The sequence below is a fragment of the Aliivibrio fischeri genome (assembly GCF_009727955.1).
GTDB lineage: Bacteria > Pseudomonadota > Gammaproteobacteria > Enterobacterales > Vibrionaceae > Aliivibrio > Aliivibrio fischeri_A.
In genome coordinates, this window is the sequence record NZ_WOBR01000004.1 from 57,672 (window position 1) to 115,342 (window position 57,671).

The 57,671-nt window shown below is 38.7% G+C and carries 53 protein-coding genes (2 of these 53 cut by a window edge); 32 read left to right on the top strand and 21 right to left on the bottom strand.

Features of this window, described 5'->3' with window-relative positions; translation table 11 throughout:
• The 16 genes from GNP81_RS03755 to GNP81_RS03830 form a co-directional block, all read left to right on the top strand.
• Positions 1-1,832 carry the 3' portion of a chemotaxis protein CheA gene (locus GNP81_RS03755; RefSeq protein WP_155673579.1) on the top strand. 370 nt of this gene lie to the left of the window's left edge, so 1,832 of the gene's 2,202 nt are visible here — the last part of the coding sequence; its start codon lies off the left edge, out of view; its stop codon occupies positions 1,830-1,832.
• 15 nt (positions 1,833-1,847) lie between these two features.
• Positions 1,848-2,978 carry a protein-glutamate methylesterase/protein-glutamine glutaminase gene (locus tag GNP81_RS03760; protein ID WP_005420308.1) on the top strand — a complete coding sequence of 377 codons (1,131 nt, stop codon included), beginning with the start codon at positions 1,848-1,850 and terminating at the stop codon, positions 2,976-2,978.
• An 8-nt stretch (positions 2,979-2,986) separates the two neighbouring features.
• Entirely contained in the window at positions 2,987-3,754 is a 768-nt protein-coding gene (locus GNP81_RS03765; protein WP_005420307.1) for a ParA family protein, read from the top strand.
• Complete coding sequence (locus GNP81_RS03770; RefSeq protein WP_155673580.1) at positions 3,754-4,815, top strand: chemotaxis protein CheW; 1,062 nt, start codon at positions 3,754-3,756, stop codon at positions 4,813-4,815. The genes GNP81_RS03765 and GNP81_RS03770 overlap by 1 nt, the downstream gene beginning before the upstream one ends.
• Before the next feature lie 28 nt (positions 4,816-4,843).
• Complete coding sequence (locus GNP81_RS03775; RefSeq protein WP_005420305.1) at positions 4,844-5,338, top strand: chemotaxis protein CheW; 495 nt, start codon at positions 4,844-4,846, stop codon at positions 5,336-5,338.
• Entirely contained in the window at positions 5,338-5,799 is a 462-nt protein-coding gene (locus GNP81_RS03780; protein ID WP_155673581.1) for a DUF2802 domain-containing protein, read from the top strand. Before GNP81_RS03775 ends, GNP81_RS03780 begins: the two co-directional genes overlap by 1 nt.
• A gap of 280 nt (positions 5,800-6,079) precedes the next feature.
• Positions 6,080-6,694, top strand: coding sequence for a cytochrome c biogenesis heme-transporting ATPase CcmA (gene ccmA, locus GNP81_RS03785; RefSeq protein ID WP_155673582.1), 615 nt, complete (start codon positions 6,080-6,082; stop codon positions 6,692-6,694).
• The gene (gene ccmB, locus GNP81_RS03790; protein ID WP_011262348.1) at positions 6,695-7,363 is read left to right on the top strand and encodes a heme exporter protein CcmB; all 669 of its coding nucleotides are present in this window, start codon (positions 6,695-6,697) and stop codon (positions 7,361-7,363) included.
• A gap of 43 nt (positions 7,364-7,406) precedes the next feature.
• Entirely contained in the window at positions 7,407-8,159 is a 753-nt protein-coding gene (locus GNP81_RS03795; protein ID WP_005420296.1) for a heme ABC transporter permease, read from the top strand.
• A gap of 23 nt (positions 8,160-8,182) precedes the next feature.
• Positions 8,183-8,389 carry a heme exporter protein CcmD gene (gene ccmD, locus GNP81_RS03800; RefSeq protein WP_005420294.1) on the top strand — a complete coding sequence of 69 codons (207 nt, stop codon included), beginning with the start codon at positions 8,183-8,185 and terminating at the stop codon, positions 8,387-8,389.
• The gene (gene ccmE, locus GNP81_RS03805; protein WP_011262347.1) at positions 8,386-8,871 is read left to right on the top strand and encodes a cytochrome c maturation protein CcmE; all 486 of its coding nucleotides are present in this window, start codon (positions 8,386-8,388) and stop codon (positions 8,869-8,871) included. The genes ccmD and ccmE overlap by 4 nt, the downstream gene beginning before the upstream one ends.
• The gene (locus GNP81_RS03810; RefSeq protein ID WP_155670641.1) at positions 8,868-10,826 is read left to right on the top strand and encodes a heme lyase CcmF/NrfE family subunit; all 1,959 of its coding nucleotides are present in this window, start codon (positions 8,868-8,870) and stop codon (positions 10,824-10,826) included. Before ccmE ends, GNP81_RS03810 begins: the two co-directional genes overlap by 4 nt.
• Before the next feature lie 3 nt (positions 10,827-10,829).
• Entirely contained in the window at positions 10,830-11,381 is a 552-nt protein-coding gene (locus tag GNP81_RS03815; protein WP_005420283.1) for a DsbE family thiol:disulfide interchange protein, read from the top strand.
• Positions 11,381-11,896 (top strand): cytochrome c-type biogenesis protein, encoded by a 516-nt coding sequence (locus GNP81_RS03820; protein ID WP_155673583.1) that lies wholly within the window; start codon positions 11,381-11,383, stop codon positions 11,894-11,896. Before GNP81_RS03815 ends, GNP81_RS03820 begins: the two co-directional genes overlap by 1 nt.
• Positions 11,893-13,110 carry a c-type cytochrome biogenesis protein CcmI gene (gene ccmI, locus GNP81_RS03825; RefSeq protein WP_155673584.1) on the top strand — a complete coding sequence of 406 codons (1,218 nt, stop codon included), beginning with the start codon at positions 11,893-11,895 and terminating at the stop codon, positions 13,108-13,110. Before GNP81_RS03820 ends, ccmI begins: the two co-directional genes overlap by 4 nt.
• 163 nt (positions 13,111-13,273) lie before the next feature.
• Positions 13,274-14,056, top strand: coding sequence for an MlaA family lipoprotein (locus GNP81_RS03830; RefSeq protein WP_336495434.1), 783 nt, complete (start codon positions 13,274-13,276; stop codon positions 14,054-14,056).
• A 68-nt stretch (positions 14,057-14,124) separates the two neighbouring features.
• Here the strand turns inward: GNP81_RS03830 and GNP81_RS03835 are convergent, their stop codons facing one another.
• The 3 genes from GNP81_RS03835 to GNP81_RS03845 form a co-directional block, all read right to left on the bottom strand.
• A complete protein-coding gene (locus GNP81_RS03835; RefSeq protein WP_155673585.1) occupies positions 14,125-14,730 on the bottom strand; it encodes a DUF2238 domain-containing protein in 606 nt (201 codons plus the stop codon).
• A gap of 161 nt (positions 14,731-14,891) precedes the next feature.
• The gene (locus tag GNP81_RS03840) at positions 14,892-16,196 is read right to left on the bottom strand and encodes an outer membrane protein transport protein (RefSeq protein WP_155673586.1); all 1,305 of its coding nucleotides are present in this window, start codon (positions 16,194-16,196) and stop codon (positions 14,892-14,894) included.
• 453 nt (positions 16,197-16,649) lie between these two features.
• Positions 16,650-17,888: an outer membrane protein transport protein gene (locus GNP81_RS03845; RefSeq protein ID WP_155670630.1), complete on the bottom strand. Its 1,239-nt coding sequence runs from the start codon at positions 17,886-17,888 to the stop codon at positions 16,650-16,652.
• 885 nt (positions 17,889-18,773) lie between these two features.
• Here GNP81_RS03845 and fadI point away from each other — a divergent pair.
• Positions 18,774-20,102, top strand: a complete 1,329-nt coding sequence (gene fadI, locus GNP81_RS03850) for an acetyl-CoA C-acyltransferase FadI (protein WP_155673587.1) — start codon at positions 18,774-18,776, stop codon at positions 20,100-20,102.
• A complete protein-coding gene (fadJ, locus tag GNP81_RS03855) occupies positions 20,102-22,201 on the top strand; it encodes a fatty acid oxidation complex subunit alpha FadJ (RefSeq protein WP_155673588.1) in 2,100 nt (699 codons plus the stop codon). Before fadI ends, fadJ begins: the two co-directional genes overlap by 1 nt.
• A gap of 67 nt (positions 22,202-22,268) precedes the next feature.
• Here the strand turns inward: fadJ and GNP81_RS03860 are convergent, their stop codons facing one another.
• Entirely contained in the window at positions 22,269-25,046 is a 2,778-nt protein-coding gene (locus tag GNP81_RS03860) for an insulinase family protein (protein ID WP_336495435.1), read from the bottom strand.
• A 244-nt stretch (positions 25,047-25,290) separates the two neighbouring features.
• Here GNP81_RS03860 and sixA point away from each other — a divergent pair, with 244 nt between their 5' ends.
• Complete coding sequence (sixA, locus tag GNP81_RS03865; protein ID WP_155670624.1) at positions 25,291-25,761, top strand: phosphohistidine phosphatase SixA; 471 nt, start codon at positions 25,291-25,293, stop codon at positions 25,759-25,761.
• A 63-nt stretch (positions 25,762-25,824) separates the two neighbouring features.
• On the opposite strand, the gene smrB is transcribed toward sixA, so the two are convergent.
• Entirely contained in the window at positions 25,825-26,358 is a 534-nt protein-coding gene (gene smrB / locus GNP81_RS03870) for an endonuclease SmrB (protein WP_005420263.1), read from the bottom strand.
• Between the two features lie 52 nt (positions 26,359-26,410).
• On the opposite strand from smrB, the gene prmB reads away from it, so the two are divergent.
• Together prmB and aroC are read left to right on the top strand one after the other, a co-directional pair.
• On the top strand, positions 26,411-27,343 hold the full coding sequence (gene prmB / locus GNP81_RS03875; RefSeq protein ID WP_005420259.1) for a 50S ribosomal protein L3 N(5)-glutamine methyltransferase: 933 nt from the start codon (positions 26,411-26,413) through the stop codon (positions 27,341-27,343).
• Positions 27,344-27,902: 559 nt separating this feature from the next.
• Entirely contained in the window at positions 27,903-28,988 is a 1,086-nt protein-coding gene (gene aroC / locus GNP81_RS03885; RefSeq protein WP_155670622.1) for a chorismate synthase, read from the top strand.
• 177 nt (positions 28,989-29,165) lie between these two features.
• On the opposite strand, the gene GNP81_RS03890 is transcribed toward aroC, so the two are convergent.
• Both GNP81_RS03890 and GNP81_RS03895 read right to left on the bottom strand, forming a co-directional pair.
• On the bottom strand, positions 29,166-29,807 hold the full coding sequence (locus GNP81_RS03890; protein WP_155670620.1) for a trimeric intracellular cation channel family protein: 642 nt from the start codon (positions 29,805-29,807) through the stop codon (positions 29,166-29,168).
• A 105-nt stretch (positions 29,808-29,912) separates the two neighbouring features.
• The gene (locus GNP81_RS03895) at positions 29,913-30,446 is read right to left on the bottom strand and encodes an MgtC/SapB family protein (RefSeq protein ID WP_005420250.1); all 534 of its coding nucleotides are present in this window, start codon (positions 30,444-30,446) and stop codon (positions 29,913-29,915) included.
• Positions 30,447-30,635: 189 nt separating this feature from the next.
• On the opposite strand from GNP81_RS03895, the gene GNP81_RS03900 reads away from it, so the two are divergent.
• Both GNP81_RS03900 and GNP81_RS03905 read left to right on the top strand, forming a co-directional pair.
• Positions 30,636-31,166, top strand: coding sequence for an elongation factor P hydroxylase (locus GNP81_RS03900; RefSeq protein WP_155670618.1), 531 nt, complete (start codon positions 30,636-30,638; stop codon positions 31,164-31,166).
• A 7-nt stretch (positions 31,167-31,173) separates the two neighbouring features.
• Positions 31,174-31,434 carry a YfcL family protein gene (locus tag GNP81_RS03905; protein WP_155670616.1) on the top strand — a complete coding sequence of 87 codons (261 nt, stop codon included), beginning with the start codon at positions 31,174-31,176 and terminating at the stop codon, positions 31,432-31,434.
• 74 nt (positions 31,435-31,508) lie between these two features.
• Here GNP81_RS03905 and GNP81_RS03910 read toward each other — a convergent pair whose 3' ends face one another.
• On the bottom strand, positions 31,509-31,934 hold the full coding sequence (locus GNP81_RS03910; RefSeq protein WP_155673589.1) for an HIT domain-containing protein: 426 nt from the start codon (positions 31,932-31,934) through the stop codon (positions 31,509-31,511).
• 78 nt (positions 31,935-32,012) lie between these two features.
• On the opposite strand from GNP81_RS03910, the gene lpxM reads away from it, so the two are divergent.
• Entirely contained in the window at positions 32,013-32,954 is a 942-nt protein-coding gene (gene lpxM / locus GNP81_RS03915; RefSeq protein WP_155673590.1) for a lauroyl-Kdo(2)-lipid IV(A) myristoyltransferase, read from the top strand.
• Between the two features lie 270 nt (positions 32,955-33,224).
• The gene (gene clcA, locus GNP81_RS03920; RefSeq protein WP_155670612.1) at positions 33,225-34,631 is read left to right on the top strand and encodes a H(+)/Cl(-) exchange transporter ClcA; all 1,407 of its coding nucleotides are present in this window, start codon (positions 33,225-33,227) and stop codon (positions 34,629-34,631) included.
• Here clcA and GNP81_RS03925 read toward each other — a convergent pair.
• A complete protein-coding gene (locus GNP81_RS03925) occupies positions 34,614-35,216 on the bottom strand; it encodes an outer membrane beta-barrel protein (protein ID WP_196587343.1) in 603 nt (200 codons plus the stop codon). The genes clcA and GNP81_RS03925 overlap by 18 nt on opposite strands.
• A 259-nt stretch (positions 35,217-35,475) precedes the next feature.
• Positions 35,476-36,285, bottom strand: a complete 810-nt coding sequence (rlmA, locus tag GNP81_RS03930; protein WP_155670608.1) for a 23S rRNA (guanine(745)-N(1))-methyltransferase — start codon at positions 36,283-36,285, stop codon at positions 35,476-35,478.
• Positions 36,286-36,783: 498 nt separating this feature from the next.
• Here rlmA and GNP81_RS03935 point away from each other — a divergent pair, with 498 nt between their 5' ends.
• Positions 36,784-37,845 carry a porin gene (locus GNP81_RS03935; protein WP_155652561.1) on the top strand — a complete coding sequence of 354 codons (1,062 nt, stop codon included), beginning with the start codon at positions 36,784-36,786 and terminating at the stop codon, positions 37,843-37,845.
• 192 nt (positions 37,846-38,037) lie between these two features.
• Here GNP81_RS03935 and GNP81_RS03940 read toward each other — a convergent pair whose 3' ends face one another.
• Entirely contained in the window at positions 38,038-38,538 is a 501-nt protein-coding gene (locus tag GNP81_RS03940; protein ID WP_155673591.1) for a YfbU family protein, read from the bottom strand.
• A 103-nt stretch (positions 38,539-38,641) separates the two neighbouring features.
• Positions 38,642-40,390, bottom strand: a complete 1,749-nt coding sequence (locus GNP81_RS03945; RefSeq protein WP_155673592.1) for a formate--tetrahydrofolate ligase — start codon at positions 40,388-40,390, stop codon at positions 38,642-38,644.
• A gap of 219 nt (positions 40,391-40,609) precedes the next feature.
• On the opposite strand from GNP81_RS03945, the gene GNP81_RS03950 reads away from it, so the two are divergent.
• From GNP81_RS03950 to GNP81_RS03965, 4 genes are read left to right on the top strand one after another with little or no spacing between them, the layout of a single operon-like run.
• On the top strand, positions 40,610-42,208 hold the full coding sequence (locus GNP81_RS03950) for an ATP-binding protein (RefSeq protein ID WP_155670603.1): 1,599 nt from the start codon (positions 40,610-40,612) through the stop codon (positions 42,206-42,208).
• A gap of 29 nt (positions 42,209-42,237) precedes the next feature.
• The gene (locus GNP81_RS03955; RefSeq protein WP_336495436.1) at positions 42,238-42,912 is read left to right on the top strand and encodes a response regulator; all 675 of its coding nucleotides are present in this window, start codon (positions 42,238-42,240) and stop codon (positions 42,910-42,912) included.
• A gap of 23 nt (positions 42,913-42,935) precedes the next feature.
• The gene (gene ybaK, locus GNP81_RS03960; RefSeq protein WP_005420236.1) at positions 42,936-43,406 is read left to right on the top strand and encodes a Cys-tRNA(Pro) deacylase; all 471 of its coding nucleotides are present in this window, start codon (positions 42,936-42,938) and stop codon (positions 43,404-43,406) included.
• Between the two features lie 26 nt (positions 43,407-43,432).
• The gene (locus GNP81_RS03965; protein ID WP_063648660.1) at positions 43,433-44,320 is read left to right on the top strand and encodes a patatin-like phospholipase family protein; all 888 of its coding nucleotides are present in this window, start codon (positions 43,433-43,435) and stop codon (positions 44,318-44,320) included.
• Between the two features lie 116 nt (positions 44,321-44,436).
• On the opposite strand, the gene GNP81_RS03970 is transcribed toward GNP81_RS03965, so the two are convergent.
• From GNP81_RS03970 to GNP81_RS03990, 5 genes are all read right to left on the bottom strand, one after another.
• A complete protein-coding gene (locus GNP81_RS03970; RefSeq protein WP_012533815.1) occupies positions 44,437-45,633 on the bottom strand; it encodes a DEAD/DEAH box helicase in 1,197 nt (398 codons plus the stop codon).
• A 128-nt stretch (positions 45,634-45,761) separates the two neighbouring features.
• Positions 45,762-47,288, bottom strand: coding sequence for a tripartite tricarboxylate transporter permease (locus tag GNP81_RS03975; RefSeq protein ID WP_155670601.1), 1,527 nt, complete (start codon positions 47,286-47,288; stop codon positions 45,762-45,764).
• A gap of 18 nt (positions 47,289-47,306) precedes the next feature.
• The gene (locus tag GNP81_RS03980; protein ID WP_155670599.1) at positions 47,307-47,783 is read right to left on the bottom strand and encodes a tripartite tricarboxylate transporter TctB family protein; all 477 of its coding nucleotides are present in this window, start codon (positions 47,781-47,783) and stop codon (positions 47,307-47,309) included.
• A 134-nt stretch (positions 47,784-47,917) separates the two neighbouring features.
• Entirely contained in the window at positions 47,918-48,895 is a 978-nt protein-coding gene (locus GNP81_RS03985) for a tripartite tricarboxylate transporter substrate binding protein (RefSeq protein ID WP_155670597.1), read from the bottom strand.
• 257 nt (positions 48,896-49,152) lie between these two features.
• Positions 49,153-51,246, bottom strand: a complete 2,094-nt coding sequence (locus GNP81_RS03990) for a methyl-accepting chemotaxis protein (protein WP_155673593.1) — start codon at positions 51,244-51,246, stop codon at positions 49,153-49,155.
• 239 nt (positions 51,247-51,485) lie between these two features.
• Here GNP81_RS03990 and GNP81_RS03995 point away from each other — a divergent pair, with 239 nt between their 5' ends.
• A complete protein-coding gene (locus GNP81_RS03995; RefSeq protein WP_005420220.1) occupies positions 51,486-51,914 on the top strand; it encodes a hypothetical protein in 429 nt (142 codons plus the stop codon).
• Between the two features lie 120 nt (positions 51,915-52,034).
• On the opposite strand, the gene purB is transcribed toward GNP81_RS03995, so the two are convergent.
• The 4 genes from purB to norR all read right to left on the bottom strand — a co-directional run bounded on the left by purB (position 52,035) and on the right by norR (position 56,883).
• Positions 52,035-53,405, bottom strand: a complete 1,371-nt coding sequence (gene purB, locus GNP81_RS04000; protein ID WP_155673594.1) for an adenylosuccinate lyase — start codon at positions 53,403-53,405, stop codon at positions 52,035-52,037.
• A gap of 69 nt (positions 53,406-53,474) precedes the next feature.
• A complete protein-coding gene (gene hflD / locus GNP81_RS04005; protein ID WP_005420216.1) occupies positions 53,475-54,092 on the bottom strand; it encodes a high frequency lysogenization protein HflD in 618 nt (205 codons plus the stop codon).
• 11 nt (positions 54,093-54,103) lie between these two features.
• Positions 54,104-55,228, bottom strand: a complete 1,125-nt coding sequence (mnmA, locus tag GNP81_RS04010; protein ID WP_005420215.1) for a tRNA 2-thiouridine(34) synthase MnmA — start codon at positions 55,226-55,228, stop codon at positions 54,104-54,106.
• Between the two features lie 116 nt (positions 55,229-55,344).
• Positions 55,345-56,883: a nitric oxide reductase transcriptional regulator NorR gene (gene norR / locus GNP81_RS04015; protein ID WP_155670593.1), complete on the bottom strand. Its 1,539-nt coding sequence runs from the start codon at positions 56,881-56,883 to the stop codon at positions 55,345-55,347.
• Between the two features lie 186 nt (positions 56,884-57,069).
• Between norR and norV the strand changes: the two genes are divergently transcribed.
• Positions 57,070-57,671 carry the beginning of an anaerobic nitric oxide reductase flavorubredoxin gene (norV, locus tag GNP81_RS04020; RefSeq protein WP_155673595.1) on the top strand. Its footprint extends 928 nt past the window's final position, so the window shows 602 of its 1,530 coding nt (coding positions 1-602); it begins with the start codon at positions 57,070-57,072; the stop codon falls past the right edge of the window.

Here is a 57,671-nt window from a genome sequence, read left to right on the forward strand (position 1 = left end):
ATCGTTTAAGCAAACCAGCATCAGAAGATGAAATTGCATCAACAGTAAACGAAGCTGTTGTTGAAGACATCGTTATTGAAGAACCAGTAATTGAAGTAACCCCTTCTGTAGAAGAGGTTTCTGTTTCGGCTAATAATCATGATTCTGTTGATGATATTACAGAAGATGAATTTGAACGATTATTAGATGAATTACATGGTAAAGGCGCATCTCCAAGTAGTGCTGCTTCAGTAACACCTGCACCTGCTGCGCCTATCGCATCGTCAGCGAGTACTGATGATGGTGATATTACTGACGATGAGTTTGAGCGTCTGCTTGATGAACTTCATGGTTCAGGTAAAAGCCCAAGTAATGCAACGACAGCTCCAGTAGCTAAGCCAGTAGAAGATATCCTGTCAAATTCTGGTGATTCAGATTTAATGACAGATGATGAGTTTGAGAAATTGCTTGATCAGCTGCATGGTTCAGGCAAAGGCCCAACTGAAGAAGAGCTTGATCAAGCTGTTCAACCTGTTGCTGCTATGAATCAGACGACAAGTGTACCAACACCTGTAGTTGAAGCACCAACAAGAACAACAGCACCGACAAGAACACAAGCACCGAAAGAAGATGTGAAAGTGGTTGCAAAGGCACCAGCAAAAGCGCCTGCAAAATCACAATCAGAAAGTACGGTACGTGTTGATACATCAACATTAGATAACATCATGAATATGGTGGGAGAGCTTGTACTTGTTCGAAACCGTTTAGTGAGTTTAGGTTTGAACAGCAATGACGAAGAAATGTCAAAAGCAGTATCAAATCTAGATGTCGTTACTGCCGATCTTCAAGGTGCAGTAATGAAAACTCGTATGCAACCAATTAAGAAAGTATTTGGTCGCTTCCCACGAGTTGTACGTGACTTGGCTCGTACACTGAAAAAAGACATCGTGCTAGAAATGCGCGGTGAAGAAACTGATTTAGATAAAAACTTGGTGGAAGCGCTTGCCGATCCATTGATTCACTTAGTTCGTAACTCTGTGGATCATGGTATTGAAATGCCTGATGACCGTTTAAAAGCGGGTAAAGATCGTACCGGTAAAGTGATCTTATCTGCATCTCAAGAAGGGGATCACATCTTACTGAGCATCATTGATGATGGCGGCGGTATGGATGCAGATAAACTTCGTGGTATTGCGGTAAACCGAGGTTTAATGGACAGCGATGCTGCATCACGCTTAACAAATAAAGAATGTTATAACCTTATTTTTGCACCAGGTTTCTCAACTAAGACTGAAATTTCAGATATTTCTGGTCGTGGTGTAGGTATGGACGTGGTTAAAACAGCGATCAACCAACTAAATGGTTCAATTGATATTGATTCAAACATGGGTGAAGGTACTAAGATCGTAATCAAAGTGCCACTGACTCTTGCAATTTTACCAACGTTAATGGTTGGTGTTGCGAATCAACCATTTGCACTTCCATTAGCAAGTGTAAATGAGATTTTCCATCTTGATCTGTCTAAGACAAACATCGTTGATGGTCAATTAACAACAATTGTTCGTGAAAAGTCGATTCCACTGTTCTTCTTACAAGATTGGTTGGTTCCTGGTAGTCGTCAAACAGAACGTACAGGGTTAGGTCATGTTGTAATTATTCAACTTGGTGCTCAACGTGTTGGTTTTGTTGTTGATACCTTAATAGGTCAAGAAGAGGTGGTTATTAAACCGCTAGATGAACTATTACAAGGTACTCCAGGTATGGCAGGTGCAACGATTACTTCTGATGGTCATATTGCATTGATCCTTGACGTTCCTAACTTGTTAAAGCGTTACGCCGTTCGCATGCGTTAATGCACAAGGATTGACATGGCTATAAAAGTATTAGTGGTAGATGATTCTAGTTTTTTCCGTCGCCGAGTAAGTGAAATTATCAATTCAGATCCACGTCTTGAAGTTATCGACGTGGCTGTAAATGGTAAAGAAGCGGTAGAAAAAGCGAAATCATTAAAGCCAGATGTAATAACAATGGATATTGAGATGCCTGTCATGGACGGCATCTCAGCAGTCCGAGAGATCATGAAGGCGTGTCCAACACCAACCTTAATGTTCTCTTCGCTAACTCACGATGGCGCAAAAGCAACACTTGATGCTTTAGATGCGGGTGCTCTTGATTTCTTACCTAAGAAATTTGAAGACATCGCTCGTAATCGCGATGAAGCGGTTTCTTTACTACAGAAACGAATTGCTGAAATTGCGCGTAAAAAATCATTTATGCGCAGACCAGTACTGAGTTCGCAATCTACAAGCACTGTTGAATCTCGTACAGCAACAACACGAACTGCGACTTCTGCATTAACAGCATCTCCTGTAAAAGCAGCGCCAGCAGCTCCAATTGCACAACGCTTTAAAGCGACGGGTAAAAAGTATCAATTAACGGCTATTGGGACTTCAACGGGTGGTCCAGTTGCACTGCAAAAGATATTAACGGCGATTCCGGCGAATTACCCACATCCAATTATTTTGGTTCAACATATGCCTGCCACTTTTACAGCGGCGTTTGCTGCTCGTTTAAATAACTTGTGCAAAATTCAAGTTAAAGAAGCAGAAGATGGCGATGTGCTAAAACCAGGTTGTGCATATTTGGCTCCAGGTGGTTTGCAAATGATGGTTGATGGCCGTCCGGGCGCTTCACGCTTGAAGATTTTAGATGGTGGTGAACGCATGAATTATAAACCATGTGTTGATGTTACCTTCGGATCTGCAGCGAAAGTATACGGTGATAAAGTTCTGTCGATGATCTTAACTGGTATGGGCGCAGATGGTCGAGAAGGCTGTCGAATGCTTAAAGCTGGTGGTGCAACTATTTGGTCTCAAGATGAGCAGAGCTGTGTGGTATATGGTATGCCTCAAGCTGTCGATAAAGCCGGTTTATCTTCAGAAAGTTTACCGCTTGATCGCATTGCAGAAAGAATGCTTGTTGAAGTTGGATTGAAGTAGGAAATAACATGATTGTCTGGAGCATAGCTAATCAGAAAGGTGGCGTGGGTAAAACCACAACCACAATCACATTAGCAGGGTTGTTAAATCAACGTGGTAAACGTGTATTAATGGTAGATACGGATCCTCATGGTTCTTTAACTACTTACTTAGGCTATGATTCAGACGATTTACCATGCAGCTTATTTGAGTTGTTTCAACTACCTACAATCAATAAAACCACGGTAGCACCTTTTGTATTAAAAAGTGATATCCCAGGGCTTGATATTATTCCAGCTCATATGTCACTTGCGACACTTGATCGTGTTATGGGAAACCGTAATGGGATGGGGTTAGTATTGAAGCGTGCACTGAAAGCACTAGAAGCTGATTATGATTATGTATTGATTGATTGCCCACCGATTCTTGGTGTGATGATGGTTAATGCATTAGCGGCAAGTACTCGAGTGCTGATTCCTGTTCAAACTGAATTTTTAGCGATGAAAGGTTTAGAACGAATGATGAGAACATTAACGATAATGCAAAGAAATAAACCTTCTTTGTTTGATGTGACCATTATTCCGACTATGTACGATAAGCGCACTAATGCTTCTTTACAAACCTTGATGGATTTAAAAAATAGCTATCAAGATCAGGTTTGGGCATCTGCAGTACCTATTGATACAAAATTTAGAGATGCCAGCTTAAAAAGAATGCCACCGTCATTTGTATCTCCAAATAGTCGTGGCGTTTTTGCGTATAAAACATTACTGAATTACTTGGAGAGATTAGCTTAATGGCTGATTTTAAAACATTTACCAGTGAAGAAGCGCTTGATGATTATTTCTCATCACTGTTAGATGAAGATGTCATTGAGCAAGACGTTAATCTTGAAGAAGTTCGTGAAGAGTTAGTTGAGTCTGAACCCGTCGCTGATATTGAACTTGAGGATGTAGCAGTGTCTGATTGGCAGTCTGATTCAGTAACATTAGATACTCCCGAGCCTCAGTATCAATTGCAAGCATCGCCGCAAGTGGATGAATATGATGATTATCCATTTGAGATGCCTCAATTAGAAGATGTTCAGCGTTTATTAAGCCAGTTAGAAAATTCTCAATTAAACGTCCAAGATGAAATAGATGCCTTAGTTTCTGGTGAAATAGAAAAAACAGAATCGGATGTTAATGAGCCTCAACCTATTACAGAAGAAGAGCCTGAAGAGCTTGATCTTTCTGCATGGGATTTATCGGATAAAATTGAGGTTGCTCCTGTTGTTGAAGAACCGGTTTTTGAAGAGACTGAATCTGAAGAGATTGAAGTTACTGCCGATATAGATAACAGCGAAGAGTTAGAAACCCAAGCAGGCAAAGCACCGCCACCAAGTGGACTTGATTGGAAAAATGCAGAGCATCAAGAAGAATTCCAAGTACTTTTCTTTGAAGTCATGGGGGTGATGTTCGCAGTGCCATTAGCTGAGTTAGGTGGTATTCACCAAATTACAGAATTCAGTCACTTAATTGGTCGTCCTGATTGGTATCTTGGCTTGCAAACAAGCCGAGAATTAAAAATCGATGCGCTTGATACCGCAAAGTGGGTGATGCCGCAAAGTATCAAAGATGAAAGCTACAAAGAAGATTACCAATACCTTGTTATGCTTGGTGAAAGCAAATGGGGATTAGCGTGTAATGCGCTAGCCGGGACGGAAACATTAACAAGTGATCGCATTCGATGGCGTGAGACCGCAGGAAAACGACCTTGGTTATCTGGAATGGTAAAAGAAAAGATGTGTGCCTTGATTCATGTTGAGGCGATGATTGCTATGCTTAATGCCGGTCTCGACATTAAGGGAATAGAGTAAAATAACTCTAATAGGACGAGGAAATAAAATGTCTCAGGTTAATGAAGTAGAGATCCGCAAAGATCAAGTGAACGATGAAGTTCTGCAGTGGGTAACATTTCAATTAGAAGAAGAAACTTACGGTATCAACGTAATGCAAGTGCGTGAAGTACTTCGTCATACTGAAATTGCACCAGTTCCAGGTGCTCCAGATTACGTTTTAGGTATCATTAACCTACGTGGTAATGTAGTAACAGTTATTGATACTCGTTCACGTTTTGGTTTAATGCAGGGTGAAATTACCGATAACACACGTATTATTGTTATCGAATCTGAGCGTCAAGTTATCGGTATCCTTGTTGATAGCGTAGCGGAAGTTGTATACTTACGTTCATCTGAAATTGATACGACGCCAAGTGTTGGCACGGAAGAAAGCGCTAAGTTCATCCAAGGCGTTAGCAACCGTGACGGCAACCTACTTATCTTGGTAGACCTTAACAAACTTTTGTCTGACGACGAATGGGATGACATGGCAAACCTATAATGGTTGATAATTTAACTCAGCTCCCTGAGCTACTAGCAATAACAACAATGATCCTTGTACTTGTGATTTTTTTGGTCTTAAACCGTAAGAATAAACGGTTAATGCAACAATTAACTGAATCACAAGAGCAATATAAGCAGCTGCAAGATGAACAACAAAAACTGCAAAAGCAATTTGTAGAGTTTCGTGCTGGCTCCATTAATATGGGGCAAAAAGTAGCTGATATAACTCAATTAAATCAACACTTTGATGATCGTTTAAATGAGTTAGAAAATACAGACGCCGATAGTCGTTTGTATTCAAGAGCGAATAAGCTGGTTCAACTTGGCGCTGGGATCAATGAGTTGATGGAAGAGTGTGAACTTCCAAAAGCAGAAGCAGAGTTAATGATGTCTTTACAGGCGAAAATTGCAGCAGGTAAAGGATCAATGCCACCATTGAGAATGGAAAACGAAGAGTAGTCTTCTGCTTCTATTGATAAACTAGTATTTAAGAGCTCCTTATTTGAGGGGCTTTTTTTTATCCATAAATTGAGGATAATAATTTTCATACCTATAAAGTGGTATTTGTAAAATCGTAAACTAACTCTATGATAGCCATACAAATTACAAGGTATTACAAAACTATCACTAAAAGACATATTTATTTACTTATCTATCCAATTAGATTTGTTTAATATCTAAGTTTCCCATTTTTTGCTGTGCTAGAATGCCTTCAATATTTTCCAATAAATAGAAGTCTATGTTAGAAATCCGCAACGTAACCTGTATCCGTGATGAACGTGTTTTGTTTGAGCGTTTAAACTTTACTATCTCTGATGGTGAGCTAATTCAGATAGAAGGACAAAATGGTGCGGGTAAAACAACCTTACTCCGAATTATCGCAGGACTAGGCTATGCCGATGAAGGTGATATTTTTTGGAAAAATGAATCAATAAAACAGAGTCGTGAAGAGTTTCATTCTGACTTACTGTTTCTTGGACACCATACTGGTGTTAAACGAGAGCTAACTGCGTTTGAGAATTTAGCCTTTTATCAATCAATGCATGATAACTATGACGAAGCTGCGATATGGGATGCATTGGCTCGTGTTGGTCTAGCGGGTAGAGAAGATGTGGCCGCTGGACAATTATCTGCAGGACAACAGAGACGAGTTGCTTTAGCTCGCCTTTGGTTAAGTAACCATAAATTGTGGATACTGGATGAGCCTTTAACTGCGATTGATAAGCAAGGTGTAAAGGTGCTCGAAAAGTTATTTATGGATCATGCAAAACAAGGTGGAATTGTGTTATTAACGACTCACCAAGATTTATTCATTGATAGTAATGAACTTAAAAAAATTAGGTTAGGTGAGTAAATGTTAACATCCATGACAACCGTTATTCGACGTGAGCTATTGATTGCCTTTCGTCGTAAAGCCGATATTTTGAATCCATTATGGTTCTTCATTATCGTTATTACGCTATTTCCTTTAAGTATTGGTCCTGAGCCAAATTTGTTAGCGCGTATTGCAGCAGGTATTGTTTGGGTTGCTGCATTATTATCAGCATTACTTTCATTAGAGCGTCTATTCCGAGATGACTTCTCTGATGGTTCATTAGAACAAATGATGTTAATGCCAACACCTCTTTCAGTATTGGTGTTAGCCAAAGTGGTTGCTCACTGGCTATTAACTGGGCTGCCTTTAATTATTATTAGTCCATTACTCGCTATTTTACTTTCTTTGGATTTTAATACTTGGTTAGCGATTGTACTAACATTACTGTTGGGTACGCCGACATTGAGCTTTCTTGGTGGTGTTGGAGTAGCATTAACCGTAGGTTTGCAGAAGGGAGGGGTGCTATTAAGTTTGTTGATCCTTCCTCTATATATTCCCGTTTTAATTTTTGCAACATCAGCGATAGATGCTGCAAGTTTAGGTATGGCTTATAATGGCCAATTAGCGATTTTAGGAGCCTTATTAATGGGCTCTGCAACATTGACTCCGTTTGCCATTAGTTCGGCATTACGAGTCAGTGTGCAATAACATAATTATAATTTTTATATTTGAAAGTAAGTGAGATAAACCAATGTGGAAATGGCTACATCCTTACGCTAAACCAGAAAAAGCGTATCAACTAAGTACCACACTATTACCGTGGTTTGCGGTGATTTCTATTATCAGCTTAACAGTAGGAACCATCTGGGGTCTTGCTTTTGCTCCATCTGATTATCAGCAAGGTGATAGCTTTAGAATCATCTACATCCATGTGCCTTCTGCTATTTTGTCTATGGGCGCGTATATGTCGATGGCTATTGCTGCATTTATTGGTCTAGTTTGGCAATTAAAATTGTCTGATATGGCTGCTGCTGCAATGGCTCCTATTGGCGCAGTGTTTACTTTTATCGCTCTATTAACTGGTGCAGTATGGGGTAAACCTATGTGGGGTGCATGGTGGGTATGGGATGCTCGTCTAACTTCTGAACTGATCCTTCTATTCTTATACCTAGGTGTAATGGCGCTTTATAACGCATTTGATGATCAAAGAACGGCGGCACGAGCAGCAGGTATTCTTGCGATTGTTGGTGTGATTAATCTACCAATTATTCACTTCTCTGTTGAGTGGTGGAACACGCTTCATCAAGGCGCAACCATCACAAAGTTTGATAAACCTTCAATTTCAGCAGATATGTTGTGGCCATTGCTATTAAATATACTTGGCTTTGCAACTTTCTTCGCTTCTGTGACTCTTATTCGCTTTAGGAATGAAATTTTAGCAAAAGAGAGCCACAGACCTTGGGTTAGAGCATTGGTAGAGACTAAATCTACCGAGTCTAAGTAATGTAAGAAATAGGAATTATTGTCATGCATTTTGATACATTCAGTGATTTTTTAGCCATGGGTGGGTATGCCACTTATGTATGGGGCGCATTTGGTGCCACTTTTCTTTCATTATTTTGGATTCTATTTTCTAGCTTAGGTAAGCGCCGTCAATTGCTAAAAGAGATTGAGCAAAAAATGGCACGAGAAGAACGAATTAAAAAAGCAAAAACTATGGAGAATACACTATGAATCCGAGACGTAAAAAGCGCCTAGGATTGATCCTTGCTCTATTTGTAGGGATCAGTGCAACAGTGGGATTAATGTTGTATGCATTAAATCAAAACATGGACTTGTTTTATACCCCAACAGAATTAGTTAACGGCAAACCAGACGGTACAAAACCTGAGGTTGGACAACGTCTACGCATTGGTGGGATGGTTGTAGCCGGTTCTGTTGTACGTGATAATAATTCTCTTGAAGTGTCATTTAAGGTTGCCGATGTAGGCCCTCAAGTGACTGTAATTTATGATGGGATTCTTCCTGATTTATTCCGTGAAGGCCAAGGTATTGTTGCTCAAGGTGTCTTAGTCGATGCAACAACGATCAAAGCTCATGAAGTGTTAGCAAAACACGATGAAGAATACATGCCACCAGAAGTTGCAGAAGCGATGAAAAAGACACATGAACCGCTTCAGTACACTGAACAACAAAAACAAGGAACGGGTCAATGATCGCAGAACTTGGTCACTTTGCAATGATTGCTTCATTAGGGCTTGCTGTCCTTTTGAGCATATTACCTATGTATGGCGCTAGCCGTGGTAATAAGGCATTAATGCAGAGTGCGAGACCATTAGCTTGGGGGATGTTTTTACTCCTAAGTTTATCATTTGGAATTTTAATGTGGGCTTTCTACATTAATGATTTCACTCTTCAATATGTAGCAAGTAACTCAAACAGCTTATTACCTTGGTACTATCGTTTAACCGCGGTTTGGGGTGCACATGAAGGCTCACTATTACTTTGGGTATTAATCCAAGCGGGTTGGACTGTTGCCGTAGCGACATTCAGTCGTGGTATGCCACAAGAATCTGTTGCGCGTGTATTAGCGGTAATGGGGTGGATAACAGTTGGTTTCTTACTGTTTATTATTCTAACATCTAACCCATTTTTACGTACTTTACCTTATTTCCCTATTGATGGTCGTGATTTAAACCCGTTGCTTCAAGATCCGGGTTTAATCATTCACCCACCAATGCTTTACATGGGTTATGTAGGTTTCTCTGTTGCATTCTCTTTTGCCATTGCTTCATTAATGACGGGTCGTTTAGATACCGCTTGGGCTCGTTGGTCTCGTCCTTGGACTATTGCTGCATGGTCATTCCTAACCGTTGGTATCTCTCTTGGTTCTTGGTGGGCATACTATGAACTTGGCTGGGGTGGCTGGTGGTTCTGGGATCCAGTAGAAAACGCATCATTTATGCCTTGGCTTGTTGGTACTGCATTAATGCACTCATTAGCAGTAACAGAAAAGCGCGGTACGTTTAAAGCATGGACCGTATTACTGGCAATTTCAGCGTTCTCATTGAGCTTATTAGGCACATTCTTAGTTCGTTCTGGTATTTTAGTATCAGTTCACGCCTTTGCATCAGATCCTTCTCGAGGCATGTTTATCCTCGGTTTCTTGGTGATGGTTATTGGTGGTTCACTATTACTGTTTGCCTTAAAAGGGGCATCAGTTCGTGTTCGAGGTAACTTCTCTCTGTTCTCTCGTGAGAATGCGTTATTAGCAAATAACATTTTATTAGTTACAGCATTAGTTGTGGTACTTGTTGGTACGTTATTACCACTAGTGCATAAGCAATTAGGCTTAGGCTCAGTTTCAATTGGTGCTCCATTCTTCGACATGTTATTTGCATGGCTGATGATCCCATTTGCTTTCTTACTGGGTATTGGTCCACTAATTCGTTGGAAGAAAGACAAACTAAGTAACCTATCAAAACGTCTTGTAATTTCAGGTGCGATAACCGTACCACTTGCGGCGTTAATGATGGTTATGTTTGCTGATAAATTCCAATTCATGCCTTATTTAGGCTGGATGATGGCGATTTGGATTGTGATCTTACATGGATTTGAGTTGTATGAACGTGCTACGCATCGTCACTCATTCTCTGTTGGTATTACTAAGCTAGGACGTAGTCACTGGGCGATGATTTTTGCTCATATTGGTCTTGCTGTTACGATTATCGGTATTGCCATGGTGCAGAACTACAGTATCGAAAAAGACGTACGTTTAGCGCCGGGTGAGCACATTGAAATGAATGGCTACCAGTTCTATTTCGCAGGTGTTAGAGATACAGATGGCCCTAACTATGATGGGTATACTGCTGATTTTGACATCACTCTAGATGGTAAAGCGATTAATACATTGCACGCTGAAAAACGTTTCTATGAAACAGCGGGTTCTATGATGACAGAAGCGGCAATTGACCGTGGCTTTACTCGTGACCTATACATCGCAATGGGTGAGCGTTTAGATGACAACCGTTCATGGGCTGTACGTATTTACTACAAACCATTTGTTCGTTGGATCTGGGCTGGTTCATTGTTTATGGCATTTGGTGGTGCATTAGCTATGTCTGATAAACGCTACCGTTTCCGTAAAAATGCTAAAAAACAGGAAGCTTAATTTATGAATAAGAACTTTTTATTTGCTCCATTAGCGCTGTTTTTAATTTTAGTTGCAGTGTTTGCTACCCAGTTAACACGCAACTCAAATGGTGATGATCCAACTAAACTTGAATCGGTACTGGTAGGTAAACCAGTACCTGAATTCCGCTTAGAAGATCTTGCTCAAGAAGGAAAGCTTTATGATCAAAGTATCTTCAAAGGCGAACCTTTACTGCTAAATGTGTGGGCTACATGGTGCCCAACGTGTTATGCCGAACACCAGTATTTAAATACGCTAGCAACAGAAGGCGTTAAGATCATCGGTATGAACTACAAAGATGATCGTGCAGGTGCTGTGCAATGGCTAAAAGAGTTAGGTAATCCATACCTTATTACACTTTTTGATGGTGATGGCATGTTAGGTATGGATCTTGGCGTGTATGGTGCACCAGAGACCTTCTTAATTGATAGCAATGGTATTGTTCGCTACCGTCATGTTGGTGATGTTAACGAACGTAATTGGAATGAAACCCTAAAACCAATGTACGATCAACTTGTTGCGGAGGCGAAATAATGAAATTAAACCTACGTAAATTAGGTCTTCGTAGTTTTGCGGTGATTGCATTTAGTTTATTTGCAGTGCAAGCAAGCTATGCAACGATTGACTTATATAAGTTTGATTCGCCAGAACAAGAGCAGCAATTTAAAGAGTTAGGTCAGACTTTACGTTGTCCAAAATGTCAAAATAACAACATTGCAGATTCAAGTGCTGAGTTGGCTCAAGACATGCGCCATAAAGTGTATGAAATGACTAAACAAGGTAAATCTGATGATGAAATTATTTCGTACATGATTGATCGTTACGGAAATTTTGTAACTTATGATCCACCGTTAACGGTTGGAACACTTGTTTTATGGTTAGGTCCATTAAGTGTCTTAGTGTTTGGTTTTGGTCTTATTGTGATGCGCAGTCGTAAAACGTCAGCAGAAAAAGAAGCAAAATCTGAAGAGTGGGATAACGAACATGAAGAACGTTTGAACGCTTTATTAAATGAAGACAATAATGACAATGGGAAGGTAAACAAATGACTTTGTTTTGGATTTCAACCTTAGCCCTGATTTTTGTTGGCGTAGTGTTTATTATTCTTCCGCTATGGAAAGCAAAAGCGCAAGATGATGAAGCTCGTCGAGATGAATTAAATAAAGCGTTTTATAAAGATCGCTTAGCTGAATTGGAAGAAGAAGACGCAGAAGGTCTTGTGAATAACCAAGAAGAGTTAATCACAGAGCTTAAGCAATCATTGCTTGATGATATTCCAGTAAAAGAAAAAGCACAGCAAGATAGTTTAAACGCAAGATTATTTATTCTTCCGTCGATAATTGTACTTGTCGCTATTTCTTATGGTTTATATTTTAAATTTGGCAATATCGATAAAGTAGATAAGTGGCAAGAAGTAAGTGCACGCTTACCAGAATTATCACAACAACTACTTGACCCAGAAAGTGCAGGTTTAACGGATTCTGAAATCAGAGATATTACGTTAGCGCTGCGAACTAAACTGTATCACGAACCTGATGATGCAATGGGTTGGTTGCTACTTGGTCGTATTGGTATGATGAATCGTGACATTGATACATCAGTTGGTGCAATGAAAAAAGCCTATGCACTTAAACCAAAAGATACTGAGATTAAGTTGGGCTATGCTCAATCATTAATGTTAAGTGGTAATGAAGCAAAAGCCGAGCAAGCGAAACAATTACTTCGTGAAGCTCTACGTGAAGACTCTACAAATTTACGTGCTTTATCATTACTTGCTTTCTACTCATTTGAGAATCAAGATTACAAAGGCGCTATTTCTGCATGGAAAGCAATGCAAATGTTGATTGGTCCTGATGATTCTCGTTATGAAATGTTAGTTCGTAGTATTGAACGTGCACAATCTAAACTAAACCCTGAAGCAACGTTAGATAAGCAGGTTCCTGTTACTATTAATCTTGGCAATAACGTGCAACTACCAAAGCAGGGATTTGTGATTGTATCAATTCACCCTGCAGATGGTTCACCAATGCCGATTGCAGCAGCAAGAGCACCATTGAGCCGTTTTCCGCTTAAGATCATGATGTCAGATGAAAACAACATGATGGAGCAGCGTAAACTGTCAGATATGGAGAGCTTCATTGTTCGTGCTCGTATTGATCAAGATGGCAATGTAGCAACAAAATCAGGTGACTGGTACGGTGAAAGCGAAGTGAGTACATTAGGTAAAAATGTATCACTAAGTATTGATAAGCAATATCAATAATACATCACAAGTGTCATACTAGAACGGGCAGAGGCGTAGCGCTTCTGCCCGTTTTTTATAATCTATAATAATAAAATGCATATAGTTATATCAATCGTAGTAAGTAGTTGATTAATTATTTATTTCGATTGGTATCGTTACTTATTGGCAAAGGTTTTTAGCAGTGAAAAGAATATGGACTTCTTGTTGTATTCTACTTTTTGTGAGTGCTTGCTCACAAACACCAGAACAGACAGAAGAAGAGTTAGGTACAACACAGCAAGTAGATACAGAATACGATGAATCCCATACTGGTGATCCTCTAGAAGGGTTTAACCGTGTTATGTGGGGGCTAAATTATGATTATTTAGACCCATATCTAGTTCGTCCTGTTTCTATTAGTTATGTTGAATACACACCAACCCCAATCCGATATGGGATAGCGAATTTTTTAGCAAACTTAGATGAGCCATCAAGCATGATAAATAATTTACTCATGGGTAATGGCAATATGGCAATGGTTCATTTTAATCGATTTTGGTTAAATACGACGCTGGGTTTGGTTGGATTAATTGATATTGCTAGTGCAGCAGATATGCAGAAACCTGATAGTAAGTCGTTTGGTGATGCTTTAGGACATTATGGTGTAGGTAATGGCCCGTATTTTATGCTACCTGGTTATGGACCTTGGACATTGCGAGAAGCCGGAGATTTTGTTGATGGCTTATATATGCCGCTTTCATACCTTAATTTCTGGCAAGGTTTAGGTAAGTGGGGACTAGAAGGTATGGAGTCTCGTGTGCAGCTGATTTCACAAGAACCTATGCTAGAAGCGTCACCAGACCCTTACGTATTAACACGGGATGTCTATTTACAACGTCAAGATTTTAAAGCAGAGATTGAACCGGAAGTTGATTTGGACGCTGAAGATGATATCGATGACTATTTAGATGAAATAGACGAGTAAAAACAGTCATAGTCTTTCAGGTTTCACGGTCAGTATTCTCCTGAAACCTGAAACCTGAAACCTGAAACCTAGCGATTATTCCGCTGGAAAAATAAGATTAATAAAGCAAATAACGATCCGGTTGTATCACATAGCATATCTTTCTGTGCATCCCAAATATCCCCTTGAGAGCCTAAAAAAGCAATCCCTTCATCACCGCCTGCAATAGCGGCATACCACCATTCAATAATCTCATATCCAGCAGCAACACTCATTAATGTGAATAAGCCAAAAGCCATCGCAAGAGGAGTAGAGCATTTCTTTGTTTTAATGAGGTATTCAGCGATAGGGTAAGCGTAAAAACCAATTGAAAAGTGTGCGACTCGATCGAAGTTATTTCGCTCAGACCCAATCAAGTTATTAAACCAATCAAAAGGAACGTCGGAAAAAGTATATTTAGCGCCAATTGTATGAAGAAATAGCCAAATAAACATAAATACCAAGGCAGTTTTGCTGAACTGAAAGCGTGTCGACATGTAAAGAATGCCAGCTAAAATTAATAATGCAGGAATAATTTCAGCAAACCATACCGCTCGTGATACAGGCTCAAAAGCAGAAAAAAGAAATATCACAGAATAAAGAGATGTGAGGCTCAGTAACATAGGTTGCTGTTTTATGGATTGAGGTATAGACATAAATCAATACTCCGAGTTGCACACTTAAAGAATGAATATAAAAAGTGTAACTTGAAAGTCGTTTCTATCAAGTTGATTTATTTAGAATTGAGCGTTTCAGTTGTAAAGTTCAATAAAAAAGGCCTCTAAAATTAGAGGCCTCAATATAAATGGTTTTCAGATTAGAAACGGTAGTTCGCTTGAACACCAACTAGCCATACGTTACCAGTGGTTTCGCCAGTGAATTGACCGCCAATTGCTTGAGCTGCATCATCCGACTCATAACCACGAGATTCAGTGATCGGTGCATCTTTAGCTACGATGTAAGTAAAACCAGCATCTAAGCTTAAGTTTTTAGACCAGTCATAGCCTGCACCAATACTTAACCATAAGCGATCGGTTTCTGGGATAGTAATTGTACGATTTTTATCACTAACCGCTGAAGTATCGTAAGCAATACCAGAACGTAGAGTTAGTTTTTGATCTAATTGGTAAGTACCACCGATAGCTAGACGGTAGTTATCTTCCCAGTTTTCTTCTTTAACCATACTACTCGTACCGTCATTGAATTGAGCTTCTAGTTTTTCGAAAGCGCTCCAATCTGTCCAGTTAAAGCTAGCATGTATTGCAATTTTATCATTTAGTTGGTGGTAGCTTGCTAACTCAGCTGTTGCTGGCATAACAAGTTCCATTGATCCGTTTTTACGTTGAGTTGGAGCAAGGCCAAATCCCATACCTTCAGCGTGACCGGTTAATTCCAGTTTAACTTCTGACTTGTAGCTAAAGCCGATGCGGTTAGCATCGTTAATTTGCCATGCTGTGCCAACTTGCCAGCCCCAGGCTTCATCTGTTCCTTCCATGTACTTGAGTGTAGTGCCTGCTGCTGGACCCATCTGTTTAGGAGCTATAGCACCAAAGCTACCTTCACCCATTACATAACGAACACCGCCACCAACACTTAATTGCTGATTAATCTGGTAAGCCATGTTTACGTTAACTTCTTTAGTTAAAACACTTGCTTCATTACCAAAGTTAGTCGCTGTGAAATCATCACCAAGATCTGTTTCCATGCCGTAGTTAGTACCAACCGCAAAACCGATTGCTAGTTGTTGGTTTACTCGGTGTGAAACGTACAGATTAGGAATAAATGCATCATTCGCAAAATCATTAGATTTAGTAGTGGTGTTTGGTATTCCTGGGATTGGTGACTTTGAACCGTCAGTAGAGCCTTCAACATCAATATTAGGATTTACGTAGATACCACCAACAGAAACTTGAGTACCTTCTAAATATGTCAGCATTGCAACGTTGCGCCATTGTGCGTCAGCACCATCAGCGATCGCTGCTTCACCTGCGTAAGCACGGCCTAGACCTGTAGCTGAATATTCTGCAAGTTGGAAACCCGCAGCCATAGTGTTTGAGCTTGCAACTGAACCTAATAGGCCAAGTGCCACTGCGATAGATAGACGATTTTTATTGTTGTTCATTATAAATTCCAAAATCAAATTCAAGTGTTCGCTGAATTTGGTGGTGATTAGTTGGGGTGGATAATACGTTTTAGAGCAAAAACTTCAAATAAAAAATCGATATTTTCGTGTTTTAAGGGCTTTTTTCTGCAAAAAACTTCAAAATTAGCTAAATTTTCTGTATTTATCTGGTCGGATGTGTTATTTGGGCGTACAGGTGTAGGTCTGAATATCTATTTGAGGGTATATGTGTACGCTGAAAATTTTAGGAGTTTATGGGCAGGAACGAGTTTTTAGGGACTAGAATTAAGAAGGAGCAGGATTCAGATCGCTTCGCTTGCAGGTTTCAGGGCGGGCTTTTAGCTCTTACTCGTCCCTAGTCCCTTGAAGCGAAGCGTTCTAAATACTGTTTTTTAAGATCAAAAAAGGCCAGCATACGCTGACCTTTTGGTTTTATACTTTTAAGAGTAAATCTTAGAAGCTGTAGCTGTACTGAACACCAGCAAGAATTGCATCTGCGTGTGTTGTTGCTGTTAAATCAACTCCTGGTGCGGCATTTTCAGTTACATCAACATCATCGCCCATTAGGTAAGTAAAGCCGAAGTCAATTGTGTGTTTCTTCTCAAAGTGGTAGCTGAAACCAGCTGAGAACCATTGACGATCTGAATCAGGTACAGAGATAGATGTTAGTTCATCTTGAGCTGCTGTGTCATACATGTAACCAGCACGCAATGTCCATGCGTCATTTAGGAAATAAGTACCACCAATTGCGTAGTGCATACCATTTTGCCAATCATATACGCTCTCACTTAGACCGCTTGGGTTATTGGTGAATTCGATTTTGTCAAAATCACTCCAGCCTATGTATTGAACAGAGTAATGAACTGCAAATTTAGTGTCTTTGATTTCGTGGTAACCAGAGAATTCAAGCATATCAGGGAGTGGCAAAGTTACTTTTTGGTTGCCATCTTCTGCTTCAATTTCAGGGCTGTAATGGTATGAGAAGCCAAAACGGTTGCGTTCATTAAGTTCATATACCGTACCTAAATTGAATCCAACTCCTGTTCCTGTAGCATCAATATCAACAAGACTTTGTCTTAAGAGTTCACCAGCTACAGGGTGAGTTACGACAGCTTCTCTTTTTAAGGTCCCACTTCCATAAATTACATCAATACCACCACCAACGCTCCATTGTTCGTTAATGCGGTATGAAGTGGTAAGTGCAAAGTTCACACTTTTAATTTCAGTGGTACCACCAAAAACTGTTGCATCAGGTGCAACGCCTCCACCAGAACCTTGACCGAAACTATTATCAAAATTATTTTCAGTACCAAAGTTAGAGTAAATACCAGCACCAAATGCCCATTTATCATTTAGACGGTGGATGTAGTAAATATTAGGAACGGGAGTACCGCTACCGTTATTTGCATCATCTACATCTTGACCAAGATATTTAACATCACTTACTTCGATATCAGTGTCGATATAATTTAAGCCAGCTGAAAATTGTGATGAATCAAAAAGAGCCATTGCAGCGGCGTTACGTGACATTACTGATGCGTTATCAGCGATTACAGCATCACCAGCAAATGCACGGCCTAGGCCCGTTGCTGATTGTGCGTTTAGTTGGAAACCGGCAGCAGTAGCTTGTTGTGTTGCAAGAGTAATGGTTGCTGCTAGAAGTGTTTTTGAAAACAGACGCTTCTTATTCATAATTATTATATTCCGTGTATTGTTATTTCCTTTCAATTCTCAAGACTGAAAAGATTTATTTAGTTGAGACTTAAATCTCGATGGCGAGATAATAACGATCTGAGCATAGACGACAAATCCGACCACTGCTAAAAAATCGTTAAAATTCGTGATCTGGACGTGATTTGTTCGTAAATAGCATTCTAATTGAAGTTAATAGAGCTTTAACTCTATTTTTTATGCTTTTTAAGTTTTATTTTTATGTTTGTAACTTATTGATTTTAAAGTTATAGATTGGTTACTTAATTGGAAATAGAGCTTATACTCTAGCGTAGTGTCAAAAAAATGGTTAACTAAATGAAAAATCGTGATTTTTAACCCGTTTTTGTATTTTAATTTTATGGTGAGGAAAAAAACATCAGTTTGATGAACGGAAGGAAGGTTTTGTATTCATAGAGCCAAAAAGTAGTAAAAGAACATAAAATTGATCTATTTCAATAAATGAATTGAGATTAACGTTATAGTTGATCTCGTTATCTGGTTGAGTAATCAACCCGTTGAGCAAGATAACATTTCCTTTTGAAGGCTGACTTTACTTTCTCCTTATCAGGTGAAACTGATTTTTACAATTGGCTACTCGTTAATTGTTTTTTATTCTGACCACATCGACTGATGTGGTTTTTTTTTACCAAAAAAACAGAATTAGATCAAAAACCTCCATAATATCTTGTCTATGAAAAACTCGAAATTTGCTTTCCAATAAACGCATTGTTATTTATCGTTGGATTAAGTCTATGACCAAATTCATTATTCTATGAGCAGCCTGTGATTATCATCACTATATATCATTAACAACTTGGTTACAATTTGAGGTCAGACCACCTTTGATGTATGCAAGGAGAAGCAATGTCAAACAGCTTTAATTCAAATAAGTACCAACCGTTAATGACACGACAGGGTGATCGTATTGCTGTTGTATCAGGTATTCGAACTCCGTTTGCTAAACAATCTACGGCATTCAGTACTACACCAGCCGTAGATCTTGGTAAGTTAGCGGTAAAAGCATTAATGGACAAAACGGATATTGATCCTAAATTAATTGATCAGGTGGTGTTTGGCCAAGTGGTACAAATGCCAGAAGCTCCGAATATTGCTCGTGAAATTGTTCTAGGTACGGGGATGAATATAGGCACTGATGCTTACAGTGTGACTAGAGCTTGTGCGACCAGTTTTCAGACAACGGCAAATGTGGTTGAAAGTATCATGGCAGGCACGATTGATATCGGTATTGCTGGGGGGGCGGATTCATCCTCAGTATTGCCTATTGGTGTCTCTAAAAAGTTAGCTTCTACTTTACTTGCTCTTAGTAAAACAAAAACCGTTTACCAAAAGTTATCACTTCTTCGCACTTTATCATTAAAAGATATTGCTCCTGTTCCTCCTGCTGTTGCTGAGTATTCAACGGGAATTTCTATGGGACAAACTGCAGAGCAAATGGCTAAAAGTCACGGAATAACACGTGAAGAACAAGATGCATTAGCACACCGTTCACATACACTTGCAGCCAAAGCATGGAAAGATGGGCTTATTCAAGATGAGGTGATGACTGCTTTTCCTGAACCTTATGCAGCATGGTTAGATCATGATAATAATATTCGTCACGATTCCGAGCTAACAAGTTATGCCAAATTGCGTCCTGCGTTTGATCGTAAATATGGTTCAGTAACTGCGGCCAACAGTACGCCCCTAACGGATGGTGGAGCTGCTTTACTATTAATGAGTGAGAAACGTGCAAAAGAACTTGGTTATGAGCCTTTAGGTTATATCCGCTCGTTTGCTTTTAGTGCCATTGATGTGCATCACGATATGTTAATGGGACCATCCTATGCGACACCAATGGCCTTGGATAAAGCGGGAATTTCATTATCTGACCTTACTTTAATTGATATGCATGAAGCTTTTGCAGCACAAACCCTTTCAAATGTAAAAATGTTTGCTTCAAACAAATTTGCTAAAGAATGTTTAGGTAGAGATAAAGCCATTGGCGAAATTGATATGGATAAATTTAATGTCCTTGGTGGTTCAATCGCTTATGGGCATCCATTTGCAGCAACAGGAGCCAGAATGATCATTCAAACATTACGAGAATTGAAACGTCGTGGTGGTGGTTTAGGATTAAATACGGCTTGTGCTGCGGGTGGTTTAGGTGCTGCGATGGTATTGGAGGTTGAATAATGACGTTAGAAACGAAAAACAACACGCTTGAAGCCGTTAAAAATACCAGTGCATTTGCATGGACTAAAGACGATGCTCAAATTGCATGGTTAACCATCGATGTTCCGAATGAAAAAATGAATACGCTTCAAGCGGCTTTTGCTGAGCAAGTGACTCAAGTTTTAGATGAGATTGAAGAGCAACAAGCGCACATTAAAGGATTAGTGATTCAATCAGGTAAACCCGATAATTTTATCGCGGGTGCTGATATTAATATGATAGCTAATTGCCAAAATGCTTCAGAAGCTCAAGCACTGGCTGAAAAAGGGCAACAATTATTTCAGCGAATTGAAAATCTACCATTTTCAACGGTTGCTGCTATTCATGGACCATGTCTTGGTGGTGGATTAGAGCTTGCTTTAGCGTGTGATTATCGTGTCTGTAGTGATGACAATAAAACCAAGCTAGGTTTACCTGAAGTTCAATTAGGATTACTCCCAGGCTCTGGTGGGACTCAACGATTACCACGATTAATCGGGTTACTGCCAAGTTTAGATATTATTTTAACGGGTAAACAATTACGACCTAAAAAAGCACTAAAATTAGGTGTAGTTGATGCTTCTGTTCCTCATACTATTTTATCTCGTATTGCTGCTGACTTTGCTTTAAAGAACAAAGCGAAACGTAAATTGAGTGCAAAAGAATGGGGGTTATCTCGAAATCCATTAGGTCGTAATGTCATTTTTTCACAAGCAGAAAAGCAAGCACAGAAAAAAGCCCGTGGTAATTATCCTGCCATTGCCGCTATTTTAGATAGTATCGAGCATGGTTTAGATAAAGGAATGAAAAAAGGATTACTGCGAGAGGCTGAGCAATTTGCTCGATTAGCCATGACGCCAGAATCGGCCGCATTACGATCCTTATTCTTTGCCATGACAGAGATGAAAAAGGAAAAAGGCAGTGATGCAGAGCCGAAATCCATCGATTATGTTGGGGTATTAGGTGGTGGATTAATGGGAGGGGGCATTGCTCATGTTTCCATTACTAAAGCGAAAAAGAAAGTAACGATAAAAGACATTAGTAACGATGGTTTACTTAATGCTTACCAATATCACTACCAACGTTTAGATAAGTTGAGAAAGCGTCGAATTATTTCAAAAGCGCAATTACAACAACAAATGTTGCAATTAACCGGAGTGACAGAGTTTAAAGGTTTTAAAAAATTAGACGTTGTTATTGAAGCCGTATTTGAAGATTTAAACCTAAAACAAGAGATGGTTAAAGCAGTACAAGATCAAGGCAAAGAAGACGTTATTTTTGCAACGAATACGTCTTCGCTTCCAATAGGCCAAATAGCCGAGGGAGCACAAAAGCCTGAAAATATTGTTGGTCTGCACTATTTTAGTCCAGTTGAAAAAATGCCATTGGTTGAGGTCATTCCCCACGCAACAACCAGTGATGAAACTATTTCAACCGTAGTGGCTTTGGCTAAGCAACAAGGTAAAACGCCGATAGTAGTTAAAGATTGTGCTGGTTTTTATGTAAACCGAATTTTAGCGCCTTACATGAATGAAGCGGCAAGGTTATTGTTGGCGGGTGAGTCGATAGAGGTTATCGATGAGGCTTTATTAGATTTTGGTTTCCCTGTTGGACCAATTTCATTATTAGATGAGGTTGGGGTAGATATTGGCGCGAAGATCATGCCGATATTAGAAGCTGAACTGGGTGATAGATTTCGCAGCCCTGATGTGTTCCAAACGTTAATCGATGATAAGCGTCTAGGTAAGAAAACGAAACGTGGTTTCTATGTTTATAAAGGGAAAAAGAAAGAGCCAGACCAAGAGGTTTATACCTTACTAAACATCAAGCCACAGTCACAACTCAGTAAAAATGAAATCGCAATGCGCTGCGTTTTACCTATGTTAGCAGAAGCAAAACGTTGTTTAGATGAAGGAATAATAGCTTCTGAAAGAGATGGTGATATTGGTGCTATTTTTGGTATTGGTTTCCCACCATTTTTAGGTGGTCCTTTTACTTATATGAATACGTTAGGGGAAGAAAAATTAGCGACCTTAATGAGAAATTATGCCGATAAATACGGTGATCGATTTATTGAGTAATAATATCAATGTAATTAAAAGGCCATCGTTGTGATGGCCTTATTTTTATAAAGTGAATTTTAGATTATTAACCGAGGTTGATGTCTTTTTTTCTGAGTTGAAATTGGTCAATAGAATCAATTTCAAAGCCAACATCTAAGCGGTCATATTGCTGATGTTCCGTTCCTTGAGAGTGCATGATTAAACGATTCGCTGTTCTTGGTTTTAATATGCCGACGACAAAACGGATCATTTCAATTCTCGTTAAACTCTTAAGCTCCTCAGTGACACGCTCTTTATGATCAAAATTCGTGTCTTTATTTCCTATGCATGTCCATAAACGTTGAGCTCGACTTCGTAGATTGGTATCAGGGTCTGATATCTGATCGATTAACCCTTGTTTACTGGATTGCCATTGATGTTCATTTAATTCTAATAACACCATATAAAAAGCGTTTAAAAACTCATCAATGGCGTCAAGTAAAATAGCAGGTGGAGCCATTGGGGATTGCACGTATAAAATTAAGCCAGGATGTTTATTAAGAGGTAAATTCCCAGTCCCTACCATATAACCTAATTGCTGTTTTGTTCGGATCTCATGGAAAAAAGAAGCCGACATTAAATGGTTTGCAAGGGTGTAAAGTGCAAAACTACGAGGATCTTCTTGTGGTGATTGATAATAAACCAAAAGCGCAGAATCCGAATGGTCACAGACTAATTCTCTTTGGAATGTTCCTGATTCCCCAAGCATTACCAATGGACGAAATGATTCGCCATAAGTTTGATTTTGCATTCGTAGGGTATCTTTTAAAGAACGACCTAATTCCAATGTTTGTTCTTTAGTCCAATCGCCATAGACAAACATTTCAACATGCAATTCAGCGAACATAGCTTGAACAAAATTCGGCAAATCATCGACTTCAATACTTTCTAATGCTTCAAGAAGTACAGGATATGGAGGGTTATTTGGTTGTAAAATTCCAGATAATGCATTGAAAAGTTGTGAAATAGGACGCTCTTTTGATGCATTTCCCCAATGACGGATTAATTGATTTTTTATAAATTCAAATCGTTCAGCGCTGAACTCACGTGTAGAAAAACGTTTTAATATCACATCAAGCAATAAGGGTTGTTTTTGACTAAAGCCAGAAAGTGTTAATGTTACGCCCCCTTGATGGCAATATAGGTTATACCCCATTCCTGCAATTTCAGCTTGGTAGGTTTGCTCACTGAGTGCGTCCATAAGCATTTCGACACATAAGCGTGTTTTTACTATTTTTCTTGGATCAGAAATGGCATGTGGGCTATCTATTGCAATGTATACCATGCCTTTTGGAACACGGAACTCTTCTTCTTGTTTATGCCATAGACGAAAACCCGGTAGATCTTCGAGTAATGTTGGAAGTTCGGTAGTTTCTTTTAATTCTTGAGGCTCTAACTCATAGCAGATATAAGGGTTTTTCTCTGGCAAGTGAAGTTCAGGATGCAGTTCAGCATTACTCCAAGTGTTTATTTGAGTTTTACTTAATGACTGAACAGAATAAGGGGTGTGATACCACTTATCTTTACGATCATACTCTAAGCCCTGAGCAACGAGAGTGACTCGCATTTTTTCAGGAGTAAATTGCTCAAGCAAATCGAGAACGTGTTGTTCGTGATAACCTTCCATCATGTAATCAGCGTACATGGCATCATCTTTATGATAACGCTGTAAATTCATGACTAAGTGACTGACTAAATCAAGAGGCTTAGTTTTTTCTTGGAATTGAAATGCAGATTCTAACACCGCTTTCTTTTCATTGTAGCGCCACTCATCAAGACCTTGTTGTTTAATCAATTCAATATATTGATAAGTATTGAGAATGATTTCATCAATATGAAGCATACCTTTTTCAGTTAGATTAAAGGAAAGCGTAAATTCTCTGAAATTACTACCGCTTACCCCACCACCAGCAGTCAATGAGTGAATATACCCTAATTTTTTCAGGTAAAGCATTAAGCTACCGTCACCTTCGTAGCCAAGTAGATGCCCAAGATAGTTAAGCGGTTTTGTTTTATAAAAACGATCTTGATTCGGTAAATGAAAAGCAAGACTTAGCTTTCTAACTTCTTTTAGTGGTTCAATGTTAATCCAGCAACCTTGTTCTTTTGGGGTGACATAAGAAACATTAATTTCTTTATGTCCAAGGTTTTGATTAGGGATGGATGCAAAAGATTGAGTTGCTAATAGTTCTAACTCACAAAGAGGTCGGTTTCCAAGTACAACGGCTGTCATTAAATCAGCAGAATAATGTGCTTGATAAAAAGCGAGCATTTCATCACGAATAGATGAGTTTTCTTTATCTGCTAATGTGTCAATGCTACCAACGGAGAATTTAGAAAAAGGGTGGGCTTGGTTAACGGTTTCTTTATGAACTTGATAAATACGGCGAACGTCATCTTTTAGTTTGAGTTTATACTCTGAATCAACGGCGTTACGCTCTTTATCTACGGCTTCTTCATTGAATAAAGAGGCGTAGAAAAATTGACCAAAACGATCCAATCCTTCTTCAAACGCTGAATGCGAGACTTCAAAAAAGAAGGTGGTATTTTCGGTTCCTGTCCATGCGTTATTAGAGCCACCTTGCTGATTAATGAAAGAGTGGAATTCCCCAACTTTTGGGTATTTTTGTGTACCAAGAAACAGCATATGCTCTAAAAAGTGAGCAAGGCCTTGTCGATCATCAGGATCATCAAAGTGACCGACATTAACAGAAAGGGCGGCAGCTGAGCGTGGTGCTGTTTCATCCTGAATGAGCAAGACAGGCAATTTGTTATCAAGCTCAATTAAGCGGTAATGTTTTTTATCATTCGGACTGATATGCACAGGGTGCTCCTGTTTTAAGGCGTAAGGACTTTATTTTTATAGTCAATTATTGAATGCAGAGTTTAACAATGGTTATCAATAATAAGATAACCAATTGAATATAATGGCTAACTCTTTTGACGTTATTTGTATAATTATTTTATCAATTATGGCGCTGATACCACAGACTAGCAAACTCTCTCTTTCCTATTTTTACTATTGCTTGCTACTATTGTGAAGTTAGTAATGATTTGAGAATGAATAAATGAAAGTATTCATAATGCGTCACGGTGAGGCAGAAGCTTATGCATCTTCAGATGAAGAGCGCAATTTAACCGCTCATGGTGAAAGCCAATCTGCGAAAATAGCGCAATGGTTGATGGCTGAACATAAAGTACAATTTGATTATGTATTAGTCAGTCCTTATGTGCGAGCACAACAAACGTGGAATACGATTAAGCCAATTTTGAATGTGACGGATGCCAAAGTAGAAATATGTGAAGACATTACTCCTTATGGTGACTCAGATGATGTGGTTGAATATGTAAAAGCCTTGGGTAGCGTTGAGGATATTGAGAATATTTTGTTGGTATCTCATTTACCATTAGTCGGATATCTTACTGCTGATTTTGTTCCGGGAATTATGCCTCCGATGTTCCCAACATCAGCAATGTCTTGTGTTGAATATTCATATACAACCGGGAAAAGTGAGCTACTTTGGTTACAACAACCATAAGTGACGACAAAGAATACCTGAAATAAAAAAGATCCCAGAGCTGAGTGGCTGTGGGATCTTTTTTTATCTATCGGGTATTGAAAGCAATACCAAAATGGCACCTGCACCACCAAACTCTAGAGGGGCTTGGTGAAAAGCCATCACATCGGGATGTTGAGCGAGCCATAGAGGCACTTTCTGTTTAAGAATATGTTTACCAATACCATGCATGACACTCGCACAAGAGATATTTTCTTTAAGGCAATAAGCAATCATAGAGCCTAATTCACGCTTGGCTTCATCTTGCTTCATACCATGCATATCTAAAAATACATCAGGTACGTATACGCCACGTCGTAAGCGTTTTACTTCGTATTTTGATACGTCATCACGGGCATAGCGAATCGGACCATCTTCACTCAAAAGTGGTACAAATTCATCAGAAAAGAAAAACTCTTCATTTTTCCCTTCTTTTAATGATTTTCTTTGCTGTTGAAGGTCGCTAAAGTTCTTACTCGGTTGATGGATTATGGTATCCTGTTGCAACTTTTTAGAGCCTTGTACTGCTTCACGGAACAGCGAAAGTTCGTCATCTGATAGGTGGTCGTTTTTGCTCATTTTTAAATTCCAATAATTAACAGCAGTATTATAACTTGTTTTGGGGGCAATTTTGGATAAGATTTTTGTAGAAGAGGCAGTTGCTGAGCTTCATACGTTACAAGATATGTTGCGTTGGACGGTAAGTCGTTTTAATGCAGCAGGTCTTTTTTATGGTCATGGTACAGATAACGCATGGGATGAAGCTGTTCAACTTGTGCTTCCAACACTGTACTTGCCAATTGATGTGCCGGCACATGTTCGTGAATCACGTTTAACGTCAACAGAGCGTTTACGTATTGTTGAGCGTGTTGTTCGTCGTATTAATGAGCGTATCCCTACTGCTTATTTAACGAATAAAGCGTGGTTCTGTGGTCTTGAGTTCTTTGTTGATGAACGTGTACTTGTGCCTCGTTCGCCAATTGCTGAATTGATTGAAACACAATTTGAACCGTGGTTGACTGAAGAACCAACGCGTATTATGGATTTATGTACGGGTAGTGGTTGTATTGCGATTGCGTGTGCTCATGCGTTCCCTAATGCGGAAGTTGATGCAATTGATATTTCGACGGATGCGCTAATGGTTGCTGAACAAAATGTTCAAGATCATGGTATGGAGCAACAAGTATTCCCAATCCGTTCAGATCTATTACGTGATATTCCTAAAGATCAGTATAACTTTATTGTTTCTAATCCACCTTATGTGGATGAAGAAGACATGAACAGTTTACCGGAAGAGTTTGAGCATGAACCTGAATTAGGTTTAGCAGCAGGTACTGATGGATTGAAGTTAGTTCGCCGTATTTTAGCAAATGCACCAGATTATTTAATGGATAACGGCTTTTTGATCTGTGAAGTGGGTAACTCAATGGTTCATATGATGGAGCAGTACCCAGATATTCCATTCACTTGGATTGAATTTGCTGAAGGTGGCCATGGTGTATTCATGCTAACTAAGCAGCAACTTCTTGATTGCGCAGATGAGTTCGCTCTTTATCGCGACTAAACCAAGTTAATTTAAATGAAAGCCTGATGGAAACATCGGGCTTTTTTTATGCTTGTTTACTTTGTGACATTGCAAAATCCAGTCGTTTGCGAAGTTCTTGTTGTTTTTGACTTGAATGCTTCTTACTTAATGCTTTTTTAACTAAACGAATCAGTTTCATTGAATTGATATCCATTAAATTAACTACATATGGTATATAGCAGGATTAGTGCCAAGTACATGCTATTGATAATTATATCGACAGTAAAATTGAAAACTTTTGCTTTTTTGTATCAAAAATGTTCAATTTTTATTTTTAATAGCAAGTTTTAAGTTGTTTAAATTTACTTATTCTTTAATGTGAGAGTTATCTTACCATATTTTTGGAATGGCGGTCACGTTTTGCCGTTGTTGGGTGAAGGTGGCAAAAAAGGATGAAAATTAAAAAAAACAATAACTGAAAGATAAACCTTGGGATAGGGGTTTACTCTCAATACGATTCAAGCCAATATGGTTTTATTAAGAACTGATTGTTAGTCAGGTGAATGATGACTAATCACTTATATTTACAGAGGAAGTAATGGCTGGAAATTCTATAGGACAACATTTTCGAGTAACGACGTTTGGTGAAAGCCACGGGTTAGCGTTAGGCTGCGTTGTTGATGGCTGCCCTCCAGGTTTGGAATTAACCGAAGCTGATTTACAAGTTGATCTTGATCGTCGCAAACCGGGGACATCAAAATACACAACACAGCGCCGTGAAGCGGATGAAGTGAAGATTTTATCTGGTGTTTTTGAAGGAAAAACAACAGGTACTTCTATTGGTCTATTAATTGAAAATACAGATCAACGTTCAAAAGATTACTCTGAGATAAAAGATAAATTCCGTCCAGGCCATGCTGATTACACTTACCATCAGAAGTATGGGCAACGTGATTACCGTGGTGGTGGTCGCTCTTCGGCACGTGAAACGGCTATGCGTGTTGCAGCAGGTGCGGTAGCTAAAAAGTATTTGAAGCAAGAGTTTGGTATTGAGATTCGAGCTTATTTATCACAAATGGGTGATGTATCGATTGATTCTGTTGATTGGAATGAAATTGAAAATAATGCTTTTTTCTGCCCTGATGCGAGTAAAGTTGATGCTTTTGATGAGCTTATTCGTAAATTAAAGAAAGAAGGTGATTCTATTGGAGCAAAGATCACCGTTGTAGCACAAGGCGTTCCTGTTGGTTTAGGTGAGCCTGTTTTTGATCGTTTAGATGCAGATGTTGCTCATGCCCTTATGGGGATTAACGCTGTTAAAGGCGTTGAGATTGGCGATGGTTTTGAAGTGGTTAATCAGCGTGGTTCTGAACATCGTGATCCTTTAACGCCTGAAGGTTTTAGCTCAAATCATGCAGGTGGTATTCTAGGTGGTATTTCATCTGGCCAAGATATTGTGGCTCATATTGCCCTAAAACCGACCTCAAGCATTACGGTTCCTGGTGAAACTATCACTCGTAATGGTGAAAAAACAGAATTGATAACTAAAGGTCGTCATGATCCATGCGTAGGTATTCGTGCTGTGCCTATTGCTGAAGCGATGCTAGCGATTGTCGTAATGGATCACTTAGTTCGTCATCGTGGTCAAAACTTTGGTGTTCAAACAGAGACGCCTAAGATTTAGATGATTAAGGGACTTGTTTTTAGGGACGAGTAAGAGCGAGTTAAAAGCGGGGAGAATAGCCCCTTACTACTGACATAAATAAAAAGTACTGACATAAATAAAAAGAGCCAGATTGACGTTATATTCAATCTGGCTCTTTCTGATCTTACTCGTCCCTAAAATCGAGTTTCTTTAGGGTTATCTTTTCTCAATCGTTTCTGGTTGCTCTTCTCCAATATCCAAGTGGAATACTGGTAAACACCAACCAAATTTAACTGCAGCCATACGTGCAGAGAAACCTATAACGATAGTGACAATGGTTGTAATTAATTCATCAACGCCAAAATGAAGTAAGCCAATGTATAAAACAGCAGACAATAAAGAGATGGATGCGTATAGCTCTTTATGTAATACCATAGGCTGTTGGCGGCAGAAAAGATCACGAAGTAAACCACCAAATACACCAGTTACGATAGCTGCAACAACACAAATTAATGGATGTAACCCCATATCTAACGCAACTTGAGAACCGATGATACTAAATACGATAAGACCAATCGCATCAAGTAAAACAAAGAAGCGATGGTTTTTAGCCACCCATGGGCCAATCCAAGTTGTTAATACACCGGCAATACACGTAATTACTAGAAACTGTGGATTTTTCACCCATCCGATAGGGTAGTGCCCAAGAAGGATATCTCGGACAGTACCACCACCAATGGCAGTTACACTTGCAACCAGCATCACACCAAACCAATCCATTTTTTTCTTACCGGCAGCTAATGCGCCCGTCATAGCTTCAGCGGTGATCCCAATAATATAAAGAATTGTTAATAACATTTTCTAATACCGTAACGTGCCGAGTAGGCGAAAAAAGAAGCCACAGATTTTATGTAATTAAGCGACTAATGACGAATGAAAAAAACTATTCTGAATTAATTCGGATTAGTTTTTGTTATGTCTAATGTCTATTTTCTGAGCTTTGGGTTTGTGTATTCTGATATTTAGTATTTTTTGATGCACGCCACGACGTAAACTTTTGAACGAATTTTCAAGCTTATCAATCCCCAATAATACGAACAGAGCTAATAAAGTAATAATGATGGATTGTTGAATGTAACCTAGTGCTATCATCATACCTAAAGCAGCAAGTACCCAAATAATGGCCGCAGACGTTACGCCATGTATTTTTCCATCAAGAGTCATCATTACACCAGCACCTAGGAAACCAACACCGGTAATGATTTGCCCTAATACTCTTGCTTGATCTAATGTATTTGGTGATAGCGATACTGCCATAGCAAGAAAGAAGTAAGTGCCCGAAATAATTAAAATTGAGGTTCTTATTCCTACTGGTTTTCCACGTGTTTGGCGCTCTGTGCCAATAAGAAAACCATTAAATGCACAAGCAAAAATCGCAGTCCAAGAAAAAGGGCCTAAATCGAGTAATTGAGTTAAATCTAAAGTGATGTCATTCACAGCTTTGATAGCTCCAAATAAAAAGGGATAAAATAATTCACATAGGTAATTTTTGCGGAGAGTATCAGTTCGATCTTTTTACACATAATGAATAATTTTGAAAAAGAAGATAAAAAAAATTTATCTACATATGTCTTTTAATATTCATGCGGTAGAATGTCATTCAATTTATAATTTGAAGCTCGTGGCATGTCGCACCAATACCAAGATTTAATCTCTATTTTTAATAATACCTTTTATGATTCTTTCAACACTAAGCTTGAGCTTGGTGGTGATGAACCTATCTATTTACCTGCCGATGATGAATTTGCTTATCATCGTATTATTTTTGCTCGTGGTTTCTATCAATCAGGCATGCATGAAATAGCACATTGGTGTGTTGCTGGACCTGAACGTCGATTATTGGAAGACTTCGGTTATTGGTATGAGCCTGATGGACGTACAGAACAAGTTCAAGCCGAGTTTGAAAAGGTTGAAATTCGACCGCAAGCATATGAATGGATTTTGTCATTAAGTGCAGGATTAAAATTTAATGTTAGCTGCGATAACTTGAATGGCGATTTTGAACCAGATCGTTTAGCATTCATGGCAAAAGTACATAATGAAGTAATGACAATTTTAGATAGTGGATTACCACCACGAGTTGATATGCTATCTAATGCATTGCGCGAGTTTTATCAAATAGCCCCATTAACTAAAGAACAATTTATTGTCCAATAGGAAAAAGATGATCATTGAATTTGAAGAAAAAATGCTTGAATTAATTGATGCTCGAATTGAATCGGCATCTGATGATGAGTTATTTGCAGGCGGCTACTTACGTGGCCATATTTCGTTATCAGTGGCTAATTGTGAAGAGCAAGGTATTAACGATATCGATATCTTAAAAAGTCATATTAATGATAGCCTTGAAAAAGCAAAATCAGAATTATCTCCAGCGGACCGTATTATTGTTGCTGAGCTGTGGGATGAATTACAAAACGCTTAATTTAGTATGAAGAATAAGTGTTAGTAAATAAAGGCAGTGTAGAGATCACTGCCTTTTTTGTTTCTTATATAAATTTAGCCTTTAAAGCCTGTTATGTTACTTAGCTTATCTCTTAGTAGATCAACTAGTTGAGTTTGAGAAGATTGCGCACGGATAACACCAGTTGTATTTCCCCATACCGGCCCCGGCCAAGCGACATCAGTAGTAAAGCGGGCAATGTGATGAATATGCAGTTGAGGTACTAAATTACCTAATGCACCGATATTAATTTTATCAGGCGAAAAATTATCTTCTAATAGTTGAGCAACCGCACTTGATTCTTTAATGAGCTGGATCTGTTGCTCATCAGTCATGTGATGAATTTCTTTTAATTCTTCAATTCTTGGTACCAAAATTAACCAAGGGCCAATATCTTCTTTAATTAAAAGTACCTTACATAAAGGTAAATTTCCTAAAACAATACAGTCTTGTTGCAAACGTGGGTGTAATTGGAAAGCCATCCCTATCTCCTAGGTTTCTATCAGCAATGCTTTGTTATATCATAACTCACTTATAATAATGAGACAGTGAAGCAATTCATGACTGAAAAAATCGATAAAAACGTTTATAACCCAACTTTTCAATGGGCATTCCTTCATCCTAGATACTGGCCAACGTGGCTTGGGATTGGTTTTGCTATTTTTTTGGCTTTTATTCCATTTCGATTACGTGACAAATTAGCAGCGAAAATCGTTAAATTAGTACTTAAGAAACCAAGTGGTGGTATTAAGCGTGCTAAGTTAAATATTGCGACCTGTTTTCCTGAAAAATCAGAACAAGAGCAACAGAAGCTGCTTGAAGATACTTATATTACGGGAGCTCAAGTTATGCTTGGCTTTTCTGAGTTGCTTGTTCGTAGCCGTAAGCATAATGAAAAACGTGGTATTTTTGTGGGAGGAGAGAATTTATTTCCTCTGCTTGAACAGAAAGAAAACATCATTATTTTAGCACCTCATGCGTGGGCTATTGATTTTCCTGCTATCTTATTAGCTTCTCGTGGTTATCATGTAACCACTATGATGAAACCACAGAAAAACCCAATTACAGACTGGCTAATGCACGTTCAGCGAATGCAATATGGCGGTAAGATCTATGCACGTAGTGCGGGTATTAAACCGTTAATTAAGGCGATTAAAGAAGGCTATTTAGCGTATTACTTACCAGATGAAGATCATGGACCTCAAAATAGTGTATTTGTACCTTTCTTTGCGACTCAGAAAGCAACGCTAAAAGGGTTTGGTAAACTGGCTCGTTTATCAAAAGCGAAAGTAGTACCAATGTTGCCATCTTATAATTCTGAAACGGGTCAGTTTGAAATCATTACTTTGCCTGCTATTGCTGATTTCCCATCTGGTGATGAAGAAACAGATGCTCGAGCAATGAATATTGCCATTGAACAATTAGTTACTGAACGTCCTGAGCAATATATGTGGGTATTAAACTTATTACGCTCTCGTCCAGACGGCAGCCGTTTGTACTAAATTTTTGTTATTCGGCTCTTATTTGAAACCCGTAGAATTACACTATTCCGCGGGTTTTTTATGTCTCATAGAAATTTTTGTTATTCGTTGTGTAACAGAATCACTAGGTATTATTTATTTGATTTATATCAAAGGTCGATCTCGGTCATTTAATCAATCTAAGTTTTTGTAAATGGTTAGGGTCTATCGGCTGCTGAAGCGTATAATTATTTGTGATCTTTATTCTAATAATGTTGCCAATGCTCTTTAAGTGCTAAGTTGATTCGATAAATGCCAAAATCACCCAATTTTCGTTTCTTTCAAGGTGGGATGCTTAAACATCGCACAACCCCAAAATTTTTAACCACACAAACTGATTACTATGCACTGCTGTTTTTATCTGCTCTAGTTGGCGGTATTGCTGGTTCTGTTGTTGCAATGTTCGAAGCGTCTATTCGATTAATTGGCGAACAGCGCTTACATTTTCTTGATTCACTTCCATATTCTGAATTTATTGCTCCTGTTGGAGCTGTAGTTGCTGGCGCTGCAATGGCTGCGGTAGGTTTTTGGTTAACGTTTAAATTTGCCCCAGAAGTAGCAGGTAGTGGGATTCCACACATTGAAGGCGCACTGGATGGCACTCATGAGATTCGTTGGCATCGAGTATTACCTGTTAAATTTATAGCAGGCACATTAACTATTGGCTCTGGTATGGTGTTAGGGCGTGAAGGCCCATCCATACAAATTGGGGGGGCTGTAGGTCGAATGGTTGCTTGTAAAGGTAAACGATTCAGCCATTCTTCACATATATTAACTGCCGCTGGTGCTGCTGCAGGTTTAGCCGCTGCATTTAATGCACCATTAGCAGGGATTCTTTTCATCGTTGAAGAGATGCGTCCACAATTTAGATATAACATTACCTCAATTAAATGTGTGACACTGGCAACGGCGGTTGCAACGATTGTCATGCGTTCATTACATGGACAAGAGGCCTTTTTAACGATACCAAGTTTTGAAGTTCCACCACTAAGATCGCTTATCTTGTTTGCAATTCTAGGAATTATTTTTGGCATTATAGGGGTTAACTTTAATAAATGGATTTTAAAAGGGACTGCTAAAGTTAAAAAATATCATCAAAATAAGCTCTCTCGAATTGTATTTATGGGGGCGATTTTTGGTGCAACATTTTCATTATTGCATTTAATAGCACCTAAGCTATCGGGTAGTGGTATGGAGATCATTACTGAAATGTTCTACAGCCCAATGACTTGGATAATTATGGTAGGTTTCTTTGTTCTTCGAGTTATTGTAACTGTTGCTTGTTTTTCATCTGGTGCACCAGGTGGTATTTTTGCGCCAATGTTAGCCTTAGGTACATTGCTTGGTTTATCTTATGGCGTGGTGATGTCAGCTTGGTTCCCCGGTTGGATAGCTGAGCCTGGTGTTTACGCTATTGCAGGTATGGGCGCACTGTTTGCTGCAACGGTTAGAGCTCCTGTTACTGGGGTGATTCTTGTTGTGGAAATGACCAATAATTACCAATTAATTTTACCTTTATTGGTTACGACATTAGGCGCAACGTTTATTGCTCAGGCTTTAGGTGGTCAACCCCTTTATTCTGCCTTATTGAAACAATCATTAGTCAAAGACAAAGAGTTAAGAGCAGATCACCAAAATCCTTTAAAAGACGTAACTTAATGTAACTTGACTGGTAATAAAGTCTATTCCGATCCCATTAGCAATAATACGTCCCATTGTATAACTCGCTGCAATATTTAGAGAGTAGGGCAGCGAGTATCCTAGCTCAACTCCATACGATAAACCTACTTCACTAATGGAATTCTCACCAGTAATGGTTGTGGTAATTGTTTTTCCATTCAACGTATTTTGAGAATACGTATCGACCATTAAATCTAAAGAATATTGATGTACACCCAAAATACTCGCCAGATAAAACTCAGTATCAAACAAATAAGATTGGTATTTTAAGTTTGCTCCAATTGAACTCGCTTCGACCTCAGTATTGTCGTAATTAGCGCCATTTGAATAATGATGTTCATAATCCCCCATTTTGTTGTATTCAAGTTCAACAATAAGGTAATACTCTGGAGCAAGCATAAATGGGTAGCCTGCTTTGATAAATAATCCATTATCTAAATCAATTTCAGCACCGTTAAGAGTGAGTGATGATTTAGCGAAACCTGATGATAAATAAAGACCATCAAATTTAGCAAAACAATTACAAGAAATAAGCAGCAATGCGCAAGAAAGTAAGTACTTCATAAGATTCATCCATATTGATTATTATGTAAGTATCAGACCAGACAATAGCTCTTCAAATAATGCTTTTTGAAGTTCGATAAAATTTGCTCTATCGATGTATTGTGATCTACATCAAGTTTTACGCTGCGTTTTTATAGTGTAGACAGGAATGCTTTAAAAATGAGAACAAGTTAGAGAGTTTTTCGTAGGGGAAATAAAAAACACCACATAATCCCTTATTTATCATTGAATTACGTGGTGTCTTATTTTTGAGATAAGGCTATTTTTTGTAAACTCGAATCATGAAATCAGCTTTACAGCTGAAGTTTTCTAATGCTTTTAAGCTTATTTTGAAGTCAGGAGTCGCTTTCCAAGCAAATGGTGTCATATCAAGTAGCTGTAAAGCTTCTGTACCATTTAATTGCATATTGTAAGTTAATTGTTTCTCTTCAATAAGTTCAAATCCATCGATATTTTCCGGTTCTTCATCGTGTAAACGTACATCACCATAAACCCCTTCACGTAATTCATATAAATGATGGCCAGCAGGGGTTACTGTAAACAGATAGCCTCCATCTTTGATTGCACGATGTAATTCTTCGCCCTTGCAAGGAGCATAAATACGAACAACGCCATCTAAGCTTTGATCTGCAAAAGGCAAACGATGGCTTGAAGCAACACTAAATTTACAGTTTAAATATCGTTTAGCGGCATACTTAATGGCAATTTTTGAAATATCTAAACCAAATACTTGCGCTTCTTCACCGCTTAGTTGCTCTGCTATTTTTGAGGTGTAATAACCTTCACCACAACCAATATCAAGTAAAGAAGCTGAATCATTGGTGACATAGTGTTGGCATAAGTCAGCCACTTTCTGCTGCATTGGTTGGTAATGCCCAGCTTCTAAAAATGCACGTCTTGCTTGCATCATCTCTTTATTATCCCCTGGATTTTTAGAGCGTTTGTGATGAGCAGGCATTAGGTTTACATAACCTTCTTTCGCGTTATCAAATTGATGATTGTTTTCACAACGATATTGATTGTTAGAAAAGTGCAACTCATGCTGGCACAAAGGACATTGATAAGACATAACCATACCTAGAATTAAAGAGAAGCAGCAGTGTACTGGTTCGTTTATTGAATAAAAAGAACTATCAGTGAAAATAATTTTGGTCTATTTATTTTTACTCTCAAAATTAATAATGTGATTCACTTCAAATACCCCCCCTAATAGAAGCTAATAAGACCTTTTTTGTTATAAAAATGGAGTGATTTAGATCACTCTGCGTTCTATTTTTTAATTGTTATTTTGTGACGTAAACCAAGTTGGAGGCAAATTTTCCTAAAAGTTAAATTTATCAATTCATTGTATCTATTTGTTTTAAAGTGTTTTTTGTTTTTTTACATGCCTTGTTTTTGAGCACCTTCAAACTATTCCTCCTATTAATTTTGTGGAGCGAATTAATATTGCATGATTGTTGTCAACGGATTCAGAGAAACATGTATGGAATGCAAGAATTCTTGAGTTTGATGTTCATAAATAGAACCATCAAACCAATATAAAATTTAAATATATAGGGTATAGAACATGAAAAAGACACTTTTAGCACTAGCGGTACCAGCACTATTAATGGCTGGTTCAGCATCAGCTGCAACGGTATACACAGCAGAAGATGGTTCGACAATCGATGTATATAGCCGTTTAGGTTTCAATATTACTGACCGTGCTGGTATGGGTGAAGATGGCGATGCTGTTGGTAATTTTGATGCACGTATTGGTCTTGGTGGTTCTCAAGTAGTTAACGATAAAGTTTCTGTAATTGGTTGGGCTGAATATTCAGTTGGTGCAGCAGAGCAACGTGGCACAGACAACAGTTTCACTCCTCGTTATGTATGGGCAGGTATTGATGCATCTGAAGCGGGTAAAGTAACCTTCGGTCGTGTTGCTTCAGGTATTATCATGCTTTCTGATGTAGGTGATGTATTTGCTGCATCTGATGTATTGATTGGTCGTCAGTTAGAGCTTGTAGATAACTCAGCGGCTCAAACTTTCCGTCAAGACGGTACAATCCAATATCAAAACAGCTTTGGTGCTTTTGATATGTCTGTTGCTTACATTTTAGGTAACTCGGCATCAGATCAGGATGGCTCTTATAACGCAGTAGGTCGTTACACGTTTGATATGGGTGATGCAGGTCAATTAATTCCTATCGTAGCATACCAAGCAAACAGCACTGGTGATAATGCAGTGAATCCTGATGCAGACTACACATTCTGGGGTGCAGGTCTTCAATATAAACTAAATGCATTAACGCTTGGCGCAATGTATAACCAAGATGAAATTGAAGGTGTTTACTCAGATAAATCAACAGATAAGAGCTACGAATTAACGGCTGTATATAACATTAATGATGATTGGACAGCTCGTGCTGGTTACCGCGCACTAGAGAATACCGGTGGTGATGAAGCAGAATACAAAGATACAACATTAGAGCTTCAATATCACTTAACGGCTCGCTCTTCTATTTACACAAGTTACGTAATGCGTAATGGTGAGAATGGAAACGCATTAGTTCCTAGCAACAATGTAATGAGCTGGAATAATGCTGAAGAAGATTACTACCACTTAGGTCTTCGCTATGAATTCTAATCTGACCGATAATATTGATACAACTGTTAATCTATAAGGGTGGATTTTTAGTTAACTATCAATCAGGTTAGAAGTTAAATCCTCACTGATCCGTCAGTGAGGATTTTTTTGTTTATTGATTTCACTGGTGTAACGCTAATATAAAAAATCCCCGCAAAGGCGAGGATTCAAATTGGTTTTATGTTAGCTGAATTATGCGTTAAAAATTTGCGCTAATTCCGTTGAACATAGGTGATATTGACGTGGGCAGTTACGCCATGTTGTTAGCATACGACGGTACTTATCAAGCATTGGCATTTGGCTATTAAAGTGGTGGTCTGCTTTATCAAACTGAGGGTATAAACCTTCTGAGCTTGTTAAGAAACGAACATAGTTTACTTGTTGTGCTTCACTTGCAATATCAAAACCTAAAAACTGAAGGCGGCGAGCATCTACTTTTGTTTGGCATTCTTCAGAAAGCATATTGTAAGATTCTTGCATTGCATGGTACATCTCCATGAAGTCGATAATTTCACGACATTCTGTTTCTGTAATGCAGCCAAAGTCTTTATCAAGCTCGCGAATTTGTAATTCATAACCACGTTCAACAATCAGTTGTTGGCGTTTGTACTTTTCTGCATTTGCAGGGTCCATTTGAGACATTAAGTAGTACTGGTTTGAAAGGATTAAGCGTTGAGCATTTGTCATATCCATTAGGATAACCTCAAAAATTATAATTAAAATTGTATAAAAAGTTGAAGCTAGATTAACAGTAAATGTAACACATAGAACATGATCTACATTAAGTTATGTGATCTTAGCTTAATCCAACGATGTTGCCATCGATATCAATGTCCAAATTCATGAATGCTGGTTTCTCTGGTAGGCCTGGCATTGTCATTACGTTGCCGCATAATGCGTATATAAACCCAGCACCTGCACAGAGTTTTAATTCTCTAATAGGTACGACAAAATCCGTTGGAGCACCTTTAATGTTTCCATCTGTAGAAATAGATGCCGGCGTTTTTGCCATACAAACAGATAATGATTGGTAACCTAACTTTTCAAATGTCGCTAATTGTTGCTGGGCTTTTTCTGATAATTCGATTCGTTCAGCACCATAACCTTTTATTGCCACAGCATTAAGTTTATCGAATAAGCTCATCTCAGAAGTATATAAAGGAGTAAATTGTGTCTCTTGTTGACACGCTTTAATTACTTTTTCAGCTAACTCTAATGTACCGTTACCGCCTTTAACAAACGCTTCGCTAATTGCTACATCGACATTCATGTCTAAATTAGAAACCCAATTTAATAATGAATCTAGCTCTTCTTGAGTGTCTTCCGGGAATCGGTTAATAGCGACAACGACAGGCAAACCGTATTTAGCACAGTTATTGATGTGCCATAATAAGTTATCAAGACCAGCATCTAATGCTTTTTTATTTGGAGCAAATAATTCTTTAGGTAACGATTGGCCTGGTGATAGAGGGAATAGGCCTGAATTGGCTTTAATACCACGTAATGTTGCGACTAAAACCGCACAATCTGGTGATTTTTCTGATAACGGTGCTTTGATATTACAGGCTTTTTCGAATCCCATATCTGAGCCAAAGCCACCTTCGGTAACGGTATAATCCGTTAATTTTAAAGCGATGTTATCAGCAATGATTGATGAGTTACCGTGGGCAATATTTGCAAATGGTCCAGAGTGAACAAAGGTAGGTACACCTTCCAATGTCTGCATCAATGTTGGATTAATCGCAAACTTCATGGTTACCGTCATTGCACCAGCGACTTGTAAATCTTCAGTCGTTACTGGTTCACCATCTAAATTATAAGCAACAACAATACGACCAATTCGTTGGCGTAAGTCTTGTAAATCGGTTGCAAGTGCTAAGATAGCCATTAATTCTGAAGCCGCAGTAATATCAAACCCATCTTCACGCTCATAGCCATTAATGGTTTTGCCATCTTCATTTTTGCCAATGGTAACCATGCGAAGAGCACGGTCATTGTGGTCCATTACGCGTTTCCAGACCACGCGTTCAGGGTCAATACGTAAAGCGGGTAATTGATTCTTTTCTGAGAAAACGTCATAACCTAAACGCTGTTCATGATAGATACGAGCATCAATGGCAGCAGAAGCTAGGTTATGAGCTGCGGTGATGGCATGGATGTCACCAGTTAAGTGTAGGTTTAACTCTTCCATTGGAGCTACTTGGCTATAACCACCGCCAGCGGCACCTCCTTTTACACCAAAAACGGGTCCCATTGATGGCTGTCGAATACAAGCACTGACGGATTCACCTAATTTGGCTAGCCCTTGAGCAAGACCAATAGTGGTTACCGTTTTACCTTCACCAAGTGGTGTTGGAGTGATGGCGCTGACTAAAATTAATTTACCATTTGGCTCTGATTTTAATCGTTTTAAGGCGTCGATATTTACTTTTGCCTTAAATGGACCTTGCGGAGTAATGTCATCATCATGCAGTCCTAAGTTTGACGCAATCGTTTTCATTCGTGTAAGTGTCGCAGTTTGGCAGATTTCAATATCGCTTTTCATAATAACGGGAACCTATAGGAAGTAGTTAAAACATCAGAAAAGAAAGCGTGCTTTTTATACCACATAATTGAGGTGATACAGAATCTATTCCATAAAAATAACTCAGAATTGACTGAATTATTCATAAGGTGTGATCAAGAGTATGAGTAGGCTTTAAGATTAGGTTAATGGATTGTGATACGATTTGTTGTTGGTTTTATGAGCAAGGAATAGCGATTCATGTCTTGGCGTAATTTAAGTTTCCGGCGTCGTTTATTATCCGTTATGACGATTTCAGGCATAGGGAAGTTATTGATTTTATCTCTTTGTGCCTTTTTATATATCAAGCATTGGGAATCACAGGACAGTGGTGAAAAAGCACTTGGTATTGCTCGATTTATTTCTCAATCTCCATTAGTTATTAAAGCTGTTGAGCAAAATGCTCCGCGATTAATTGAAAATAAAATAGAACGCTTGCGATCATCAATTGGCGCTGCATTTATAGTGGTTGGTAACATTGATGGGATCCGGATTGCTCATCCTATAAAAGAGAGAATAGGCAAACCAATGCAAGGAGGTGATAACCAACAAGCTTTGCAATTTGGGCAATCTTATGTGTCATACGCAAAAGGGTCGCTGGGGAAGTCTGTTCGAGGAAAAACGCCAATATTTGATTTAGACGGTAATATTATTGGGGTCGTTTCTGTTGGGTATTTGCTCACGAGTATTGATACCAAAGTATCTCATTTCCTTGGTTTTTTCTTAGGTATGGCGGTATTGGTTATTTTTGCTAATGCCATTATCGCTAACTTTATTGCTAGGCGTTTTCAAAAATCAATTTTTGGATTTGAACCTGAAGCGTTCGGCCGCCTATATAAAGAACAACAAGTAACATTATCGACGTTACGAGAAGGCGTATTAAGTATTGATGCTGACGGGAAGTTACGTTCAATTAATAACAGTGCTTGTGAGATATTGGGAATTGACGCCAACATTGCAATAAATAAACCGTTTGTTCAGGTATTACCGGACAGTGATTTAACTAAGTTGTTAGTAACACATAAATCTGAACATGATATTGAGCTACTTTTGAATGGGCAGGCTGTGATTGCTAACCGAGAGTTGATTCAAATGGATGGAAAGGTGATTGGTGCGGTATCTAGCTTTAGACGTAAAGATGAAATCAGTGAACTGACGAGTCAATTATCCCAAGTAAAACAATATGCAGACTTGCTTCGTTCTCAAACTCATGAACACCGAAATAAATTGAATACAATCAGTGGGTTAATTCAATTAGGAAAAATAGAAGAAGTTCAGCAAATTATAGGACAAGAAAGTTTACGTTATCAAAAGTTAATTGAGTTTTTACGGGAAAGTGTTTCAGAACCAATGATTGCAGGAGTACTCCTTGGAAAAAGTGAAAGAGCGCGAGAATTAGGACTTACGTTAGACATAGAAGAAGGAACACAGCTTGATACGTTGCCGGAGCATATTCGTGCGGAAGATATAGTAACGATCATTGGTAATCTTATTGATAACGCTTTTGATGCGACATTAACAAAACAAGAACTCCCATATTCTCCAGTTATCGTGAGCATTACGGATATTGGTCAAGAAGTCATTATTGAAGTCGAAGATAAAGGTTGTGGTTTACCTGATTCACTGACGTTAGAGCAACTGACTCAAAAAGGCGTGTCAACGAAATCTGATCACGGACGTGGTGTTGGTTTGCATTTGATTCATCAATTAGTTGAGCAATACCGAGGTGAATTGACTGTAAGTAGTGAGATCGAGACAGGCACCGTCATGACGATTTATTTACCCAAAAAATTGTCTTAATTCCCGATATATAAGCAAAAGGAAATTGTGTGAATAAGAAGATACGGATTATTATTGTCGAAGATGATATTGGCATTGCCGAAATTCATCGACGTAATTTAGAAAAAATAGAGTCACTAGAAGTTATAGGTATTGCGGCAAGTAAAGATGAGGCAATGACGTTACTTGATGTGCTAACGCCTGATTTAGTGTTATTGGATATTTACCTTCCTGATGGCAATGGACTCGAAATTTTAAGAGAGTTGCGTCAAAAAGAATTGTCTCCTGACGTAATACTAATTACCGCAGATAGAGATATGAATACCTTACAAGAAGCAATGCGTGGTGGTGTGATTGATTATCTTCTTAAACCGGTTATTTTTAGTCGTTTAGAAGAATCAATTAATAAATATTTACAGCAAAAGAAACAATTTACAGAGCGAGTTGATATTGATCAATCCATGGTTGACGCCATGTTGCATTCTAATACCAGTACTCAAACAATAAGATTACCCAAAGGTATTGATGGCGTAACACTCGATAAGGTGCGTCAGCTATTTCATATTGAAAAGCAATTAACGGCAGATCAAGCAGGGGAATTAATCGGTGCAAGTCGAACCACAGCTCGTCGCTATTTAGAGTATTTAATTAGTTCAGGAGAATTGAGTGCTGATCTGTCTTATGGCAGCGTTGGGCGACCTGAACGAACCTATTTCAAAGCATAGAATTATTTTTAAGGCGTAACACCATGACACCGGCAACAAAATTATTAAAAAAAGCAAAAATTGAACATCAGGTGCTTGAGTATCATCATGATCCTAAAGCTCAAGCATATGGTCTTGAGGCAGCCGAAAAGTTGGGGTTAGATCAAAAAGAAGTATTTAAAACATTAGTTGTACAAGTGGATGAAAAAGAGCTTGTTGTAGGTATTATTCCTGTTGCAGAGCAGCTTAGTATGAAGTTAATTGCAAAAGCGGTTAAAGGTAAAAAAGCAAAAATGGCTGATCCTGCCGTAGTTCAAAAGACAACCGGTTATGTACTTGGTGGTGTCAGTCCTCTTGGCCAAAAGAAGCGTTTAAAAACCGTTATTGATATTACAGCTGAATCTCTGGAAACCATTTATGTTAGTGGTGGTAAAAGAGGACTAGATATTGGTCTTGCTCCAAAAGATTTACAACAAGTGTTAAATGCGCAGTTTTTGGATATTAAAGCTGAGTAATTCACATCATGGAAGGGAGAAAAACCATGAGAAAAAAAACAGTATCGCTTGTTCTTGGTAGTGGAGGGGCGAGAGGGCTTGCTCATATTGGCGTGATTCGCTGGTTAGAAGAACATAATTTTGAGATTGTATCTGTTTCAGGCTGCTCAATTGGTACTGTAGTTGGAGGCGTTTATGCTGCAGGTAAACTCGATGAGTTTGAAGCGTGGATGCGCACAATAACTAAATTAGATATTGTCTCTTTAATGGATTTTAACTGGGGCAAAGGTGGTTTAATTAAAGGTGAAAAAGTGATGAATCGCCTTGGGGATATTTTAGGAGACCTTCATATTGAAGATCTTTCTATCCCTTATACCGCAGTTGCGGCTGATATCAGTAATGAAAAAGAAGTATGGCTACAAAAAGGCTCTTTGCTACAAGCTATTAGAGCGTCTATTTCATTGCCTTTGTATTTAATGCCAATTGAATTTAATGGTAAGACGTTAATTGATGGTGGTGTACTAAACCCTGTGCCGATTGCTCCAACATTTGGTGATCATTCAGATATTACACTGGCGGTTAATTTGGCGGGAGAGATCAGTCATAGTATTGATGACTTTGAAGTTAATCAGGTTAATATTTCAGCAGAAGAACCAAAAGAAGAAGATATGCCATTTCACCGTAAAGTCAGTGATTATTTTGGTTCATTAACGGCAAAAACATCAAGAATTGATTTAGGGATGTATGATATTGCTAACCAAGCCTTTGATGCGATGCAAAGTACTATTGCCAGACAAAAATTAGCATCATATCCGCCAGATATTACCGTTGAAATTGCACGAGATGCGTGTGGCACATTTGAATTTGAACGTACTGCAGAAATGATAGATTTAGGTTATGAGAGAGCGGAACATGCTCTAAAGCATCTGTTGTAATTGGCGAAAAACCAATAAAAAAGCTCATACTATTTGTACGAGCTTTTTTATATTTTAACTGGATGTAACACCATCAATACCAATAATTATTCGGTCATGATTGCTGGTTAAATAACTCAGTTTTTTGGTGCTGGTTTTCTTTTTGGTTTGTAGTTTAGAATTGAAATTGGCACTTCTTTACGAGGTGCGAAGCCTTCAATTTCTTTACGCACAATTAAATGTCCTAAACGACTTTCAATCATACATAAGTTTTTAAAATCGTCTTTAGATACAAATGAAATTGCCTCACCTTTCGCTCCTGCACGACCAGTACGACCAATACGGTGAACATAATCGTCAGCTGGGAAAGGTAAATCATAGTTAACTACACGTGTTAATTCATCAATATCAATACCACGAGCAGCAATGCCTGTTGCAACTAAATATTGCAGTTTGCCTTCTTTAAAGTCGTTTAATACTTTTGCTCGTGCTTCTTGGCTACGTCCACTGTGGAACGCTTCAGCTCTGATATCTCGTTTTTCTAATTGGCTAACTAGTTTTGCAGCACCGTGCTTGGTTTCAATAAAGATCAGTGCTTGATCCCAATTGTTTTCTTTTATTAAATGACTAAGCAGCGCTGATTTTTTATCTTTATCAACTGTCGTTAACCATTGATCAATTTGCGGTGAAGACGTCGTTTTTGGAGAAATTGAAATCTCAATTGGGTTATTGATGGCTGTTTTTGCTAAATAACGAACTTGATCTGATAACGTTGCTGAGAACAGCATGTTTTGACGATCCAACGGTAAACGTTCGATAATTTTATTAATGTCTTCGATAAAGCCCATATCTAACATGCGGTCAGCTTCATCAAGAACCAGAATATCTAATTCATCAAAATGAATCGCACGTTGAGTGTACATATCAAGCAAACGACCCGGCGTTGCAACTAATACGTCAACACCTTCAATTAAGCGTTGTTTTTGATCTTTGTAGTCAACACCACCATACATAGCAAGAGAGGTGATATCGATATGCTTGCTGTATTGTTGGATGTTTTCTTCAACTTGAATCGCGAGCTCGCGAGTTGGCGTTAAGATCAAGGCACGAATACGTTTTGCTCGAACCTTTGTTGAGTCTTCACTGAGAATTTCTAAAATAGGTAATACAAAGCTGGCTGTTTTACCTGTACCTGTTTGTGCTGCAGCAATTAGGTTTTTACCAGTAAGCGCAACAGGGATCGCTTTTTGTTGGATTGGCGTTGGTGCTTTATAACCCAACTCGTCGATAGCTTTTAAAATTGGGTCACTTAACCCAAGTTTAGAAAATGGCATGTGAAATCTCAGATATATGAATAGAAGGGGATTGTAGCATGAAAAAAAGAAATGACAGCAGAGGAATAAACACCAATACCTTTCTTAGTATTGGTGCTTAATTAACTTCAATTCGGGATTTGAGTAGGTTATGACTTTAATGCCATCTTAGGACGGATTACTTTATTTATTACAGAGAGAACCATCGGCAATATTAGTACTATCGCAGCGATAGCGGTAAAAGTCAGAGTGATAGGGCGCTCCCATAAGAAATTTAATTCACCATCACTGATCATTAACGCTCGACGTAAATTTTCTTCCATCATTCCCCCTAAAATAAACCCGAGTAGTAGTGGAGCTAGAGGGAAGTTAGCTAGCCTTAATGCAATAGCTACCATTGCAATTAATATCATGATAAACACATCAACGGTATTAAAGGAAACTAAGTAAACTCCTGTAATCGAGAAGAATAATACCATCGGCATTAATACGGTTCTTGGTACTGCTAATAATTTTGAAATGTAAGGGATCAATGGCAAGTTAAGGATGACTAAAACAATATTACCGAAATACATTGAGATAATGACAGACCAAAAAATATCAGGGTGATCCACAAACAATCTTGGCCCCGGTTGAATACCATAGGCAATAAGCGCACCAAGCATTATCGCGGTGGTACCAGAACCCGGAATACCTAAAGTCAGTAGTGGAACAAAAGAGCCACTTGATGCTGCATTATTGGCTGACTCTGGTGCGACAAGACCACGAATGCTGCCTTTACCAAACTCTTCTTTTTTCTCTTTAGGTGCAAGGTTTCTCTCCATGCCATAGCTTAAAAATGCAGCAATGGTAGCGCCGGCACCGGGTAGTACACCAGTAAAGAAACCAAGAATGGATGAACGAACTGCAACCGGCGCCACTTCTTTCACTTCTTCTTTGGTGATTTTCATACTACCTAGATCAGACATTTTTCTTTGTTCATCTTCACGGGTGTCTTGTTCTGGTTTTAAAATTCCCATTAAGGTTTCCCCTAACGCGAATGTTGCCATCGCCAGTAATAAGAAGCTAAAACCATCCATTAAATCAGTTAATCCAAAAGTAAAGCGCTCAACACCAACACCTTTATCGATTCCTACGGTTGAAAGCATTAAGCCGAGAACCGTCATCATCCACGCCTTAACGACTTGGCCTTTACCTGCAAATGCAGCAACCGCGGAAAGTCCAACAAGCATTAAGGCAAAATAATCAGAAGATTGGAAACTTAAGGAGACTTTCGCTAAGGCAGGAGCCGCAACTAATAGCATGATTGCTGATAGTGTACCGCCGGTAAAAGAAGAATAAGCCGCGAGCGCGAGTGCTTTACCTGCTTGCCCCTTTTGTGCCATAGGATAGCCATCGAAGGCGGTGACAACCGTTGAAGAGCACCCCGGAGCATTGATTAGGATGGATGAGGTTGAGCCACCGAAAACAGCACCATAATAAACGCCAGCCATTAAGATCATGCCTGATGCAGGATCTAATCCATAGCTAATTGGAATCATTAACGCAATCGCAGAAATTGGCCCTAGACCGGGAAGCATTCCAATAAAAGTGCCAACAAAACAACCGATCATTACCATCATTAAATTGGTCGGCATAATCGCAGTAGATAAACCTGATAAAATTCCATCTAACATAACTAATTCCTTTAATTACTAACCAATAAATAGATAGCCGGGTTCTAGATAAATATCTAAGCCTTTAGTCAGCAGCAGCCAAAATCCAGTAACAAATGGGAAGGATGCTCCAAGTAAAATGGATTTGCGTCTCTCACCCAATAAATAAAATCCTGCAAGTAAGAAGAAACTGGTCGCTAAAACAAAACCTAACCAAGTTAATCCGATACCATACAGAATCATTAAGCTAATAAAACCGAACAATAACTTCCAATTAAAACCTAGAACAGCGCCACTTTTCTCATTGGGTTGAGCTGTAACGATAAGAAGTAATGAAAGGAATATCCCTGCAAATGTTAATAGATAAGGAAGCGTACGAGCGGTGAAAGGTTCATACTCATCGCCAGGAAATAAAGGGATTAAGCTGGTTTGGTAGCCATAACAGAGACAGACAATTAAAAAGATAACTGCGCCAACACGGTCACGACATAATAGAGAAGAGCTAGAATACGACATGAGTTCTCTCCATGAGGTGGTTAAATTAATGAAAAAAAGAAAAGCTACCTTGGAATAGAGGAACATCTAAAGTAAGGAGAATTAATGAACCATATCCGGTGGAGTCATTAACCTATCCAAGGTAGCTTGAAAGGTTATTTTAGAAAGCCAAGTTCACGCATTAAATCGCCCATGAGTTTTTCTTGGTCTTCAAGGAAAGCGTAGAAATCTTTATCGCCCTTGTAGTTATCAATCCAACCATTACGGTCACGAACCACGGCCCATTGCTCTGTTTCGTACATTTTTTCAAATGCCTGAGTATATTCATCGATTTTTGCTTGTGGTGTTCCAGGTGCCGCAAAGAAACCACGCCAGTTAGCAAACACAGTATCGTTGCCATATTCAGTAAGCGTTGGAATCTCTGGAGCGCTATCTAAACGTTTTGGCGCTGTAATCGCAAGGATGCGAACTTGACCACTTTTCGACATCTCAAGGACCTCTCCAAGTCCTGTTGAAAGCAATGGTGTTTCACCTGACAATAAAGCTGCCATTGCTTTTCCACCTGCGTCATAAGCGATATAACGAACCTTTCGAGCATCAAATCCTTCACCTTTAAAGGCGGCTGCAATTACCAGATGATCCATACTGCCACGAGCTGAACCTCCAGCGATTTTTACTGAGCGAGGGTTCTTTTCAAAATCAGCAACGACTTGTTCCCAACTCGTATATTTTGAATCTTTATTGACGACGATGGCTCCATAATCAGCAATGGTTGCTGCAATAGGTGTCAAATCTCTAAATGATTGTGGGAAGATACCGCTTAGAGAGCGGATCACAATAGGTGTTGAGTTCACCATTAATGTGTCGGGTTGGCGTTCAGCGGTTTCAATTAAATGTGCAATTGCTTTACCACCACCACCACCAGAGAGATTCTGGTAGGAAGCTTGTTCAATAATGTCAGATTTTAATAAGACATCACCCGTCCCACGAGCGGTCATATCCCAACCACCACCGGCACCTCCAGGGATGATAAAGTGGATTTTTTCAATATCAGCAGCAATCGCTGAGCTTGAAAATGCAACTGTGGCTGCAATCATTGAAGCGGTGATCTGTTTTTTAAATGAAGTAAGCATGAATAGCATTTCCTTATGTATAGTAGGGATACCAACCTCTTTGGGTTGTTTATGTTCACCTTATTTACTGCTTTTTCTTAGTTGTTGCACAAATGTTATTTGGTTGGGGGCGTTTTTTCTATATAGGGAAAATAAAGGATATTTAGAACATTAAGGGAATTTAGTTCATAAAGTTCATGCAAGTTTTAGGAATAAAAAAAGCCAAGCAATTCAATGAACTGCATGGCTTTTTTATTACTATTGATGTCACTTAAATTTTATTGAGTTTTGAACTCATTCAATTTTTCAGTTAATGAGTGACTTTCTTTGGTTAGTTCTTCTGTATCTTTTAGTGACGTTTGCATATCGCAAAGTACTTCGTTTGCTGCTTCATTAATGCTTGTAACATTACGGTTTATTTCTTCAGATACAGAGCTTTGCTCTTCAGCTGCCGAAGCTATTTGATTATTCATGTCATTAGCAACCAGAATTGCATTGCTGATCTCTTTGAGATTTTCTTGTGCAATTAACGTTTCTTCTTTTGTTGATAATGCTTGTTTTTGGCTGTTATCCATTACAGTAACAATGCTTTGAGTATTTTGTTGTAGAACACCAAGCATGTTATTGATCTCTTGAGTAGAGGTTTGCGTACGACTAGCAAGATTTCTCACTTCATCCGCAACGACAGCAAAACCACGACCATATTCACCTGCGCGAGCAGCTTCAATTGCAGCATTTAGTGCAAGTAGGTTGGTTTGCTCTGCAATACCTCCAATTTCAGCCAAGATATTTTGAATATCATTGCTTGATGCTGATAGGTTAACTACTTGCTCTTGAGCTTCATTGATGAATTGCGCTAATTCTTCAACGGAAGCCGCGGCTCTATCCATGATCTTCTGACCATCTTCACTGCTTGTTTGAATTTGACTTGCTGCTGTTGCTGCTTGTAATGCCGATGAAGCCACTTCCATTGCTGTTGCGCTCATTTCATTAATTGCAGTAGCTAGTTGAGTTACTTCATTTACTTGGTTTTGAAGTTTAACTTGTGATTTCTCTGTCTCTGCCATGGTGTTCATAGAAGATTGAGATACCAACTCAGCAGTGTCTTTTGCGTTATGTAATGTGTTCTGAACTTTTTCAATAAAAGAGTTAAACCAGAATGCTAACTGACCAATTTCATCTTTTGAATCAATATTAATTCGTTGAGTTAAGTCACCATCACCTTGAGCAATATTTTCAAAACGACACGTTAAGTTCATTAGTGAATTACCGATTTGTCTTGCCAAAATAAAGATAATAGCAATACCGATAATGGATGAAATTAAACCGCTTAGAAGACCATTTGAAAGGGCATCATTGCTTAATTCATGACTTAACGAATTGAAATCAGTGATCTCTTTTTGTAATACATTTGATGGTATAGAAACCATAACGATCCAAGGTTTAGAACCTGTTTCAATGGTTGCAATCGCCGTTTTAAATTGCCCAATGTCTTTTAAGAAAACCGTTTTATTTTGAGCTTCTTGTTGGATTTGTCCCCAGTTTTTGGCGAAATCATCCTTTACTTTTTTACCGACTAATTCTTCATTTTGGCTAAACGAAAGCAGTGTACCGTTCCATGATGCGATAGAAACGGCAGCTCCTTGAATACCAATAGATTGAGCCGCTTTTTTACTGATTTCTTGAAAGCTTTTAATAGACCAATCGTACCCTAATGAACCTACAATTTTATTGTTGTAAAGTAATGGTAAACTGATGGTTGTAATAAGTTCTTGGTTACCTCTTACATTGTAGTAATAAGGTTCCATAACAAAACTTTTTCCTGATTCAAAAGGTGCTAAATGCCACTCGTCAATACGCTCACCGTTATCATTTAAAGAAGTATTATTGAAGCTATCCATTCCTAATGCTTCAAAAGTTGAACCCGTTGGAGAGAAAAATGGAGATAATACGCCTTGTTTATTTAGTGCTTTTTGAGTGAGTTCAGAATCGTCTTTAATGAAATTATTTTCTTCCCATACCATGTAGCCTGCGAATACACTTTCATTTTGAATTTCTAAAGAAGACGTAAATTGTTCAACCAAAAGACTTGCATTTGCTTGATGTTGGTTTGAAAGCTCTAGTAATGATTGCAATTGTTTTAGATTGCTGATTACAGGTGCAAATTGGCCATTCAATTCAGCGCGTTGTTGATCTGCGATAGACAACAATTTGTAATCAATATTTTCAGCAAGTTGATTTGAAACTTGTTGAGTGATTTCTTTATTGACCCCGTCATACGACACTGTTGTAAAAAACATTGCTGTACTCAGTGTTATGAATATAGCAAGCCCTGCGCTAACTGCTATGCGTGTTTTTATTGATTTGAACATAATCCTTCCATGCCAAATAATTATTTATAGACTTACTTATCGGCTTAAAATAAATAATCCTTAATAAAACAAGGGATGTTTTATAAGTTTTGTACTTATTACTATTCACGTTAAGTTCACAATTGTAGGTTTATAGTGATAATTCATATTTAGTCACATGCTAACTCTCTCTATTTATTGCATTTCTGTTATTCTTAGAGTGTTAGTTAAATCTATATTACTTTTAATGGTGAAAGAAAATGAATAAAAAAATACTATTACCTTTGTTGTGTTCGATTGCTTTGATGGGTTGTGATGATGCAAGTGAAACCATTGATAAAGCACAAAATGCAGCTAACCAAGCAGTAGATAGCATGCAATCAAAATTAGAAAGTATGGATTTTAAAGAGTTGAATTTAGATCAATTTGATGGCGCTGTTGGTTCTGCATCTGAGTTTGCAGAATCAATTAATGAAGCATTAAATGCGGATTATACTAATCCAAAAGCGCTGACTGAAATACAAGAGCACATTGCAAATGCATATAGTTGTTTGGTTGAAGCGTCATCTGAATCAAATGCAGAGAAACTGTTAAATAAAGTAATGTCTAAAATTACAAATGAAGATGCACAAAGCTTAATTGAAAAAGGCGTAGAAAGTGCAAAAGAAATGCAAGAGTGTGTAATGTAGAATAAGTATATAAATTTAAGCCCTGTGATGGTCTCTGTATAAAGAGTATCGCAGGGCTTTTTATTGCCTGTTAGGCTTTATTATTAATTCAAGTAAGTAAACTACTTGAATTGATAAAGATTACAGTTTGTCTGTCAGCTCAATTGCTTGACCGATGTAGTTAGCTGGAGTCATCTCTTTTAGACGCGCTTTCTCTTCTGCAGGGATTTCTAAACCATCGATGAATGCACGCATGCCTTCGCCATCTACACGCTTACCACGAGTCAGTTCTTTTAGTTTTTCGTATGGCTTTTCGATGCCGTAACGACGCATTACTGTTTGTACAGGTTCAGCAAGAACTTCCCAGTTTTTATCTAGCTCAGCTTCAAGTGCAGCACGGTTAACTTCTAATTTGCTAATGCCTTTTAGAGTCGATGTGTATGCAATGATAGCGTAGCCACAACCAACACCTAGGTTACGAAGAACCGTTGAGTCAGTTAGGTCACGCTGCCAGCGAGATACAGGCAGTTTTTGTGCTAGGTGACTAAAGATAGCATTAGCAAGGCCTAGGTTACCTTCTGAGTTTTCAAAGTCGATTGGGTTAACTTTGTGCGGCATTGTAGAAGAACCGATTTCACCAGCAATTGTTTTTTGTTTGAAGTGACCAAGAGCGATGTAGCCCCATACGTCACGGTCAAAATCAAGAAGGATAGTATTGAAACGAGCAATCGCATCAAATAGCTCAGCAATGTAATCGTGAGGTTCGATTTGAGTTGTGTATGGGTTCCAAGTTACACCTAGAGATTCAGTGATGAATTCTTCGCTGAATTTGTGCCAATCAACATCTGGGTAAGCAGAAAGGTGAGCGTTATAGTTACCAACAGCACCATTGATTTTAGCTAGGATTTCAACGTTTTCGATTTGCTTGTATTGACGTTCCATACGGTACGCCACGTTAGCCATTTCTTTACCCATAGTCGATGGAGAAGCTGGTTGACCGTGTGTACGAGACAGAAGAGGAATGTCACGGTATTCGTTTGCTAATGCTTTAATCGCATCAATAACGTTACGAATCTCTGGAAGAATCACAGTATCACGAGCTTCTTTAAGCATTAGAGCGTGAGACGTGTTGTTGATATCTTCTGAAGTACATGCAAAGTGAATGAATTCATTAATAGCGTGAAGCTCAGGAACTTCAGCTACTTTCTCTTTTAGAAAGTATTCAACTGCTTTAACGTCATGGTTTGTAGTGCGTTCAATTTCTTTGATACGCATTGCATCTTCTTCATTGAAGTTTGCTGCGATGTTATCTAAGAATTGATTCGCTTCTGCGCTTAATGTAGCCACTTCCGCAATCGTTTGCGTAGCAGCTAGTTTTTGAAGCCAACGAACTTCAACAACAGTACGGTACTTTAGTAAGCCATACTCACTAAAGATGCTGCGTAGAGAAATTGTTTTACTTCCGTAGCGACCATCTACAGGTGAAACAGCAGTTAATGCTGACAATTCCATGTGAATCTCCTAGATATGTATAAATGTTAAAGGAAAAAGCCTACCTGAAATCAAGTAGGCTTTAATTTTTTAAATTCGAGCGAGAATAATTTTTGCTTGCTCAACCATTTTCTTTCGGCCAAAGATCAAGTGACGGCGTTTGCCTCCCACTTGACGCCACAGTACGGCTGAGCGAATACCAGATAACAATAGAGCTCGTACTTTATGCTGAGTCATCGGTTGTTGTAGAACCGATGGAGTACCTGTTACTTGAATTCGAGGGCCCATTGGACTGATCACATCCAAGTAAATGCTCGCAATATTACTTAGCATTTGTTCATCGTGAATGTCAAAGTGCTCAAGCTGGCGTTCGATAGTACCGATACGTTCACCTAATTTACTCATGCCATCACGATGGCCGGCTAGCTTGCGCTCTAGAGCCATAAGGCTGATAAGGTAACGAGTCAATTCACTACCTGAAGGCGTATTATCAAAATCGCGAACTAAGCACTCTAAGCCAATTCGTAAATTTGATTCTTTTCCATAAACGGCAACCGTATTACTTGGGTTCGTTTCTAGAATTGATTGAATTGCTGTGTCAAACGCCTCTTGATCACAGTGACCATCTTTTGCCATTTTTTGAACTAAGCTTGCAGCTTGGCAAATGCCAGCAAATGCAATGGTTCTGTCAAATAAAGTGTTCGCCACGCGTTAACTCCTTAAATACGCTCTTCGATAATACCGCCACCTAGACACACTTCGTCTAAGTAGAATACTGCAGATTGACCCGGAGTCACTGCAATTTGCGGTTCGTCAAAAATCACTTTAATGTTTTCATCATCAACTGGGATGATAGTACAAGGGATATCAGTTTGACGGTAACGTGTTTTAACCGTACAGCTCAATGGTGCTTTAATTGGCGTGCGATCAACCCAATGAAGTTGAGAAGCCAATAGACCTTGAGATTTCAATAATGGGTGATCTTTGCCTTGAACGGCAATTAATACATTGCGTTTTAGATCTTTTTCACCAACGAACCATGGATCTTCATTACCGCCACCGCCTTTGGTGCCGCCAATGTGTAGACCTTTACGTTGACCTAAGGTGTGATACATCAAACCTTGGTGTTGACCAATCACTTTACCTTCAGGTGTTTCAATATTACCTGGTTGCGCTGGTAGGTATTTACCTAAGAATTCAGTGAATTTACGCTCACCGATAAAGCAGATACCTGTTGAATCTTTTTTCTTCGCCGTGATCAAACCTTGCTCTTCAGCAATGCGGCGTACTTCTGGTTTCTCAAGTTCACCAACAGGGAATAAACTACGAGCAACCTGCTCTGAGCTTAATGTGTATAGGAAGTAGCTTTGATCTTTATTTGAGTCCAAACCACGTAACATCTGCGGTTTAACGCCATTAGCGATTTCTTCAGCGGTAGGGAAGGTACGACGAACGTAGTGCCCCATAGCAATAAAGTCAGCATCAAGCACTTCATCAGCAAATTCTAAGAAGGCTTTAAATTTGATTTCTTTATTACATAAGATATCTGGGTTTGGTGTGCGGCCCGCTTTGTATTCCTCTAGGAAATATTCAAATACGTTATCCCAATATTCAGCAGCAAAGTTAATGGTGTGAAGGTGAATACCTAATTTGTCACACACCGCTTGCGCATCTGCTAAATCTTCGGCAGCAGTACAATATTCCTCGTTGTCATCTTCTTCCCAGTTTTTCATGAAAAGACCTTCAACTTGGTATCCTTGTTGCTGAAGTAGGTAGGCTGATACTGAAGAATCCACACCACCGGACATACCGACGATGACTTTCTTTTGGCTGTTGTCTGACATTCTTTAACACCACTAATAAAACTTGAGGCAGATTCTAACAGAAAGAATATGCATGGGACAGATCCGAGAGCAAAATCACATAATTATATCGGTAAAAATATGTGATTTTATCGCTTTCAGTCTTTCAGATTTAACCGTTTTGCTAAACGATGTAAATTTCCTGTATCAAGTTGCAATGCTCTGGCTGTTGCTGCCCAATTTTGATGCTGTTCTTGATACGTTTTTTTAATTAAATTTGCTTGAAACTCATCCGTTGCAGAGCGTAAATCTTTTGTATTTTCAGCTTGTGAATCATCAGTTTGGTGAGTAATGTTTTTTTCTGTTTTTTCCTCTTTTTTGATCAAAAAGTGCGCAGGGGTTAATACCAAATCAGAATCATAATGTTGAGCTCTTGATAAAACGGCAGCTCGGCTTATCACATGCTCTAGTTCTCGAATGTTTCCTGGCCATGAATATTCATTAAGTAGAGTAATGGCTTCGGGGGTGATTCGTATACTTGTTGCTCCTAATTTAATACGACTCTTTTCTGCAAAATAACCAACGAGTAAAGTGACGTCGTTGCCTCTTTCTCTAAGCGGTGGGACAAAAATAGGGAAGACACTCAATCTGTGATATAAATCTGCGCGAAAATCGCCATTTTTTACCTCATCACTCAGTGTTTTGTTGGTTGCTGCAATAATTCGAGTATTTACCTTGATGTGGTTATCGTCACCAATACGCTGAATATCACCATATTGTAAAACACGCAATAATTTAGCTTGAAGAGCCAATGACAGCTCACCTATTTCATCTAAAAATAACGTACCATTATCAGCCGATTCAAATTTTCCTTTTCTGTTACTGATCGCTCCAGTAAAAGCGCCTTTTACATGTCCAAATAACTCACTTTCTGCGACGGATTCAGGTAATGCCGCGCAGTTTAAATACACTAAGTTTTGTTGAGAGCGTGAAGACCTTTGATGTAAAGCACTCGCAACCAGTTCTTTACCTACACCTGTTTCACCCGTAATTAATACGGATAATTCTGTATTAGCTACTGCGTTAATGTTGGCTTGCAGTTCTTGCATTGCAAGTGATTCACCAATCATTTCTACACTATTATCAGATGAGCGCTCAAATGATGAGTTATTTGAGTTTTCTCCCGATTGATTTTCTAATTTTTCCATTAATAAAGCGGTATGTAAGCTAGTTGACGCTAATGCACTGATTATTCTTAATTCTTTGTTTGTAAATTTATCAAATTGAGTAGGGTCAAATGCATCTATTGTGACCGCTCCAATTAACCGTTCATTAACCATTAAAGGTAATCCAATACATGAGTGGACCTGCAACTGACGCTCTTCGTTAGCAATCAGACCATCATAAGGATCTGGTAAATCACTATCTGATGGAAATCGAACAATGTCTCCAGCTCGAGCAATCGCTTCTAAGCGAGGATGTTGAGAAATAGCAAAACGACGGCCAATTACATCGCTGTCTAAGCCGTTGGTAGCAAGAGGAGAGAAATATTGATTTTTAAACAGAAGAAGGGCAGAAGCATCGCACTTTAAAGCGTGTCTAATTGTCGAAAGTAAGCGCTCAAAACGGTCTCTACTTGATAATCCCGAGGTGAGATCTAATGCAATTTGAACCCATTCATCTTTAATGTTTTTCATTGAAATCCCATAGGTATAAATAGTGTTAATTTGACAATTATAGTGTCATTTTAACAAAAGTAAATAATTGTCATAATGACAGCGTTGATGAGGTTCTGTTTTTATTTTCTTATAAAACAATAAGATAAAAGTTGGCACGCGCGATGCAATATGTGTAGTAACGCTAATAATTAAATGAGAAAAACAATGACTATTCATATTAAAAACAATGTTAACTGGGTTGGACAACGTGATTGGGAAGTATCTGATTTCCATGGTACTGAATTCAAAATGACCAAGGGCACAAGCTATAACAGTTATCTTATTCAAGAAGAGAAAACCGTGCTTATTGATACGGTAGACCATCGTTTTAGCCATCAATTTATTCAAAATTTAGAAATGGAAATTGACCTTGCAAGCATTGATTACATCGTAATTAATCATGCAGAAGAAGATCATTCAGGAGCGCTTGCTGCATTAATGGAGAAGATCCCAGGTACTCCAATTTACTGCACTGAAAATGCGATTGATTCCATTGTTGGTCACCACCATCACCCTGAGTGGAATTTTAGACCAATAAAAACAGGTGATGCATTAGATATTGGTAATGGCAAACAATTGATCTTTGTTGAAGCGCCTATGTTGCATTGGCCAGATAGCATGATGACTTATTTAACCGGTGATGCAATTCTGTTTAGTAACGATGCATTTGGTCAACATTATTGTGATGAACGTTTGTTTAATGACGAGGTAGATCAAACAGAATTAATGGATCAATGTTTACGTTATTACGCGAACATTCTTACGCC

Bases quoted from the DNA above. Each gene is read 5' to 3' on its own strand.
- GNP81_RS03760 (WP_005420308.1), top strand. From the start codon at position 1,848: ATGGCTATAAAAGTATTAGTGGTAGATGATTCTAGTTTTTTCCGTCGC.
- GNP81_RS03765 (WP_005420307.1), top strand. From the start codon at position 2,987: ATGATTGTCTGGAGCATAGCTAATCAGAAAGGTGGCGTGGGTAAAACC.
- GNP81_RS03770 (WP_155673580.1), top strand. From the start codon at position 3,754: ATGGCTGATTTTAAAACATTTACCAGTGAAGAAGCGCTTGATGATTAT.
- GNP81_RS03775 (WP_005420305.1), top strand. From the start codon at position 4,844: ATGTCTCAGGTTAATGAAGTAGAGATCCGCAAAGATCAAGTGAACGAT.
- GNP81_RS03780 (WP_155673581.1), top strand. From the start codon at position 5,338: ATGGTTGATAATTTAACTCAGCTCCCTGAGCTACTAGCAATAACAACA.
- ccmA (WP_155673582.1), top strand. From the start codon at position 6,080: ATGTTAGAAATCCGCAACGTAACCTGTATCCGTGATGAACGTGTTTTG.
- ccmB (WP_011262348.1), top strand. From the start codon at position 6,695: ATGTTAACATCCATGACAACCGTTATTCGACGTGAGCTATTGATTGCC.
- GNP81_RS03795 (WP_005420296.1), top strand. From the start codon at position 7,407: ATGTGGAAATGGCTACATCCTTACGCTAAACCAGAAAAAGCGTATCAA.
- ccmD (WP_005420294.1), top strand. From the start codon at position 8,183: ATGCATTTTGATACATTCAGTGATTTTTTAGCCATGGGTGGGTATGCC.
- ccmE (WP_011262347.1), top strand. From the start codon at position 8,386: ATGAATCCGAGACGTAAAAAGCGCCTAGGATTGATCCTTGCTCTATTT.
- GNP81_RS03810 (WP_155670641.1), top strand. From the start codon at position 8,868: ATGATCGCAGAACTTGGTCACTTTGCAATGATTGCTTCATTAGGGCTT.
- GNP81_RS03815 (WP_005420283.1), top strand. From the start codon at position 10,830: ATGAATAAGAACTTTTTATTTGCTCCATTAGCGCTGTTTTTAATTTTA.
- GNP81_RS03820 (WP_155673583.1), top strand. From the start codon at position 11,381: ATGAAATTAAACCTACGTAAATTAGGTCTTCGTAGTTTTGCGGTGATT.
- ccmI (WP_155673584.1), top strand. From the start codon at position 11,893: ATGACTTTGTTTTGGATTTCAACCTTAGCCCTGATTTTTGTTGGCGTA.
- GNP81_RS03835 (WP_155673585.1), bottom strand. From the start codon at position 14,730: ATGTCTATACCTCAATCCATAAAACAGCAACCTATGTTACTGAGCCTC.
- GNP81_RS03840 (WP_155673586.1), bottom strand. From the start codon at position 16,196: ATGAACAACAATAAAAATCGTCTATCTATCGCAGTGGCACTTGGCCTA.
- GNP81_RS03845 (WP_155670630.1), bottom strand. From the start codon at position 17,888: ATGAATAAGAAGCGTCTGTTTTCAAAAACACTTCTAGCAGCAACCATT.
- fadI (WP_155673587.1), top strand. From the start codon at position 18,774: ATGTCAAACAGCTTTAATTCAAATAAGTACCAACCGTTAATGACACGA.
- fadJ (WP_155673588.1), top strand. From the start codon at position 20,102: ATGACGTTAGAAACGAAAAACAACACGCTTGAAGCCGTTAAAAATACC.
- sixA (WP_155670624.1), top strand. From the start codon at position 25,291: ATGAAAGTATTCATAATGCGTCACGGTGAGGCAGAAGCTTATGCATCT.
- smrB (WP_005420263.1), bottom strand. From the start codon at position 26,358: ATGAGCAAAAACGACCACCTATCAGATGACGAACTTTCGCTGTTCCGT.
- aroC (WP_155670622.1), top strand. From the start codon at position 27,903: ATGGCTGGAAATTCTATAGGACAACATTTTCGAGTAACGACGTTTGGT.
- GNP81_RS03890 (WP_155670620.1), bottom strand. From the start codon at position 29,807: ATGTTATTAACAATTCTTTATATTATTGGGATCACCGCTGAAGCTATG.
- GNP81_RS03900 (WP_155670618.1), top strand. From the start codon at position 30,636: ATGTCGCACCAATACCAAGATTTAATCTCTATTTTTAATAATACCTTT.
- GNP81_RS03905 (WP_155670616.1), top strand. From the start codon at position 31,174: ATGATCATTGAATTTGAAGAAAAAATGCTTGAATTAATTGATGCTCGA.
- GNP81_RS03910 (WP_155673589.1), bottom strand. From the start codon at position 31,934: ATGGCTTTCCAATTACACCCACGTTTGCAACAAGACTGTATTGTTTTA.
- lpxM (WP_155673590.1), top strand. From the start codon at position 32,013: ATGACTGAAAAAATCGATAAAAACGTTTATAACCCAACTTTTCAATGG.
- clcA (WP_155670612.1), top strand. From the start codon at position 33,225: ATGCCAAAATCACCCAATTTTCGTTTCTTTCAAGGTGGGATGCTTAAA.
- GNP81_RS03925 (WP_196587343.1), bottom strand. From the start codon at position 35,216: ATGAAGTACTTACTTTCTTGCGCATTGCTGCTTATTTCTTGTAATTGT.
- rlmA (WP_155670608.1), bottom strand. From the start codon at position 36,285: ATGTCTTATCAATGTCCTTTGTGCCAGCATGAGTTGCACTTTTCTAAC.
- GNP81_RS03935 (WP_155652561.1), top strand. From the start codon at position 36,784: ATGAAAAAGACACTTTTAGCACTAGCGGTACCAGCACTATTAATGGCT.
- GNP81_RS03940 (WP_155673591.1), bottom strand. From the start codon at position 38,538: ATGGATATGACAAATGCTCAACGCTTAATCCTTTCAAACCAGTACTAC.
- GNP81_RS03945 (WP_155673592.1), bottom strand. From the start codon at position 40,390: ATGAAAAGCGATATTGAAATCTGCCAAACTGCGACACTTACACGAATG.
- GNP81_RS03950 (WP_155670603.1), top strand. From the start codon at position 40,610: ATGTCTTGGCGTAATTTAAGTTTCCGGCGTCGTTTATTATCCGTTATG.
- ybaK (WP_005420236.1), top strand. From the start codon at position 42,936: ATGACACCGGCAACAAAATTATTAAAAAAAGCAAAAATTGAACATCAG.
- GNP81_RS03965 (WP_063648660.1), top strand. From the start codon at position 43,433: ATGAGAAAAAAAACAGTATCGCTTGTTCTTGGTAGTGGAGGGGCGAGA.
- GNP81_RS03970 (WP_012533815.1), bottom strand. From the start codon at position 45,633: ATGCCATTTTCTAAACTTGGGTTAAGTGACCCAATTTTAAAAGCTATC.
- GNP81_RS03975 (WP_155670601.1), bottom strand. From the start codon at position 47,288: ATGTTAGATGGAATTTTATCAGGTTTATCTACTGCGATTATGCCGACC.
- GNP81_RS03980 (WP_155670599.1), bottom strand. From the start codon at position 47,783: ATGTCGTATTCTAGCTCTTCTCTATTATGTCGTGACCGTGTTGGCGCA.
- GNP81_RS03985 (WP_155670597.1), bottom strand. From the start codon at position 48,895: ATGCTTACTTCATTTAAAAAACAGATCACCGCTTCAATGATTGCAGCC.
- GNP81_RS03990 (WP_155673593.1), bottom strand. From the start codon at position 51,246: ATGTTCAAATCAATAAAAACACGCATAGCAGTTAGCGCAGGGCTTGCT.
- GNP81_RS03995 (WP_005420220.1), top strand. From the start codon at position 51,486: ATGAATAAAAAAATACTATTACCTTTGTTGTGTTCGATTGCTTTGATG.
- purB (WP_155673594.1), bottom strand. From the start codon at position 53,405: ATGGAATTGTCAGCATTAACTGCTGTTTCACCTGTAGATGGTCGCTAC.
- mnmA (WP_005420215.1), bottom strand. From the start codon at position 55,228: ATGTCAGACAACAGCCAAAAGAAAGTCATCGTCGGTATGTCCGGTGGT.
- norR (WP_155670593.1), bottom strand. From the start codon at position 56,883: ATGAAAAACATTAAAGATGAATGGGTTCAAATTGCATTAGATCTCACC.